General features: G+C 64.7%; 53 protein-coding genes (2 of these 53 cut by a window edge). 39 read left to right on the forward strand and 14 right to left on the reverse strand.

All coding sequences use genetic code 11. The annotated features are described in order from the left end of the window. Window positions 1-1,067 carry the 3' portion of an ATP-binding protein gene (locus tag LPB260_RS27760; RefSeq protein ID WP_208709203.1) on the forward strand. Its footprint begins 265 nt before the window's first position, so 1,067 of the gene's 1,332 nt are visible here — the last part of the coding sequence; its start codon lies beyond the left edge, outside the window; it ends in the stop codon at window positions 1,065-1,067. A 172-nt stretch (window positions 1,068-1,239) separates the two neighbouring features. Continuing rightward, window positions 1,240-2,175, forward strand: a complete 936-nt coding sequence (locus LPB260_RS27765; protein ID WP_208709205.1) for a chemotaxis protein CheV — start codon at window positions 1,240-1,242, stop codon at window positions 2,173-2,175. Here LPB260_RS27765 and LPB260_RS27770 read toward each other — a convergent pair. Next, window positions 2,172-2,657 carry a DUF1499 domain-containing protein gene (locus LPB260_RS27770; RefSeq protein WP_208709207.1) on the reverse strand — a complete coding sequence of 162 codons (486 nt, stop codon included), beginning with the start codon at window positions 2,655-2,657 and terminating at the stop codon, window positions 2,172-2,174. The two genes, LPB260_RS27765 and LPB260_RS27770, sit on opposite strands and share 4 nt — an antisense overlap. Here LPB260_RS27770 and LPB260_RS27775 point away from each other — a divergent pair. Continuing rightward, on the forward strand, window positions 2,656-3,462 hold the full coding sequence (locus tag LPB260_RS27775; protein ID WP_208709209.1) for an MOSC domain-containing protein: 807 nt from the start codon (window positions 2,656-2,658) through the stop codon (window positions 3,460-3,462). The two genes, LPB260_RS27770 and LPB260_RS27775, sit on opposite strands and share 2 nt — an antisense overlap. 33 nt (window positions 3,463-3,495) lie before the next feature. Here the strand turns inward: LPB260_RS27775 and LPB260_RS27780 are convergent, their stop codons facing one another. Continuing rightward, the gene (locus LPB260_RS27780) at window positions 3,496-5,424 is read right to left on the reverse strand and encodes a transglycosylase SLT domain-containing protein (protein ID WP_208709211.1); all 1,929 of its coding nucleotides are present in this window, start codon (window positions 5,422-5,424) and stop codon (window positions 3,496-3,498) included. Window positions 5,425-5,738: 314 nt separating this feature from the next. Between LPB260_RS27780 and LPB260_RS27785 the strand changes: the two genes are divergently transcribed. Together LPB260_RS27785 and LPB260_RS27790 are read left to right on the forward strand one after the other, a co-directional pair. After that, entirely contained in the window at window positions 5,739-7,661 is a 1,923-nt protein-coding gene (locus tag LPB260_RS27785; RefSeq protein WP_208709214.1) for an ATP-binding cassette domain-containing protein, read from the forward strand. 63 nt (window positions 7,662-7,724) lie between these two features. After that, a complete protein-coding gene (locus LPB260_RS27790) occupies window positions 7,725-8,411 on the forward strand; it encodes a hypothetical protein (protein ID WP_208709216.1) in 687 nt (228 codons plus the stop codon). Between the two features lie 42 nt (window positions 8,412-8,453). Here LPB260_RS27790 and LPB260_RS27795 read toward each other — a convergent pair whose 3' ends face one another. Beyond that, window positions 8,454-8,894 carry a universal stress protein gene (locus tag LPB260_RS27795; protein ID WP_208709218.1) on the reverse strand — a complete coding sequence of 147 codons (441 nt, stop codon included), beginning with the start codon at window positions 8,892-8,894 and terminating at the stop codon, window positions 8,454-8,456. A gap of 86 nt (window positions 8,895-8,980) precedes the next feature. Here LPB260_RS27795 and LPB260_RS27800 point away from each other — a divergent pair, with 86 nt between their 5' ends. Further along, window positions 8,981-9,418, forward strand: a complete 438-nt coding sequence (locus LPB260_RS27800) for a hypothetical protein (RefSeq protein ID WP_208709220.1) — start codon at window positions 8,981-8,983, stop codon at window positions 9,416-9,418. A gap of 93 nt (window positions 9,419-9,511) precedes the next feature. On the opposite strand, the gene LPB260_RS27805 is transcribed toward LPB260_RS27800, so the two are convergent. Beyond that, the gene (locus LPB260_RS27805; RefSeq protein ID WP_208709222.1) at window positions 9,512-10,330 is read right to left on the reverse strand and encodes a hypothetical protein; all 819 of its coding nucleotides are present in this window, start codon (window positions 10,328-10,330) and stop codon (window positions 9,512-9,514) included. 484 nt (window positions 10,331-10,814) lie between these two features. On the opposite strand from LPB260_RS27805, the gene fadB reads away from it, so the two are divergent. The 6 genes from fadB to LPB260_RS27835 all read left to right on the forward strand — a co-directional run bounded on the left by fadB (window position 10,815) and on the right by LPB260_RS27835 (window position 18,109). Further along, window positions 10,815-12,962, forward strand: a complete 2,148-nt coding sequence (gene fadB, locus LPB260_RS27810; protein WP_208709224.1) for a fatty acid oxidation complex subunit alpha FadB — start codon at window positions 10,815-10,817, stop codon at window positions 12,960-12,962. Window positions 12,963-12,992: 30 nt separating this feature from the next. After that, window positions 12,993-14,168, forward strand: coding sequence for an acetyl-CoA C-acyltransferase FadA (gene fadA, locus LPB260_RS27815; RefSeq protein ID WP_208709226.1), 1,176 nt, complete (start codon window positions 12,993-12,995; stop codon window positions 14,166-14,168). Between the two features lie 78 nt (window positions 14,169-14,246). Continuing rightward, on the forward strand, window positions 14,247-14,483 hold the full coding sequence (locus LPB260_RS27820) for a DUF1653 domain-containing protein (protein WP_208709229.1): 237 nt from the start codon (window positions 14,247-14,249) through the stop codon (window positions 14,481-14,483). A gap of 115 nt (window positions 14,484-14,598) precedes the next feature. Beyond that, window positions 14,599-17,208 carry a type I DNA topoisomerase gene (gene topA / locus LPB260_RS27825; protein ID WP_208709231.1) on the forward strand — a complete coding sequence of 870 codons (2,610 nt, stop codon included), beginning with the start codon at window positions 14,599-14,601 and terminating at the stop codon, window positions 17,206-17,208. Window positions 17,209-17,279: 71 nt separating this feature from the next. Next, the gene (locus LPB260_RS27830) at window positions 17,280-17,798 is read left to right on the forward strand and encodes a DUF6586 family protein (RefSeq protein WP_208709233.1); all 519 of its coding nucleotides are present in this window, start codon (window positions 17,280-17,282) and stop codon (window positions 17,796-17,798) included. A gap of 77 nt (window positions 17,799-17,875) precedes the next feature. Then, the gene (locus tag LPB260_RS27835) at window positions 17,876-18,109 is read left to right on the forward strand and encodes a hypothetical protein (RefSeq protein WP_208709235.1); all 234 of its coding nucleotides are present in this window, start codon (window positions 17,876-17,878) and stop codon (window positions 18,107-18,109) included. 115 nt (window positions 18,110-18,224) lie between these two features. Here the strand turns inward: LPB260_RS27835 and sulA are convergent, their stop codons facing one another. Beyond that, a complete protein-coding gene (gene sulA, locus LPB260_RS27840; RefSeq protein WP_208709237.1) occupies window positions 18,225-18,698 on the reverse strand; it encodes an SOS-induced cell division inhibitor SulA in 474 nt (157 codons plus the stop codon). A gap of 10 nt (window positions 18,699-18,708) precedes the next feature. Next, window positions 18,709-19,317, reverse strand: coding sequence for a transcriptional repressor LexA (gene lexA, locus LPB260_RS27845; protein ID WP_208709239.1), 609 nt, complete (start codon window positions 19,315-19,317; stop codon window positions 18,709-18,711). Between the two features lie 269 nt (window positions 19,318-19,586). On the opposite strand from lexA, the gene LPB260_RS27850 reads away from it, so the two are divergent. Genes LPB260_RS27850 through LPB260_RS27865 form a run of 4 tightly spaced genes read left to right on the forward strand, consistent with a single transcriptional unit; the run spans window position 19,587 to window position 22,635 of the window. Then, window positions 19,587-20,294: a TetR/AcrR family transcriptional regulator gene (locus LPB260_RS27850; RefSeq protein ID WP_208709242.1), complete on the forward strand. Its 708-nt coding sequence runs from the start codon at window positions 19,587-19,589 to the stop codon at window positions 20,292-20,294. Window positions 20,295-20,342: 48 nt separating this feature from the next. Next, window positions 20,343-20,867, forward strand: coding sequence for a L,D-transpeptidase (locus tag LPB260_RS27855; RefSeq protein WP_208709244.1), 525 nt, complete (start codon window positions 20,343-20,345; stop codon window positions 20,865-20,867). A 21-nt stretch (window positions 20,868-20,888) separates the two neighbouring features. Beyond that, complete coding sequence (gene nagZ / locus LPB260_RS27860) at window positions 20,889-21,887, forward strand: beta-N-acetylhexosaminidase (RefSeq protein WP_208709246.1); 999 nt, start codon at window positions 20,889-20,891, stop codon at window positions 21,885-21,887. Between the two features lie 10 nt (window positions 21,888-21,897). After that, window positions 21,898-22,635: an S-methyl-5'-thioinosine phosphorylase gene (locus LPB260_RS27865; protein ID WP_208709248.1), complete on the forward strand. Its 738-nt coding sequence runs from the start codon at window positions 21,898-21,900 to the stop codon at window positions 22,633-22,635. A gap of 57 nt (window positions 22,636-22,692) precedes the next feature. On the opposite strand, the gene LPB260_RS27870 is transcribed toward LPB260_RS27865, so the two are convergent. After that, a complete protein-coding gene (locus LPB260_RS27870; RefSeq protein ID WP_208709250.1) occupies window positions 22,693-23,229 on the reverse strand; it encodes a CsiV family protein in 537 nt (178 codons plus the stop codon). A 10-nt stretch (window positions 23,230-23,239) separates the two neighbouring features. Beyond that, the gene (gene mfd / locus LPB260_RS27875; protein WP_208710200.1) at window positions 23,240-26,677 is read right to left on the reverse strand and encodes a transcription-repair coupling factor; all 3,438 of its coding nucleotides are present in this window, start codon (window positions 26,675-26,677) and stop codon (window positions 23,240-23,242) included. Window positions 26,678-26,823: 146 nt separating this feature from the next. Between mfd and LPB260_RS27880 the strand changes: the two genes are divergently transcribed. After that, window positions 26,824-28,290: a glyceraldehyde-3-phosphate dehydrogenase gene (locus LPB260_RS27880; protein WP_208709252.1), complete on the forward strand. Its 1,467-nt coding sequence runs from the start codon at window positions 26,824-26,826 to the stop codon at window positions 28,288-28,290. Window positions 28,291-28,333: 43 nt separating this feature from the next. Here the strand turns inward: LPB260_RS27880 and LPB260_RS27885 are convergent, their stop codons facing one another. Beyond that, the gene (locus LPB260_RS27885) at window positions 28,334-28,903 is read right to left on the reverse strand and encodes a chalcone isomerase family protein (RefSeq protein WP_208709254.1); all 570 of its coding nucleotides are present in this window, start codon (window positions 28,901-28,903) and stop codon (window positions 28,334-28,336) included. A gap of 273 nt (window positions 28,904-29,176) precedes the next feature. Here LPB260_RS27885 and LPB260_RS27890 point away from each other — a divergent pair, with 273 nt between their 5' ends. The 9 genes from LPB260_RS27890 to sthA all read left to right on the forward strand — a co-directional run bounded on the left by LPB260_RS27890 (window position 29,177) and on the right by sthA (window position 37,785). Beyond that, complete coding sequence (locus LPB260_RS27890) at window positions 29,177-30,514, forward strand: Na(+)-translocating NADH-quinone reductase subunit A (RefSeq protein WP_208709256.1); 1,338 nt, start codon at window positions 29,177-29,179, stop codon at window positions 30,512-30,514. A gap of 3 nt (window positions 30,515-30,517) precedes the next feature. Then, complete coding sequence (locus LPB260_RS27895; RefSeq protein ID WP_208709258.1) at window positions 30,518-31,729, forward strand: NADH:ubiquinone reductase (Na(+)-transporting) subunit B; 1,212 nt, start codon at window positions 30,518-30,520, stop codon at window positions 31,727-31,729. After that, entirely contained in the window at window positions 31,722-32,510 is a 789-nt protein-coding gene (locus LPB260_RS27900; RefSeq protein ID WP_208709260.1) for a Na(+)-translocating NADH-quinone reductase subunit C, read from the forward strand. The genes LPB260_RS27895 and LPB260_RS27900 overlap by 8 nt, the downstream gene beginning before the upstream one ends. Then, window positions 32,507-33,181, forward strand: coding sequence for an NADH:ubiquinone reductase (Na(+)-transporting) subunit D (locus LPB260_RS27905; protein ID WP_208709262.1), 675 nt, complete (start codon window positions 32,507-32,509; stop codon window positions 33,179-33,181). Before LPB260_RS27900 ends, LPB260_RS27905 begins: the two co-directional genes overlap by 4 nt. Beyond that, window positions 33,181-33,789, forward strand: a complete 609-nt coding sequence (gene nqrE / locus LPB260_RS27910; protein ID WP_025167392.1) for an NADH:ubiquinone reductase (Na(+)-transporting) subunit E — start codon at window positions 33,181-33,183, stop codon at window positions 33,787-33,789. The genes LPB260_RS27905 and nqrE overlap by 1 nt, the downstream gene beginning before the upstream one ends. A 15-nt stretch (window positions 33,790-33,804) precedes the next feature. Further along, window positions 33,805-35,031, forward strand: a complete 1,227-nt coding sequence (nqrF, locus tag LPB260_RS27915) for an NADH:ubiquinone reductase (Na(+)-transporting) subunit F (protein WP_208709264.1) — start codon at window positions 33,805-33,807, stop codon at window positions 35,029-35,031. 2 nt (window positions 35,032-35,033) lie between these two features. Beyond that, window positions 35,034-36,059 carry an FAD:protein FMN transferase gene (locus LPB260_RS27920; RefSeq protein WP_208709266.1) on the forward strand — a complete coding sequence of 342 codons (1,026 nt, stop codon included), beginning with the start codon at window positions 35,034-35,036 and terminating at the stop codon, window positions 36,057-36,059. Continuing rightward, window positions 36,056-36,283 carry a (Na+)-NQR maturation NqrM gene (nqrM, locus tag LPB260_RS27925; RefSeq protein ID WP_208709268.1) on the forward strand — a complete coding sequence of 76 codons (228 nt, stop codon included), beginning with the start codon at window positions 36,056-36,058 and terminating at the stop codon, window positions 36,281-36,283. The genes LPB260_RS27920 and nqrM overlap by 4 nt, the downstream gene beginning before the upstream one ends. A 107-nt stretch (window positions 36,284-36,390) precedes the next feature. Further along, on the forward strand, window positions 36,391-37,785 hold the full coding sequence (gene sthA / locus LPB260_RS27930; protein WP_208709270.1) for a Si-specific NAD(P)(+) transhydrogenase: 1,395 nt from the start codon (window positions 36,391-36,393) through the stop codon (window positions 37,783-37,785). Between the two features lie 160 nt (window positions 37,786-37,945). Here the strand turns inward: sthA and LPB260_RS27935 are convergent, their stop codons facing one another. The 3 genes from LPB260_RS27935 to LPB260_RS27945 are packed head-to-tail and all read right to left on the reverse strand — an operon-like array spanning window position 37,946 to window position 39,553. Next, a complete protein-coding gene (locus LPB260_RS27935; protein ID WP_208709272.1) occupies window positions 37,946-38,665 on the reverse strand; it encodes a glycerophosphodiester phosphodiesterase in 720 nt (239 codons plus the stop codon). 2 nt (window positions 38,666-38,667) lie between these two features. After that, window positions 38,668-38,961 (reverse strand): phosphodiesterase, encoded by a 294-nt coding sequence (locus LPB260_RS27940; RefSeq protein WP_208709274.1) that lies wholly within the window; start codon window positions 38,959-38,961, stop codon window positions 38,668-38,670. Between the two features lie 19 nt (window positions 38,962-38,980). Continuing rightward, window positions 38,981-39,553: a PilZ domain-containing protein gene (locus LPB260_RS27945; RefSeq protein WP_208709275.1), complete on the reverse strand. Its 573-nt coding sequence runs from the start codon at window positions 39,551-39,553 to the stop codon at window positions 38,981-38,983. 96 nt (window positions 39,554-39,649) lie between these two features. On the opposite strand from LPB260_RS27945, the gene LPB260_RS27950 reads away from it, so the two are divergent. From LPB260_RS27950 to LPB260_RS27960, 3 genes are read left to right on the forward strand one after another with little or no spacing between them, the layout of a single operon-like run. Continuing rightward, entirely contained in the window at window positions 39,650-40,900 is a 1,251-nt protein-coding gene (locus tag LPB260_RS27950) for a lipoprotein-releasing ABC transporter permease subunit (RefSeq protein WP_208709277.1), read from the forward strand. Window positions 40,901-40,922: 22 nt separating this feature from the next. Further along, a complete protein-coding gene (lolD, locus tag LPB260_RS27955) occupies window positions 40,923-41,606 on the forward strand; it encodes a lipoprotein-releasing ABC transporter ATP-binding protein LolD (protein WP_208710202.1) in 684 nt (227 codons plus the stop codon). After that, window positions 41,606-42,850, forward strand: coding sequence for a lipoprotein-releasing ABC transporter permease subunit (locus tag LPB260_RS27960; RefSeq protein ID WP_208709279.1), 1,245 nt, complete (start codon window positions 41,606-41,608; stop codon window positions 42,848-42,850). Before lolD ends, LPB260_RS27960 begins: the two co-directional genes overlap by 1 nt. A 51-nt stretch (window positions 42,851-42,901) precedes the next feature. Here LPB260_RS27960 and LPB260_RS27965 read toward each other — a convergent pair whose 3' ends face one another. Then, the gene (locus LPB260_RS27965; protein WP_208709280.1) at window positions 42,902-43,435 is read right to left on the reverse strand and encodes a DUF2062 domain-containing protein; all 534 of its coding nucleotides are present in this window, start codon (window positions 43,433-43,435) and stop codon (window positions 42,902-42,904) included. Between the two features lie 139 nt (window positions 43,436-43,574). Between LPB260_RS27965 and LPB260_RS27970 the strand changes: the two genes are divergently transcribed. The 8 genes from LPB260_RS27970 (at window position 43,575) to murB (ending at window position 50,437) form a co-directional block, all read left to right on the forward strand. Then, window positions 43,575-45,800, forward strand: coding sequence for a DNA internalization-related competence protein ComEC/Rec2 (locus LPB260_RS27970; protein ID WP_256625623.1), 2,226 nt, complete (start codon window positions 43,575-43,577; stop codon window positions 45,798-45,800). 72 nt (window positions 45,801-45,872) lie between these two features. After that, window positions 45,873-46,505, forward strand: coding sequence for a MotA/TolQ/ExbB proton channel family protein (locus LPB260_RS27975; RefSeq protein WP_208709282.1), 633 nt, complete (start codon window positions 45,873-45,875; stop codon window positions 46,503-46,505). Continuing rightward, window positions 46,502-46,930 (forward strand): biopolymer transporter ExbD, encoded by a 429-nt coding sequence (locus LPB260_RS27980; RefSeq protein ID WP_208709284.1) that lies wholly within the window; start codon window positions 46,502-46,504, stop codon window positions 46,928-46,930. The genes LPB260_RS27975 and LPB260_RS27980 overlap by 4 nt, the downstream gene beginning before the upstream one ends. Before the next feature lie 13 nt (window positions 46,931-46,943). After that, window positions 46,944-47,948 carry a tetraacyldisaccharide 4'-kinase gene (lpxK, locus tag LPB260_RS27985; protein WP_208709286.1) on the forward strand — a complete coding sequence of 335 codons (1,005 nt, stop codon included), beginning with the start codon at window positions 46,944-46,946 and terminating at the stop codon, window positions 47,946-47,948. 58 nt (window positions 47,949-48,006) lie between these two features. Continuing rightward, complete coding sequence (locus LPB260_RS27990; protein WP_079201660.1) at window positions 48,007-48,192, forward strand: Trm112 family protein; 186 nt, start codon at window positions 48,007-48,009, stop codon at window positions 48,190-48,192. Further along, a complete protein-coding gene (gene kdsB, locus LPB260_RS27995) occupies window positions 48,193-48,957 on the forward strand; it encodes a 3-deoxy-manno-octulosonate cytidylyltransferase (RefSeq protein WP_208709288.1) in 765 nt (254 codons plus the stop codon). Continuing rightward, window positions 48,957-49,421, forward strand: coding sequence for a low molecular weight protein-tyrosine-phosphatase (locus LPB260_RS28000; protein WP_208709290.1), 465 nt, complete (start codon window positions 48,957-48,959; stop codon window positions 49,419-49,421). Before kdsB ends, LPB260_RS28000 begins: the two co-directional genes overlap by 1 nt. Continuing rightward, complete coding sequence (gene murB / locus LPB260_RS28005; protein ID WP_208709292.1) at window positions 49,418-50,437, forward strand: UDP-N-acetylmuramate dehydrogenase; 1,020 nt, start codon at window positions 49,418-49,420, stop codon at window positions 50,435-50,437. The genes LPB260_RS28000 and murB overlap by 4 nt, the downstream gene beginning before the upstream one ends. A gap of 106 nt (window positions 50,438-50,543) precedes the next feature. Here murB and rne read toward each other — a convergent pair whose 3' ends face one another. Beyond that, window positions 50,544-53,594 (reverse strand): ribonuclease E, encoded by a 3,051-nt coding sequence (gene rne / locus LPB260_RS28010; RefSeq protein WP_208709294.1) that lies wholly within the window; start codon window positions 53,592-53,594, stop codon window positions 50,544-50,546. A gap of 567 nt (window positions 53,595-54,161) precedes the next feature. On the opposite strand from rne, the gene rluC reads away from it, so the two are divergent. Together rluC and LPB260_RS28020 are read left to right on the forward strand one after the other, a co-directional pair. After that, a complete protein-coding gene (rluC, locus tag LPB260_RS28015; RefSeq protein WP_208710206.1) occupies window positions 54,162-55,115 on the forward strand; it encodes a 23S rRNA pseudouridine(955/2504/2580) synthase RluC in 954 nt (317 codons plus the stop codon). After that, on the forward strand, window positions 55,108-55,672 hold the 5' portion of the coding sequence (locus tag LPB260_RS28020; protein WP_208709296.1) for an HAD-IA family hydrolase. It continues 131 nt past the right edge of the window; 565 of the gene's 696 nt are visible here — the first part of the coding sequence; it begins with the start codon at window positions 55,108-55,110; the stop codon falls past the right edge of the window. Before rluC ends, LPB260_RS28020 begins: the two co-directional genes overlap by 8 nt.

Consider the following 55,672-nt stretch of genomic DNA (forward strand, 5'->3'; position numbering starts at 1 on the left):
GCCCCTACCTGTTCAACTTCTCCGGCAGCCGGCCGATCACCGGCCAGGCCGAGGCGATGTACCAGAACTGCACCTTTTCCCCGGTGCTGGATGCCGAGGGCAACGTCAAGTTCGTCTGCCTGACGATTGCCGACGCCACCGAAATCGCCACCCAGCACCTGCAACTGGAGCGCCTGAATCAGTTGCTGCAGGCGGAGAAGGACGAGCAGGCCCGGCTGATTCGCAAGCTCGAGGATACCCAGGCGCAATTGCTGCAGTCGGAGAAGATGGCCGCCATCGGCCAGCTGGCAGCCGGCGTCGCCCATGAGATCAACAACCCGGTCGGCTACGTGTATTCCAACTTCAGCAGCCTGCAGGGCTATGTCGGTGACCTGTTCGCCCTGATCGAGGCTTATCAGCAGGCGGCCCAGCAACAGGATGCCGCTTTCCGCGCGGTGCTGGAGGAGATCAATCGCAAGCTCGACTACGAATTCGTGCGCGAGGACATGGCGGACCTGGTGAAGGAATCGCGCCAAGGCCTGGAACGGGTCAAGCAGATCGTGCAGGACCTGCGCGATTTCTCCCATATCGACTCGGGCGACTGGCAGCCCGCCGACCTGCACAAGGGGCTCGACAGTACGCTCAACGTGATCTGGAACGAGATCAAGTTCAAGGCCGAAGTGATCAAGTCCTATGGCGAGTTGCCGATGATCGAGTGCCTCGGCTCCCAGCTCAACCAGGTGTTCATGAACCTGATCGTCAATGCTGGCCACGCCATCGAGAAGCAGGGCACCATCTGGCTGGAGACGGGATGCCAGGACGACTGGGTGTTCGTGCGGGTGCGCGACAATGGCGTAGGCATCGCCCCGCAGCACCTCAGTCGGCTGTTCGAGCCGTTCTTTACCACCAAGCCGGTGGGTCAGGGCACCGGCCTTGGCCTGTCCGTTTCCTACAGCATCGTGGACAAGCACAACGGTCGGTTGGAGGTCGAGAGCGAGCTGGGCCAGGGCACCACGTTCACCGTCTGGCTGCCGGTGCGCCAGCCCCTGCAGCAGGGCGGCGGCGACGCCCCGGTGTCCGACCACTGACGCGCAGGCGACCCCTGGCGCCGTGCTGCGAGCAAGTCTGGCCCCAAGTGGCGAGCCTGGCCGCGCTCAGGAGGACCGGGCATGGCGCTGTGCACCTGAGGCGGCTTCAGTTGCGCCTAGTCCGGCCGATACCCCAGCAATAGACTCGCTCGACAAATCTTAGGAGTACGCAATGGCCGGCATTCTCGACACGGTCGATCAACGCACCCAGCTGGTGGGTGAGAATCGCCTGGAAATCCTGATGTTCCGCCTGTCGGGTCGGCAGATGTTTGCGATCAACGTGTTCAAGGTGCAGGAAGTCCTGCAGATGCCCAGGCTGACGCTGATGCCGCATCGCCACCGCTGCGTCTGCGGTGTGATCAATCTGCGTGGCCAGACCTTGCCAGTGATCGACCTGTCGCAAGCCATCGGCATGCGCCCGCTGCTCCCGGATGAGCGCAGCACCATCATCGTCACCGAATACAATCGCTCGGTGCAGGCGTTTCTGGTGGGCGGAGTCGACCGCATCATCAACCTGAACTGGGAAGCCATCCTGCCGCCCCCCGGCGGCGCCGGGCGCCAGCACTACCTGACGGCGATCACCAAGGTCGAGGATCAGCTGGTCGAGATCATCGACGTCGAGAAGGTACTGGCCGAGATCGTCCCCTACAACGCGAAGATCTCCGGCGAGCGCCTGAGCGATCCACTGCTGGCGCGAGCCCGCGGCCGCGAGGTGCTGCTGGTGGATGACTCCAGCGTGGCGGTGGCTCAGCTGCGCGATACCCTGTCGCAGCTGGGGATGAAGATGCACGTGGCAACCGATGGCCTGAAGGGGCTGCGCCTGCTTCAGCAGTGGGCGGATGCCGGGCAGGTGCTGAGCGACAAGCTGCTGATGGTGTTCACCGATGCGGAGATGCCGGAGATGGACGGCTATCGCTTGACCACGGAGATCAGAAAGGACCCGCGCCTGAAGGATCTGTATGTGGTGTTGCACACCTCGCTGTCCGGCAGCTTCAACGAGGCCATGGTGAAGAAGGTCGGCTGCGACAACTTTCTCTCCAAGTTCCAGCCGGACAAGCTGGTCGAGGTGATTCGCGAGCGCCTGCTGCGTGACCAGCCGAACGCCTAGGGCTGGCGCTCGAGGCGTTGGCGCAGCCGTTCGACGCGTTGCCGGTTGACGCCGAAATCCGCATAGCCGAGGCGAGACGCCGAGCGCACATCGACTGCCTGCTCGCCGACCAGGAACTCCACGTCGTCGACGAAGCGCAGCAACCGGCTGCTGAACTCGGCGCGCAGGTAGCCGTCGCGCTGTTCCACCAGGCGTGCTCGCGGCTCCCGCTCGAGCAGCGTGACCAGGCGTTCCTGGGTCTGACGCGGGTTACCCTGCAGGGGCAGCGGTTCGACTCGCCACTGTGCGTCGAGCGCCTGGCTGCTGACGCAGTTGGGCGAGTCGGGGCAGGGCGCCAGGCGGCCATCGCGCACGCCGAGGTTCGCCGGTGTGCCGGCGCTGCAGGCGGCGAGCAGGATCAGCGCTGCCAGGCCGGCCGCGGGCTTGTAGGCACGCCGGCATGCTCGTATAAGGGCGTTTTGCCGAAGGGAAGGCTGGCTCATGTTACGTCTCGCTGGGTTGTACCGTTATCCGCTCAAGTCGGCGATTGCCGAGCCCCTGCTTGAGGCTCGAGTGGATGCCCTGGGGATTCTGGGGGATCGTCGCTGGATGGTAGTCGATGCCGCCAGCGGACGCTTCCTGACCCAGCGCCTGCTGCCGCAGATGACCCAGCTGCAGGCCCGCTGGCAGGGCCAGGCGCAACTGCTGCTCAGCGCGCCGGGGATGGCCGACCTGCTGGTTGCGCTGCCCGCTGAGCAGGCCGAGCTGCGGGACGTGACCATCTGGCGCGACAGTCTGCAGGTGCCGGATGCCGGCGAGGCCGCCGCGCGCTGGCTGAGCCAGTTGCTGGGGCGCGCCTGCCGCCTGGTGCAGATACCCGAAGCGCGTGCGCGGCAGGTCGATGCCGCCTATGCCGAGGTCGGCGACAAGGTGGCGTTCACCGATGGTTTCCCGCTGTTGCTGATCGGCCAGGGCTCGCTGGATGACCTGTCCGCGCGGGTGGGTCGTGCGCTGGAGATGCTGCGCTTTAGGCCCAATCTGGTGGTCGAGGGCGCGGCGCCCTATGCCGAAGACGACTGGAAACGCATTCGCATAGGCAACCTGGAATTTCGCGTGGCCAAGGGCTGCTCGCGCTGCATCATGACCACCCTCGACCCGCACAGCGGCGAGCGCAGCGCCGATCGCGAGCCGCTGGCCACCTTGCAGCGCTATCGCGAGCGCGATGGCGAGGTGTATTTCGGCCAGAACCTGATTGCCGGCGGCACCGGCGCGCTGACGCTGGGCATGCCGGTCGAGATCCTCGAGTAGGCCGGGGTGCGCGCGAAGCCCCAGAGCCGCCGCTTATTGGTCGTCGAAGTAGCGCTCGTGCCAGCCGATCAGCGGCTGCGGAGCGTTGAGTTTCTCGCCGTAGATCACCGAGTACGACAGCACGTTCTGCACGTACTGGCGGGTTTCGTCGAAGGGGATGTTCTCGATCCACACGTCGTAGGCCAGGTGGTCGGCGCCGCGCAGCCATTGCCGAACGCGGCCCGGGCCGGCGTTGTAGGCGGCGGAGGCGAGCACCCTATTGCCTTTGAACTGGCCGTAGATCTGGCTCAGGTAGGCGGCGCCGAGCTGGATATTGACCTCCGGGCGGTAGGCCAGTTGCGGCGAAGACAGCGGAATGCCGAAGCGCTTGGCGGTCTCCTTGGCCGTGGCCGGCATCAGTTGCATCAGCCCCATGGCGCCAACCGGTGATCGGGCGTCGGCCATGAAGGCGCTCTCCTGGCGGGTGATGGCGAACACCCAGCTGGAGTGCAGGCCGCGCTTCTTCGCCTCGCCGGTCAGCTCGGCGCGGTGGGCCATGGGGAAGCGCACTTCGAGGTCGTCCCAGTACTGCGCCTGGCTGATGGTGCGGATGGCCGGGAAGTACCAGCCCCGGTCATAGGCCAGGCGCGCCTGGGCGACCAGCTCTTCACGACTGAACAGGCGGCTGACGTGGTACCACTCGCGGCGGCCGTCGACGATCTGGCCGCGGGCGTGGAACTCCAGGGCGCGACGGATGCCGGCGGCGTTGCGCACCCGCTCCAGCGTCTTGCTGTCGAGGGCCAGGGGCTTGTTGTTCAGGTGGTAGGGCGCCTTGACCTGATCGGCGGCCATGAAGCCGTAGAAGTCGCGCTCCTTGGCCAGTCCCTGGTAGAGGGCCAGGGGCTCCTGGCTGTTGGGTTGGGCCAGCTGCAGGCTGCGCGCCTGCCAGTAGCGCCAGCGGCTGGTCTGTGCCAGATCGGCGGGCATTTGCCGGGTCAGCTGATGCGCGTCGTTCCAGCGGCCCAGGCGCAACAGCAGGCGGGCGCGCCACTCGCTGACGGTATTGTCGCGCAGTTGCGGGTCGTACTTGGCCATCACCTCGAGGGCCCGAGCGTCGAAGCGCTTGGCCAGGGTCAGGCCGATCTCGCGGGCGATCGCCACCTTTTCCTCGCTGGAGAAGCGCATGCGCTGGGCATAGCCGTCGAGCAGGCTCAGCGCCTTCTCCGGGTCCTGGCGCGCCAGGCGGCGCAGGCCCAGGCCGACCACGTCGGCCATGGCCCAGTCGGCCGGGGCGAAACGGCCAGACTGGCTGAGCAGCTGTGGCTTCTGCGCCACCTCGACCAGCAGCTCACCGTGCTTGGCCAGTTTTGGCAGGGACTTGGTCAGGTACTTGGCCAGGCCATAGTTGCGCGCTTCGGCAGCGAGCTTGGCCCGCTGCCAGCGCTTCTTCTCGGTGAGCTGGCCGGCGGCCTCCCAGCGGGCGAACAGGCGGTCACAGGCCTCGGGCTGGGACTTGCCGACCAGCCAGAGCTTTTCCGCGGTGGCATAGCCGGCCTCGGTCAGGCCGTGGCCGAGCTGGTACTGGCCATAGAGGCAGTCCAGTTCGGTGAAGTTAAGTGCCGGGTCGTAGTGCTTGATGAAAGTCTGCCATTCGCCGCGTTCGGCCAGCCAGCGTAGCCAGCGCAGCTTCATCCAGCTGGCCTGGGGCAGGTCGCCGTGCTCGACGAGAAACTTTTCGATCTCCTGGTTGCTGGCCGACTTCAGCCGGGCGGTCAGCTCGTCGTAGGCCAGGTAGGGCTCCAGCGGGTAGTCGCGCAAGACGCTGGCATAGCGTCGATAGGGCTCGCTGTTGCCCTTGGCCAGGGCACGCTTGGCTTCGTCGTAGTACTGACGCTGCTGCTCCAGGCTGGCGGCCTGGGCCGAGGCGAGTGTGACGACGGAGAGGCTGAAACAGGACAGCAAGAAAAGCAGGCGACCGCGCATGACACTTCCGGGATGGCTATGTGAGTGGGCGCCGGATATGTCGACGCTGAACGCCGTTAGCTTAGCCTTTTGCTCGGGGGCGAAGAAAGGGCGGCTGCCGACTGGCGGGCGAATCGAAATTGCCCGCAACCCTCGGAGGTATCTCGGTTAGAATGCGCGCCCAGTTTTTGTCGGAGCCCAGCGCTTCGGCAAGTCAGTTTTGTGCTGATAATGGGCGCAAAAGTCTGGAATTGACGCATAAGTCGACCTGCGGTCGTGGCGCTTCCGGATACATAGCCGCCCGTGCAGCACCAGTCGTATCGTCGAGGCGTGCCATGACCCTGCTCAAGTTCACCGATGTTTCCCTGGCCTATGGCGCCATGCCGCTGCTGGACAAGGTGTCCTGGCAGATCGGCCGTGGTGAGCGAGTGTGCATCATTGGCCGTAACGGTACCGGCAAGTCCAGCCTGCTGCGCCTGGTCAAGGGCGATCAGCATGCCGATGACGGCGAGATCTGGCGCGCGCCGGGGCTGAAGATCGGCGAGTTGCCGCAGGAATTGCCGCGCGCCGATGAGCGCACCGTGTTCGATGTGGTCGCCGAAGGCCTCGACGGCGTCGGCGCCTTGCTCGCCGAGTACCACCACCTGAGCCAGAACATCCACAGCGATGCCGACCTGGACAAGCTGATGCACGTCCAGCAGGACCTCGAGGCGCGCGATGGCTGGCGCCTGCAGCAGCTAGTGGATAGCACCCTGAGTCGCCTGCAGCTGCCGGCCGACAAGACCCTGGCCGAGCTGTCCGGTGGCTGGCGCCGCCGCGTACTGCTGGCCCAGGCGTTGGTCTCCGAGCCGGACCTGCTGCTGTTGGATGAGCCGACCAACCACCTGGACATTGGCGCCATCGCCTGGCTGGAGGAGGCGCTTCTCGGTTTCAACGGTGCGGTACTGTTCATCACCCACGACCGTGCCTTCCTGCAGAACCTGGCCACGCGCATTCTCGAACTGGATCGCGGCGGCCTGATCGACTGGAACGGCGACTACGCCAGCTTCCTGGTGCACAAGGAACAGCAGTTGGCCGCCGAGGAGACGGCCAACGCGCTGTTCGACAAGCGCCTGGCCCAGGAAGAGGTGTGGATTCGCCAGGGCATCAAGGCCCGGCGTACCCGCAACGAGGGCCGGGTGCGGGCGCTCAAGGCCATGCGCGCCGAGCGTAGCGAGCGGCGTGAGCGCCAGGGCAAGGCGAATATCCAGCTGGATGTCGCGGAAAAGTCCGGCAAGCAGGTGATGGTGGTCGAGCACGTCAGCTTCGCCCATCCGGGCGGGCCCAAGCTGATCGATGATTTCTCCATGGTCCTGCAGCGCTCCGACCGTATCGGTCTGCTGGGCGCCAACGGCACCGGCAAGACCACGCTGCTCAAGCTGCTGCTGGGTGACCTGCAGCCTACCACGGGCAAGATCGAGGTCGGTACCCGCCTGGAAGTGGCCTATTTCGATCAGCTGCGCCACCAGCTGGAGCCGGAAAAGACGGTGATCGACAACGTCGCCGAGGGCCGCGACTTCATCACCATCGACGGCCAGAATCGCCACGTGTTGAGCTACCTGGGCGATTTCCTGTTCAGCCCGCAGCGTGCGCGGACGCCGGTCAAGGCGCTTTCCGGCGGCGAGCGGGCGCGTCTGCTGCTGGCCAAGCTGTTCAGCAAGCCGGCCAACCTGCTGGTGTTGGACGAACCGACCAACGACCTCGATGTGGAAACCCTGGAACTGCTGGAAGAGGTACTGCTGACTTTCCCGGGCACCGTGCTGATGGTCAGTCACGATCGGGCCTTCCTCGACAACGTGGTGACCAGCACCCTGGTGTTCGAAGGCGAAGGGCGCGTGCGCGAGTACGTCGGCGGCTATCAGGACTGGCTGCGCCAGGGCGGCTCGGCGCGCCTGCTCGGGGTGGGCGAGAGCAAGGCCGGCAAGGCCGAGCTGGCTTCGGCGGTGGTCGCGCCTGCGCCTGTGCCTGCCGCGGCCGAGCCCGACGCGCCGGTGGCCGCAAAGAAGAAGCTCAGTTACAAGCTGCAGCGTGAGCTGGAGGCCATTCCCGGGCAGATCGATGCCTTGGAAACGCAGATCGCCACGCTGCAGGAGCGTGTGGGCGATCCGGCCTTCTATCAGAAGCCGGCCGAGGAAACCGCCGCCGCCCTGGCCCAGCTGCAGGCACTGCAGGATGAACTGGATCAGGTTTTGGAGCGATGGGCTGACTTGGAAGGCTAAAACCGTCGACAATGCGACCAAAATCCCTCAAACAGAACCTTTAGAAGTCTGGCGGAGCAAGGCATGGCCATCGAGTACCGGATCACCCTCGACGACAATCATGAGTTCAGTTATCGCATCGAGCTGGAGCGTGCCTATGACCCCGAGCAGGCCGAGGCCGCGCCGGGCTGGACGCGCCTGGGGCATCAGCAGTGCAGCAACTGTCCGCTGAGTCGCGACACCTTCAGCCATTGCCCGGCGGCGGTGGACCTGTACCGGGTGATCGAGGATTTCCAGGGCCTGCCGGCCTTCAAGAAGGCCTTGGTCTGGGTGCGCACGCCGGAGCGTGAGTACACCAAGCATGCGGGCCTGGAAGAAGGCCTGCGCGCGCTGCTCGGGGTGATCATGGCGACCAGCGCCTGTCCGGTGTTGGGCAAGCTGCGGCCGATGGCGCAGAACCACCTGCCTTTCGCCAGCAACCAGGAGTTCATCCTGCGCGCCTTCTCGCTGTACCTGGCGCGCCAGTACTTCAACTTCCGCGAGGGGCGTCATGCCGACTGGGAGCTCAAGGGGCTGGTGCGCATGTTCCAGCAATTGCAGCTGGTCAATCAGGCGTTCTGGCAGCGGATTCACGACACCTGCAAGGGCGACTCGAACCTGAAGGCCTTCCTGACCTTCTTCTCGATGTCCTCGAGCATGACCTATTCGCTGGAAACCCAGTTGCAGAAAATTCGTCCGCAGGTGATGAGCGCCGGCGACAGTTTCGAGTAGGGGGCGAATGACGCGGCCGGCGTCATTCGCCCGCGGCTTCGTCTATTCGGCCTTCTTCAGGCGCACGGCGAGCACGTCGCAGGGGGCGCCATGCAGTACGTCGTTGGCGGTGGAGCCCAGCAAGAGCGCCAGGCCATGACGACCATGGCTGCCGACCATGATCAGGTCGCAGCCTTGCTCTTCGGCCAGGCGATGGATCTCCTGGCGCGGCTGGCCGTAGGCCAGGTGGCGCTGGTCGGTGCCGAGCTTCGGGTATTTGCCGGCGAAGCTGTCCAGCCGTTCGCGTGCCTGGTCGAATTGCTGCTGTTGCAGCATGGACAGGTCCATCGGCACATCACCGCCAAAGGCCATGGCCATGGGTTCGACGACATGCACCACGGACAATTTGGCGTGGCTGCTGGCGGCCAGCGCTTGCGCACGCTGCATGACCGGGTCGCATTCCTCGGTCAGATCGACGGCGACCAGGATGTGCTGATAGGGCATGGGTGACTCCTTAAAGGTCAGGCGATGAAAGTAAGTATGACCGCATTGGAAACTGATGACAGGCTTTTGCCTGCGAGATAGACCTTATGTCCCTGTGGATAGCGTTGTTGCTCCTCGCCTGTGTGCTGAGTCCGCTGACCTGGCTGATTCCATCGCGGCTTCAGCGTGGGCAGATGGATCTGCGCCTGCAGGCGCGCAGGATGGGGCTGGCGATGCAGTTGTCGCGCCAGCAATGGCCGCACTGGCTGGCGACGGAGCCGCCGGGCGCCTGTGCCCAGTACCACTTGGGCCGCCGACGTGGGCAGCGTGACAGCTGGTGTTACTGGCAGGCCGAGCCGGGAAAGTGGCTGAACCAGTGGCGCGAGCCGTGCACTGAAGAGGCCCTGGCCGAGCAGCTCGCCAGGTTGCCGGCAGATGTCTTCAAGGCCGAGGCCACGCCGCAGATGGTCGCCCTGTGTTGGGGCGAGCGGGGGCAGGGCGATGCGCTGCAGAAAGTCTTCGACTTCCTGCAGGCGCGCGCCTGACGAATAAAGAAAAGCCCGGCGCAAGCACCGGGCTGGGCAAGTGGCCAGGCAGGCCGGAAAGATCGAATGCGGCACTCCGGGGGGCTGCCCGGGCTAGGACTGGCTGGCCGCGTATTCGGCCGAGACGCGCTCCAGTCCCTCGATGATGCTGTCTGAGTATTTATTGACCAGGAAGGGCACGCTGTTCTCGTTGTAGTTCATCAGCGAGCGCTCGATATAGCGCCATTTGGTGCTGATCCCGCTCAAGGTCTGCTTGATCTGCGTGCTGTTCTGCGCGGTCTGCTCCATCGCTGCCAGCTGCTCGGCGAACTGCGTGACCATCTCCTCAATTGGGCGCACTTCGCCACCGCCCATGAAGGTTGCTCCCACCGAGGCGCTGCGCAGGGCGTAGTCCACCGCAATCTCCTGCATCAATAGGCTCTGCTCGCGACTCTGCTGGGTCAGGGCGGCGACCTGCTGGCCGCTCTCCTGCTGAATCTTGTTGTACAGCTCCAGGCACAGCGCCATCAGCTGCCGATTTTCCGCAGCCAGGTCGGCCACCGGCTGCAGGTCGGTATAGCCCTGTTTCTTCAGCGTGCCGACCAGTCGTTCGAGGTCGCCCTGGTAGTCGCTCCATTGCTGGGTGAGCTGCGCGCGCAGGGCCTTGGAACCTTCGCCAGGCATATCGCTCAGCGCCTCGAGACGCGCATTGGCCTCGTTCAGCGACTGGCCGATCATGCGCGCGTAACGCTGATCGCCTTCCATGCCGTTGTACATGTAGAAATCGCCCAGGGTTTTCTGCGCGGCCAGTCTCAGCTGATGCAGGTCCAGCAGGCTGCGGGCGGCGTCGGTGGCGTGGCCAGGTGGGCTGAACAGGGCAAGGCTGGTGGCGAGCAGGGCGCTCAGGGAAATGGCAAGCAGGCGGCTCGACATGGGGGGCTCCGTGTGTCCCCCTCGGCGGGGGTACCTATTATTTTTGTTGTGGTTACGCCTGTTCTGGACGCGGCGTATTGAGACGACTGTACCCGGAGCAAAATATTTTTGCTAGGCGTGCGCTGGTTCACGCTTGCGGGGCTGAGGCGGGCAAAAGGACGCGAATCGATACCGATGATCGCCGTTCTGTCGCTTAGCTCGCGGCCTGCAGCGCCTCTTTGCGAGCGAGTCCCTGTGCGCGGAAAAGCCCAGTGTGCGCCGCCGATTGACAAGCCAAAGTTTTTCCACGATGGTGTGCACACCCAAATCAAACGGGCGTATGAATTGAGCGTTTGCCTGAACGGGCGACGCCTTTACAGTCCGAATATCGCGTCGGTGGGTGTGCCAGGTTCCTTGGGGTTATGCTCGGCAGTTGTGCCGTGGGATAGCTCGCTGGTTGGCTCCGATGTGTACAGTTCAGCTTCCATACCGTGGAGATCAGTTGATGATTTACGAAGGTAAAGCCATCACGGTTAAGGCTCTTGAGAGTGGCATCGTCGAACTGAAATTCGACCTCAAGGGTGAATCCGTCAACAAGTTCAACCGTCTAACCCTGAACGAACTGCGTCAGTCGGTTGATGCGATCAAGGCCGATGGGTCGATCAAGGGCGTGATTGTCACCAGTGGCAAAGACGTATTCATCGTCGGCGCCGATATCACCGAGTTCGTCGACAACTTCAAGTTGCCTGACGAAGAGCTGGTGGCTGGCAACCTCGAAGCCAACAAGATCTTCAGCGACTTCGAAGACCTCGGCGTACCGACCGTCGCGGTGATCAATGGTATCGCCCTGGGCGGTGGCTTCGAGATGTGCCTGGCGGCTGATTACCGGGTAATGGCTGAGCGTGCCAAGGTGGGTCTGCCGGAAGTCAAGCTGGGCATCTACCCGGGCTTCGGCGGTACCGTCCGTCTGCCGCGCCTGATCGGTACCGACAACGCGGTTGAGTGGATCGCCGCCGGCAAGGAAAACGCCGCCGCCGATGCCCTGAAAGTGGGCGCCGTCGATGTCGTGGTCAGCGCCGACAAGCTTCAGGCCGCTGCCCTGGACCTGGTCAAGCGTGCCATTGCCGGCGAGCTGGACTACAAGGCCAAGCGTCAGCCTAAGCTGGAAAAGCTCAAGCTCAACGCCATCGAGCAGATGATGTGCTTCGAGACCGCCAAGGGTTTCGTCGCCGGCCAGGCCGGTCCGAACTACCCGGCGCCGGTCGAGGCCATCAAGACCATCCAGAAGGCCGCCAACTTCACGCGCGACAAGGCGCTGGAAGTCGAGGCTGCCGGCTTCGTCAAGCTGGCCAAGACTTCGGTCGCCGCGAGCCTGATCGGTCTGTTCCTGAATGACCAGGAGCTGAAGAAGAAGGCCAAGCAGCATGACGAGATCGCCCAGGACGTGAAACTGGCCGCGGTACTCGGCGCCGGTATCATGGGCGGCGGTATCGCCTACCAGTCGGCTGTCAAAGGCACGCCGATCCTGATGAAGGATATCCGCGAAGAGGGTATCCAGATGGGCCTGAACGAGGCCTCCAAGCTGCTCGGCAAGCGCGTCGAGAAGGGGCGCCTGACTCCGGCGAAGATGGCCGAGGCACTCAACGCCATCCGTCCGACCATGTCCTATGGTGATTTCGGCAACGTCGATATCGTCGTCGAAGCCGTGGTCGAGAACCCGAAGGTCAAGCAGGCCGTGCTGGCCGAAGTGGAAGCTGCAGTCGGTGAGGGTGCGATCCTCGCGTCCAACACCTCGACCATCTCCATCAGCCTGCTGGCCAAGGCGCTCAAGCGTCCGGAAAACTTCGTCGGCATGCACTTCTTCAACCCGGTGCACATGATGCCGCTGGTCGAAGTCATCCGTGGCGAGAAGTCCAGCGAAGTGGCCGTGGCCACCACCGTGGCCTACGCCAAGAAGATGGGCAAGACGCCGGTCGTGGTCAACGACTGCCCGGGCTTCCTGGTCAACCGTGTGCTGTTCCCGTATTTCGGTGGCTTCTCCAAGCTGCTCGAACTGGGTGTGGACTTCGTGCGCATCGACAAGGTCATGGAGAAGTTCGGCTGGCCCATGGGCCCGGCCTACCTGTCCGACGTGGTCGGCATCGACACCGGCCACCACGGCCGCGACGTCATGGCCGAGGGCTTCCCGGATCGCATGGCGGTCGAGGGACGCACCGCGGTCGACGTGATGTACGAAGCCAACCGCCTGGGCCAGAAGAACGGCAAGGGCTTCTATGCCTACGAAACCGACAAGCGCGGCAAGCCGAAGAAGGTCGTCGACCCGCAGGCATACGAGCTGCTCAAGTCGATCGTCCGCGAGCAGCGTGAAGTGACCGATGAGGACATCATCAACTTCATGATGATCCCGCTGTGCATGGAAACCGTTCGCTGCCTGGAAGACGGCATCGTCGATACCGCCGCCGAGGCCGATATGGGCCTGATCTACGGCATCGGCTTCCCGCCCTTCCGCGGTGGTGCGCTGCGCTACATCGACAGCGTCGGTGTTGCCGAGTTCGTAGCCCTGGCCGACAAGTACGCCGATCTGGGCGCGCTGTACCACCCGACCGCCAAGCTTCGCGAAATGGCTGCCAACGGCCAGAAGTTCTTCGGTTAATCGCGGACAGACTAGAGCGAGAGTGAATTTATGAGCCTGAATCCGAGAGATGCAGTCATTGTCGACTTCGGCCGCACCCCGATGGGGCGTTCCAAGGGCGGCATGCACCGCAACACCCGCGCCGAGACCATGTCGGCCAACCTGATCAGCGGCCTGCTGGCACGCAACACCAAGGTCGATCCGGCCGAAGTGGAAGACGTGATCTGGGGCTGCGTCAACCAGACCCTGGAGCAGGGCTGGAACATCGCGCGCATGGCGTCGCTGATGACCCAGATCCCGCACACCAGTGCCGGGCAGACCGTCAGCCGCCTGTGCGGCTCGTCCATGAGCGCCCTGCACACCGCCGTGCAGGCGATCCAGACCGGCAACGGCGACGTCTTCGTCGTCGGCGGTGTGGAGCACATGGGCCACGTCGGCATGATGCACGGCGTCGACCCGAACCCGCACCTGTCCCTGTACGCCGCCAAGGCGTCGGGCATGATGGGCCTGACCGCGGAAATGCTCGGCAAGATGCACGGCATCGGCCGCGAGCAGCAGGACGCCTTCGGTGAGCGTTCGCACCGCCTGGCGCACAAGGCCACCGTCGAAGGCAAGTTCAAGGATGAAATCATCCCGATGCAGGGCTACGACGAGAACGGCTTCCTCAAGGTGTTCGACTACGACGAAACCATTCGTCCGGAGACCACCCTGGAAAGCCTGGCGAGCCTCAAGCCGGCATTCAATCCGAAAGGCGGCACCGTGACCGCGGGGACGTCCTCGCAGATCACCGACGGCGCCTCCTGCATGATCGTGATGTCGGCGCAGCGTGCCCAGGACCTGGGTATCCAGCCGATGGCCGTGGTTCGTGCCATGGCCGTGGCCGGTGTCGATCCGGCGATCATGGGTTACGGCCCGGTGCCGTCCACCCAGAAGGCGCTCAAGCGCGCCGGCCTGAGCATGGCCGACATCGATTTCGTCGAGCTCAACGAAGCCTTCGCCGCCCAGGCCCTGCCGGTGCTGAAGGACCTCAAGCTGCTCGACAAGATGGAAGAGAAGGTCAACCTGCACGGTGGCGCCATCGCCCTGGGTCACCCGTTCGGTTGTTCCGGTGCGCGTATCTCCGGTACCCTGCTCAACGTCATGAAGCAGAACGGTGGTACCTTGGGCGTGTCCACCATGTGTGTGGGCCTCGGCCAGGGCATCACCACCGTCTTCGAACGCATCTAAGCGTTGGTGGACAGAAAACCGGGGCCTAGTGCCCCGGTTTTTGTTTGTCGACGATAAGTTTTTTCAAGGAATTCTGCGATGCAGTTACAAGCGGGAATCTATCGTCATTACAAGGGGCCCGAGTACCGGGTATTCGGGGTCGCCCGACACTCGGAGACCGAGCAGCAGATGGTGGTCTACCAGGCGCTGTACGGCGATTACGGGTTGTGGGTGCGGCCGCTGGAGATGTTCCGCGAGGACGTGGTGGTCGAGGGTGAAACGGTTCCGCGTTTTGCCCTGATACGGGCCGAAACGCCGTCAATCGGCGTGGTCTGAGCCAATCTCGCGGCACGCCTGCGCTTGACCTCACCTTTAGCGCCACTATATATAGCGGTGCCGCGTCGGGCGCCTGGCGTCCTTCATTATTAAGCATTCAGGAATTTTCTGATCCATGGGTAAATCGCTGGTCATCGTGGAATCTCCGGCCAAGGCCAAGACCATCAACAAGTACTTGGGCAGCCAGTACGTGGTGAAGTCGAGCATCGGCCACATCCGTGACCTGCCTACCAGTGGCTCGGCGAGTGCCGCCAAAGAGCCGGCCAAACGTGGCAAGGCAGCGGCCGGCGAGGCGCCGGCGCTGTCGCCCAAAGAGAAGGCCAAGCGCCAGCTGTTTGCGCGCATGGGGGTCGACCCCGAACAGGGCTGGAAAGCCAAGTACGAAATTCTGCCGGGCAAGGAGAAGGTCGTCGAAGAACTGCGCCGCCTGGCCAAGGAAGCCGACACTATCTACCTCGCGACCGACTTGGATCGTGAGGGGGAAGCGATCGCCTGGCACCTGCGCGAGTCCATCGGCGGCGATGACAGCCGCTACAAGCGCGTGGTGTTCAACGAGATCACCAAGAAGGCGATCCAGGAAGCGTTTTCCCAGCCGGGCGAGCTCGACATCAATCGAGTCAACGCCCAGCAGGCACGGCGCTTTCTCGATCGCGTGGTCGGCTACATGGTTTCGCCGCTGTTGTGGGCGAAGATCGCTCGCGGCCTGTCCGCCGGTCGTGTGCAGTCGGTGGCGGTTAAGCTGGTGGTCGAGCGGGAGAAGGAGATCCGTGCCTTTGTCCCGGAAGAGTACTGGGAAGTGCACGCCGACCTCGGCACCGGCAAGGGTGCCACCGTGCGCTTCGAGGTGGCCCGCGAGAACGGCGCCGCCTTCAAGCCGTTGAACGAAGCGCAGGCCATGGCCGCCCTGGCGACGCTGAAAGCCTCCAGCTATAGCATCGCCAAGCGCGAAGACAAGCCCACCAGCAGCAAGCCATCGGCGCCGTTCATCACCTCCACCCTGCAGCAGGCCGCGAGCAACCGCCTGGGCTTCGGGGTGAAGAAGACCATGATGATGGCCCAGCGTCTCTATGAGGCCGGCTATATCACCTATATGCGTACCGACTCGACCAACCTCTCGGCGGATGCCGTGAGCATGGTGCGCGACTTCATCGAGAACGAGTACGGGCAGAAGTACCTGCCGGCCAAGGCCAACGTCTACAGCAGCAAGGAAGGCGCCCAGGAGGCGCACGAGGCGATTCGCCCCTCCGACGTCAACCTCAAACCGACCCAGTTGTCCGGTATGGAGCGCGACGCCGAGCGTCTCTACGAGCTGATCTGGCGTCAGTTCGTCGCCTGCCAGATGCCGCCGGCCGAGTACCTGTCGACCACGGTCACGGTGACCGCGGCCCAGTTCGAGCTGCGTGCCAAGGGCCGTATCCTCAAGTTCGACGGCTATACCCGCGCATTGCCGCAGCAGAGCAAACCGGGCGACGACGACGTGCTGCCGGAGATGAGCGAGGGCGAAGTGCTCAATCTACTCAAGCTCGACCCCAGCCAGCATTTCACCAAGCCGCCTGCGCGCTTCTCCGAGGCCAGCCTGGTCAAGGAGATGGAGAAGCGCGGTATCGGCCGGCCTTCGACCTACGCGGCGATCATCTCGACCATTCAGGATCGCGGCTACGTCGCCCTGCATAATCGCCGTTTCTATTCCGAGAAGATGGGCGAGATCGTCACCGAACGCCTGTCCGAGAGCTTCGCCAACCTGATGGACTACGGCTTTACCGCCGGCATGGAGGAGCACCTGGACGATGTCGCCCAGGGCGAGCGCGAGTGGAAGCACCTGCTCGACGAATTCTATGGCGATTTCAAGGGCAAGCTCGAGGTGGCCGAGGCCGGCGAGAACGGCATGCGTGCCAATCTGCCGACGCCGACCGACATCGCCTGCCGCGAATGCGGCCGGCCGATGATGATTCGTACCGCCTCCACCGGGGTATTCCTCGGCTGTTCCGGCTACAGCCTGCCGCCGAAGGAACGCTGCAAATCGACCATCAACCTGATCCCGGGGGACGAGATCGCCGCGGACGACGAGGGTGAGTCGGAGTCCCTGGTATTGCTGGGCAAGCACCGCTGTCAGAAATGCGGTACCGCCATGGATGCCTACCTGCTGGACGAGACGCGCAAGCTGCATGTGTGCGGCAACAACCCGGACTGCTCGGGCTATGAGGTCGAGCAGGGCCAATACCGCATCAAGGGTTACGAGGGGCCGAGCCTGGAGTGCGACAAGTGCGGCAGCCAGATGCAACTCAAGACCGGCCGTTTCGGCAAGTTCTTCGGCTGTACCAACAGCGAGTGCAAGAACACCCGCAAGCTGCTCAAGAGCGGTGAGCCGGCGCCGCCGAAGATGGACGCGGTGAAGATGCCGGAGCTCAAGTGCGAAAAGGTCAACGACACCTACGTGTTGCGTGACGGCGCATCCGGCCTGTTCCTCGCCGCCAGCCAGTTCCCGAAGAACCGCGAGACCCGTGCTCCGTTGGTGCTGGAGCTGCTGCCACACAAGGACGAGATCGATCCCAAGTATCACTTCCTCCTCGAAGCCCCCGCCAAGGATCCCGAGGGCCGCCCGGCGGTGATTCGCTACAGCCGCAAGACCAAGGAGCAGTACGTGCAGTCCGAGGTCGAGGGCAAGCCCAGCGGCTGGCGGGCGTTCTATGATGGCGGCAAGTGGAAGGTCGAAGACAAGCGCTGACCCCGCAGATCGCGCGCCCGTCCTGAGCGGGCGCGCGTATAGTGATTTGATCCGCAGAGGAGGGCGCTGCCATGGCCAATGAGCTCTATACCCGCACCAATCAGAAGATTTTCTATGCCGGCCTGGCGCTGGAGTCCTGGCGCAAGGCGGAAGAGGGGCGGGCGATGAACGCCCAAGGCCTGATCCAGGCCGAGCGCGAGGCCGCCCTGTTTCACCTGTACGGGGCGCTGCTCGGGTTGTGCCATGAGATAGCCGGCTATTACCGCTTGCCGGAACGCGACGCGCCGCGCGCCGAGCAGCTGTTGAGCAGGGCGGTGCTGGAGTCGGCACCGAGCCCCGAGTTGGCCGAGCTGGTCGAGTTGGCGCAGCACTCGGAAACCTGGCTGGCGCAGCTGTTGCAGGCCTACGCCGAGCTGTTTCTGCCGCCCCGGGAGGAAAAGAAGGCCAAGGCCGACGTGCTCACGCCTTTGATCGAGGCGGTCAGCCTGGATCAGGAGGTGACACCCGTGTCGCGGGAGACCTTGGAGGCGTGGCGGCAGCAACTAAAGGCGCTGGCGCAGCGTTTTCGCGAGTCGCTCACCGAGTGGTGACTCGGCTCTGGATGGGTGGACTAGGGTGAAGCCTGGTCGGCTGTTACAATGCCGGCCTTTCGTGGAGAGTCGAACCAATGCCTACATCCTTCCTGGAAATTGTCGAGTTGCCCGATGGGCGCATAGCCCTGCGTCGCGCGGAGGATGAGGAGGCGCTGGTGGTGCTGGATTTCTCTTCCGATGCCAAGGCCTTCCTGCAAGGCCAGCATATTGAAGTGGCCAAGGCCATGCTGAACGTCGGCGTGCAGATGGCGGGCCGTCTGGCCGAAGGCGACTTTCAACATGAGGAGCAGGCGCGCGTCCTGCATTGAGCGGGGTAGCGCCGGCTCGACGCGGATGTCGGCCGTCAGGTCGTTTCCGTTGGACTCATCAATCCCTTCCTGGCTGACCTGCCCCATGCGCGGTTTTGCGCGCCACTTCGTTGGCCTAGCCCAGGCTGATATTCAGACTCTGCGCCTGCCCCTGGCGTGCGGCTTGTTCCAGGCGTTGCCGAGCGGCGTGCTCGAGTGGGTGCAACCAGCTGATTACGGTATGACTGCGCCCCAGCCTCAATGCTTGCTCGGCCAATTGCAGGGCGCTCTGCCGCTCCCCCGGCTGCAGCAGCAGGATGCGCTCGCGGTTCAGGCCCGCATCGCGCAGCCAGCTGGCGGTCAGCGATGCGGGTGGTGCAATCAGGGTTAGCCAGCGTGCGTCACTGGTTTCGCTCAGCTCGCGGAGGACAGGGGCGAGCAGATTCAGGCAGTGCCCGGCAGCACCACGCAGAGACAGCTCGCTGAACGCCTCTGGCTCATCCAGCCAGGGCGACTGTGCGGCTTCGGTCATGAGCGCGGGTGCTGGCGAGGCCAGGAATGCATCGAACAGCGGCAGTTGCGTGCGGTTCAGCGGCTGCGGGGACTGCATAGATCCTCCTTTAGCGGCGAATGACGCCGACGCTCAGGCCTTCGATAACCAGATCCTGTTCTTCCAGATTCACCTCGATCGGCGCGAACTCGGGATTCTCGGCGAGCAACCAGACCTTGTTGCCGTCACGCTTGAAGCGTTTGACCGTCACCTCGTCATCGATGCGGGCCACCACCACTTGCCCGTTGCGCGCTTCCCGGGTGGTGTGCACGGCAAGCAGGTCGCCATCGAAGATGCCGATGTCCTTCATGCTCATGCCGCGCACGCGCAACAGGTAGTCGGCGCGGGGGTGGAAGAACTCCGGGTTGATACGGCAGGATTCTTCCACGTGCTGCTGCGCCAGAATCGGCGCGCCGGCAGCTACGCGGCCAATAACCGGCAGGCCTTCTTCCTCGTTGCTCGGTTCAAAGCCGGGAATGCGAATGCCGCGAGAGGCACCTGGAGTCATCTCAATGGCACCCTTGCGGGCCAGGGCCTTCAAGTGTTCTTCAGCTGCATTGGGGGACTTGAAGCCAAGCGCTTGGGCGATCTCTGCCCGTGTCGGTGGGTAGCCGTTATCTTCCAGGCACTGCTTGATGAAGGCGAGAATCTCTGTTTGACGCGGCGTGAGCTTAAGCATGGTTGGGCTCTGTTTTTATATACAGTGACTGGGATTATATACAGTGCGGAAGGCTTGGCAATCCACCTTTCTGCTTCCTGACCTGTTTTGCCCTTGTACTTTGTTGATGGCTGCGTGTTACTTGACTGGGTTTGTGCGCGTCTTGCTCTGCTGCACAAGCTCGCTACTGTGAAATTGTGACTGGTCGGCCGAAAGACGTCTGGCGCGGCTTGACAAGAAGTAGGGCTGAAACGTATGTTTCAAACAAGTGTTTGTCAGGTGTGAAGGTCATGGCTCAATCGGAAACCGTAGAACGTATCCTCGATGCTGCGGAGCAGCTGTTCGCGGAGAAGGGGTTCGCCGAGACTTCCCTGCGGTTGATCACCAGTAAGGCCGGGGTCAACCTGGCAGCGGTGAATTACCATTTCGGTTCGAAGAAGGCGCTGATCCAGGCGGTCTTCTCGCGCTTTCTCGGGCCGTTCTGCGCCAGTCTCGAGCGTGAACTCGACCGCCGTCAGGCCAAGCCTGAAGGTAAGGCCAGTCTCGAGGAGCTGCTCGAGTTGCTGGTCGAGCAGGCCCTGGCGGTGAAGCCGCGCAGTGGCAACGACCTGTCGATCTTCATGCGCCTGCTGGGCTTGGCCTTCAGTCAGAGCCAGGGCCACCTGCGCAAGTACCTGGAAGAAGTCTACGGCAAGGTTTTCCGGCGTTACATGCTGCTGGTGCATGAGGCGGCGCCACGCATACCGCCGCTGGAGCTGTTCTGGCGAGTGCACTTCATGTTGGGTGCCGCGGCGTTCAGCATGTCTGGGATCAAGGCCCTGCGGGCCATGGCCGAGACCGATTTCGGGGTCAATACCTCGATTGAGCAGGTGATGCGCCTGATGGTGCCGTTTCTGGCGGCGGGCATGCGGGCGGAGTCCGGTCTGGCCGATGAAGCGCTGGCGGCCGCCCAGCACAGGGCGCGGGTCAAGAGCTCGGTCGTCTCCGCCAAGGTGTAACGGTGAGCGGGTGGGCTTGGCGGGCATGATCCGCTAAGCTAGCCGCCCATGCGCGATCTCGACCTTCTGCATATTTCGCTTGCTGATCAGTGCCTGTACGGCTTCGTCGACGGGCAGTTGCTGCTGCGCCTGCCGGTTTCCACGGCGCTCAATGGTCCCGGTGAGCTCAATGGCTCCGGCTGTACGCCGCGGGGCTTGCACCAGGTGCGGGCGAAGATCGGTGAGGGGCTGCCGGTTGGCGCGGTGCTGCGCGGGCGGCGGTGGACCGGCGAGCAGTGGTCTGCCGAACTGGCCGCGCAGTTTCCCGAGCGGGACTGGATCCTTTCGCGGATTCTCTGGCTTAGCGGCTGCGAGCCGGGACGCAACCGGCTCGGCAACGTGGACACCTTTCGCCGCTACATCTACCTGCACGGTACCCCGGACACCGAGCCGATGGGGGAGCCGCGCTCCCATGGCTGCGTACGCCTGCGCAATGAAGATCTGATCGCCCTGTTCCCCCGTGTTCCCCTGAGGTGCGCAGTGCGCATCGAAGAAGCGTCCTGCCCGGGCTGGGCGGCGATGCCCCTCAATTAAGGATTTCGAGTGAGTTCAAGCATGCAAGGTTCGCTGATGCTGGATATCGACGGTACCTGGCTGACCGCCGAGGACCGCCAGTTGCTGAGGCAGCCGGAGGTGGGCGGGTTGATTCTGTTCGCACGCAATATCGAGGACCCGCGGCAGGTGCGCGAGCTGTGCGCGGCGATTCGCGCCGTGCGCCCCGAACTGCTGCTGGCCGTGGATCAGGAAGGTGGCCGTGTGCAGCGCCTGCGCAATGGTTTCGTGCGCCTGCCGGCCATGCGCGCGGTGGCGGACAATCAGAATGCCGAGGCGTTGGCCGAGTACTGCGGCTGGATCATGGCCACCGAGGTATTGGCGGCCGGTTTGGACCTGAGTTTCGCTCCGGTGCTGGACCTCGACCACCAGCGCAGCGCGGTGGTCGGCAGTCGCGCCTTCGAGGGCGATGCGCAGCGGGCGGCGGTGCTGGCCGGGGCCTTCATTCGCGGCATGGGCACGGCAGGAATGGCGGCCACCGGCAAGCATTTTCCCGGCCATGGTTGGGCCGAGGCCGACTCCCATGTGGCCATACCGGTGGACGAGCGCAGCCTAGAACAGATTCGCGCCAGCGACCTGCAGCCGTTTGTGCGGCTCAGCGGTGAGCTGGCCGCGGTGATGCCGGCCCACGTCATCTATTCCCAGGTCGACAGTCAGCCCGCGGGTTTCTCGCGTCGTTGGCTGCAGGAAATCCTGCGCGGCGAGCTGGGGTTCACCGGGGTGATCTTCAGCGATGACCTGTCCATGGCCGGCGCCCATGTGGCCGGCGACGCCGCCGGGCGCATCGAGGCGGCCCTCACGGCGGGTTGTGACATGGGCCTGGTGTGCAATGATCGTGCGGCGGCGGAGTTGGCCCTGAGTGCCTTGCAGCGCCTCAAGGTCAGCGTGCCGGCTGGCTTGGCCAAGATACGCCGGCGGGCCTTCCCGGGCGTCGAGTATCGACAGGACCCGCGTTGGCTGGATGCCATGACTGCCCTGCGCGCCGCCCAACTGATTGATTGAGGAACGTTTGATGACTGTTTACGCCATTATCGGTGGTACCGGCCTGACCCAGCTGGAGGGCCTGACCATCAATTCGGCCTTGAATCTCGAATCGCCCTACGGTCCGCCTTCGGCGCCGGTGCTGCGCGGCGACTACGCCGGGCGCGAGGTGCTGTTCCTCGCGCGGCACGGCCACCCGCACCGTATTCCGCCGCATCAGGTGAACTACCGCGCCAATCTCTGGGCGCTGAAGGAGGCCGGCGCCCAGGCGCTCATCGCGGTGAACGCCGTGGGCGGCATCCATGCGGCCATGGGCACCGGGCATTTCTGCGTACCGCACCAGATCATCGACTACACCTCGGGGCGCGCGCACACCTTCTACGAAGGCGAGCTGGAACATGTCACCCATGTCGACTTCAGCCACCCCTACGACGGGGCGTTGCGCGACAAGCTGTGTGCCGCCCTGGCGGCCGAAGGCTGCGCCTTCAGCGGCCATGGCGTCTATGGCTGTACCCAGGGGCCGCGACTGGAGACGGTGGCGGAGATCGCCCGGCTGGAGCGCGACGGCTGCGATATCGTCGGCATGACCGGGATGCCCGAGGCGGTGCTGGCGCGTGAGCTGTCGCTGCCTTATGCCTGTCTGTCGCTGGTGGTCAATCCGGCGGCCGGCAAGTCCACGGCCTTGATCACCATGGCGGAGATCGAGCGTGCGCTGGATGAGGGGATGGGCCAGGTCAAGGCGGTGCTGGCGCGCGTGCTGGCCGGGTAAACCGGCGACTGGATGAAATAAGGGCCGCATCGCGCGGCCCTTTTTCGTGGTATCGAGTTATAGCGGCTTGACGCGTATCAGCAGCCCCAGGCTGCCATGGTCCAGGTAGGTCAGTTCACCGCTCTTCAGGCGGCTGTCCTGCTTGAGGCGCTCGCTGCCCTGCAGCAGGCCGCTGGCGTCGAACTGGTTGACCCAGAGGTCGGCCTCGACGTCGATGAAGCGCGCCAGCCTGAGACTCAGGGTGCCCTCTACGGGAAAGTGACCGAACTGCTCGCCGCCGCTGCTCAGTGCCACGCGGCTGGGGGAGCCGGACAGGCTCTGCGACCAGGCCTTGTGCAGCAGCACCTGGTAGCCGTTGGCGGCGCTGAGCTTGGCGGCTTCGCTGTTCAGCGCGGTGCCGCGCTCGCTGCCCAGGTCAATGGAGGGAGCGCCCTGGGCCCAGTCGTCCGGCGCCGGCTGGCTGGCCGGGACCGGCTCGCCGGCCTGGCGGAAGACGATGACCTCGACCTGAAAAAGGCCGTCGGCGACAGCCGGCGTGGCGAGCAGCATGAGCAGGGTGAGCGGCAGCAGGGCCAGGGTGCGGAATGCGCGCATGGTTGAGTCCTTAAGCGGCGGGGATCAGGCGCTCGAAGAGCGCTTCCAGGGTATTGAATCGTTGCTCCGGGCGCTCCATCGGCACCTGGAACTTGAACAGGGTGGCACCTTCGAACTTGTAACGGTTGGGCTGGCTCTGGATCAGCTTGATCAGGGTCAGCGGATCGACACAGGTGTCGGCGGCGAACTCGACGCGCCCGCCCTGGGGGCCGGCATCGACCTTCTTGATGCCCAGGCGTTCGGCCTGCAGCTTCAGCAGGGTCAGGCGCACCAGGTTCTTGGTCGGCTCGGGGAGCAGGCCGAAACGGTCGATCATCTCCACCTGCAACTCCTTCAGGCCGTCCTCGTCGGTGGCCGAGGCGATGCGCTTGTAGAGAATCAGGCGCGCGTGCACATCCGGCAGGTAGTCCTCGGGGATCAGCGCCGGCAGGCGCAGGTTGATTTCCGGGCCGCCGCCCAGGGGCTGCTCGAGGTTCGGTTGCTCGCCCTTGCGGATCGCCTTCACTGCGCGCTCGAGCATTTCCATGTAGAGGGTGAAGCCGACGGCCTGGATCTGCCCGCTCTGGCCGTCGCCGAGCAGTTCACCGGCGCCGCGGATTTCCAGGTCGTGGGTGGCGAGGACGAACCCGGCGCCCAGGTCCTGGGCATTGGCGATGGCCTCCAGGCGCTTCTGCGCGTCGTCGGTGACCTGCTTGCGTGGCGGCGTCAGCAGGTAGGCGTAGGCCTGGTGGTGGCTACGGCCGACGCGGCCGCGCAACTGGTGCAGCTGGGCCAGGCCGAACTTGTCGGCGCGCTCGATGATGATGGTGTTGGCGCTCGGCACGTCGATGCCGGTCTCGATGATGGTCGAGGCGATCAGCACGTTGAAGCGCTTGTGATAGAAGTCGCTCATCACCTGCTCCAGGTCGCGCTCGCGCATCTGCCCGTGGCCGATGCCGATGCGCGCCTCCGGCACCAGGGCGGCCAGGTCGGCGGCGCACTTCTCGATGGTCTTCACGTCGTTGTGCAGGTAGTAGACCTGGCCGCCGCGCAGCAGCTCGCGCAGCAGGGCTTCCTTGACCACGCCGCTCTGCTGCTCCATGACGAAGGTGCGCACCGACAGGCGGCGTGCCGGCGGCGTGGCGATGATCGACAGGTCGCGCATGCCCGCCACGGCCATGTTCAGGGTGCGCGGAATCGGCGTGGCGGTCAGGGTGAGGATGTCCACCTCGCTGCGCAGGGCCTTGAGCTGCTCCTTCTGGCGCACGCCGAAACGGTGTTCCTCGTCGATGATCACCAGGCCCAGGTTGTTGAACTTGACGTCGTCCTGCAGCAGCTTGTGGGTGCCGATGACGATGTCCACCTTGCCCTCGGCCAGCTGCTGCATGGCCTCGCCGACCTCCTTGGCGCTCTTGAAGCGGCTCATCACCTCGACCTTGACCGGCCAGTCGGCAAAGCGGTCGCGGAAGCTGTTGTAGTGCTGCTGGGCGAGCAGGGTGGTGGGCACCAGCACGGCTACCTGGCGGCCGCTGTGCACGGCGATAAAGGCGGCGCGCATGGCCACCTCGGTCTTGCCGAAGCCGACGTCGCCGCAGACCAGGCGGTCCATCGGCTTGGCCGCCAGCATGTCCTCGCGCACCGCGTCGATGGCGGCCTGCTGGTCGGGGGTCTCCTCGAAGGGGAAGCCGGCGCTAAAGGTGGCGTAGTCGAGCTGCGGGTCGGCGAACGCATAGCCCTCGCGGGCGGCCCGCCGGGCGTAAATGTCGAGCAGCTCGGCGGCGACATCGCGCACCTGTTCGGCAGCCTTGCGCTTGGCCTTCTGCCAGGTTTCCGAGCCCAGGCGGTGCAGCGGCGCCAGGGCGTCGTCGCTGCCGGTGTAGCGGGCGATCAGGTGTAGGCTGGCCACCGGCACGTAGAGCTTGGCCTCCTCGGCGTACTGCAGGGCGAGGAATTCGGCGCTCTGGCCGTCGATTTCCAGGGTGATCAGGCCCTGGTAGCGGCCGACACCGTGGTCGATATGCACCACCGGCGCGCCTTCGCGCAGCTCGGTGAGGTTCTTGATCACATTGTCGCCGCCGTCGCGGGTCTTCTCGCGGCGGCGGCGCTGCATCACCCGCTGGCCGAACAGCGGGCTTTCGGCGATCAGCGCCAGTTCGTCGAGCAGCAGGCCCTCGTCGAGCGGCGCGATGCAGATGGCCAGGCGTTCGCCGCTGGCGCTGAACTCGTCCCAGCCCTCGACCTCCCGGGGCTTGAGCTTGAGGCGGGCGAGCAGTTCCAGCAGCACCTCGCGGCGCCCTGCCGATTCGGCGCAGAAGAGGATGCGCCCCGGGTGCGTCTCGATGAAGCGGCGCAGCGCGGCCAGCGGCTCGTTGGCCTTGGCCTCGATGGCCAGGTCCGGCAGGGGCTGGGCGTTGAAGCGCTGGCGGCCGACGCCCGGTTCGATGTCTTCCTGGCTGATCACCACCCGCGGCCAGTTCTTCAGGCGGGCGAAGCAGTCCTCCACCGGCAGGAAGATGTCGGCTGGCGGCAGCAGCGGGCGCTCGGGGTCGACGCGGCGCTCCTCGTAGCGACTGCGCGCGTCGGACCAGAAATGCTCGGCGGCCTTCTCCACCCCAGGCAGGGAAAACACCTGGGTGTCCGCGGGCAGGTAGTCGAACAGGGTTGCGGTTTCCTCGAAGAACAGCGGCAGGTAGTACTCGATGCCGGCCGGGGTGATGCCGGTGGCCAGGTCCTGATAGATCGGGCAGCGGCGGAAATCGACGTCGAAGCGTTCGCGAAAGCGCCCGCGGAAATCGGTGACGGCCTTCTTCTCCAGGGGGAACTCCCGCGCCGGCAGCAGCTTGATCGACTCGACCTTGTCGATCGAGCGCTGGGTCTCCGGATCGAAGGTGCGCAGGGTCTCGATCTCGTCGTCGAACAGGTCGATGCGGTAGGGCTGCTCGCTGCCCATCGGGAACAGGTCGATCAACGCGCCGCGCACGGCGAACTCGCCGTGCTCGTACACGGTGTCGACGCAGCGGTAGCCCGCTGCCTCCAGGCGCAGGCGCATCTCGTCGACGTCGAGCTTCTGGCCGACATCCAGTACCAGGCTGCTGCCTAGCAGGAAGCGGGTCGGTGCCAGGCGGTGTAGGGCGGTGGTGATCGGCACTACCAGCACGCCGTGCTTGAGCTCCGGCAGGCGGTAGAGCGCGGCGATACGCTGGGAAATGATGTCCTGGTGCGGCGAAAACAGATCGTAGGGCAGGGTTTCCCAGTCGGGGAAATGCAGCACCGGCAGCGACGGCGCGAAGAAGGCCAGCTCCTGCTCCAGGCGCTCGGCGCTCTGGCTGTCGGCGGTCAGTAGCAGGGTGAAGCGCTGGACGGCGCTGGCCGCCTCGGCAACGGCCAGGCTCAGGGCGGCGCCGGGCAGGTTGCCCCAGTGTTGTTTCCCGGCAGTGGCGGGCAGGGGCGGCAGGCGCAGTACGGACACGGTCGGTAAAGGCACGGGCGGCTCACGGTCGTGGTACAAGGCCGGCGATTGTAGCGGGCGAGGGCGCAAGCTGTCAGTTGCGACAGCTGCGCATTGCTCATGCATGCGCGCGCCGTCATAATGTAGCCCCTTTTTTCAGCCCCTACATGTGGAAGGTACTGCCCGTGACTCAGAAGCCCGACCAGTGTCTCGGTGAGTGGATCGATCGAGAAGCCCTTGCGGAAGCGATGATTCCGATGATTGGCCAACTCTATCGCAACAACAACGTGGTCACCTCGATCTACGGTCGTAGCCTGATCAACCGCTCCGTCATCCAGATTCTCAAGGCCCACCGCTATGCGCGTCATCGCTTGGATGGCGATGCCGAGCTGTCGGTGCACGACACGTTCCCGATGCTCAAGACCATGAGCGAGCTCAAGTTGGGCGCCGCCTCGGTGGATCTGGGGCGGATGATGGCCAAGTTCCTCCAGGAGGCCAACGGCCGCAGCATCGAGGAGTTCGTGCGCGATGAGCTGGCGCCGGTTGCCGGCCAGCAGAATGCCGTGGCGCGCAAGGGTACTGACGTGGTGCTCTACGGTTTCGGCCGTATCGGTCGCTTGCTGGCACGCATCCTGATCGAGAAGATCGGTGGTGGCGACGGTCTGCGCCTTCGCGCCATCGTCGTGCGCAAGGGAGCGGACAACGACCTGGTCAAGCGCGCCAGCCTGCTGCGCCGCGACTCCGTGCATGGGCCGTTCGATGGCACCATCACCATCGACGAGGAAAACAACACCCTGACCGCCAACGGCAACCTGATCCAGATCATCTACTCTAACGATCCGGCGTCCATCGACTACACCCAGTACGGCATCCAGGATGCCCTGCTGGTCGATAACACCGGCAAGTGGCGTGACGCCGAAGGCCTGGGCCAGCACCTCAAGTGCCCGGGGATCGATCGCGTGGTGCTCACCGCGCCGGGCAAGGGTGCGCTGAAGAACATCGTGCATGGCATCAACCATGCCGAGATCACCGCCGACGACAAGATCGTCTCCGCCGCCTCCTGCACCACCAACGCCATCGTGCCGGTGCTCAAGGCGATGAACGACAAGTACGGCATCGTCAACGGCCATGTCGAAACCGTGCACTCCTACACCAACGACCAGAACCTGATCGACAACTTCCACAAGGGCAGTCGTCGTGGTCGCAGCGCGGCGCTGAACATGGTGATCACCGAGACCGGCGCGGCTACCGCGGCGGCCAAGGCCTTGCCGGTGCTCAAAGGCAAGTTGACCGGCAACGCGATTCGCGTGCCGACGCCCAACGTGTCGATGGCGATCCTCAATCTCAATCTGGAGAGGTCGGTCAGTCGCGAAGACGTCAATGAGTACCTGCGCTACATGGCGCTGCACTCGGATCTGCACAAGCAGATCGATTTCGTCAATTCCCAGGAAGTGGTGTCGACCGACTTCGTCGGTTCGCGCCATGCCGGGGTAGTGGATGCCGATGCGACCATCGCCAACGACAACCGGGTCGTGCTGTATGTGTGGTACGACAACGAGTTCGGCTACAGCTGCCAGGTGGTTCGCGTGATGGAAGACATGGTTGGGGTCAACCCGCCGGCCTTCCCGGGCTAAGCCCTAGGCGGTCACACGAAACGGGAGCTACGGCTCCCGTTTTTTATTGCGGCGATTCTGCCAGCAGGTTGTCGCGCAGGCGCGCCGACAGGCCGTCGGGCGCCAGCCAGATACCCAGATAGGCGTTGGCCAGTACGCTGTTGCGGCTGAAGAAGGCGGTCTCGCCGTTGCGCTCCAGGCTCAGGCCGCTGCCGGCGGCATAGTTGAGGGCGTAGCGGTCGCCGGGGCGTATGTCGCGAAAGCTGGCGTGCAGCGCGTCCAGTTCCTCGCGCAGGCGCCCGAGGGTGGCGGTGTCGCGTTGCCTGCGCAACGTGACCCAGGCGGCCTCTATCACGTCTTCGCGGTCGATATCGCGGAAGTAGTACAGCTCCAGGCGCTTGCTGTGCCGGGCGTCGAGCGCCTGGCGTGCGCTCACCTGGGGAGCGGCATAGAGCGCGGCGGCGTAGACATCCGCCCACAGGTAGCGGAGCACGCTCTGGTTCTTCAGTTCCAGGTCGACCTGATCGAGCGAGTAGAGCCCCGGAAAGTTCGCCTCACGCAGGCGCTCGTCGCTGCCGGCCTGAAGGGGGAAGCTCAAGAGGAAAAACGTGACTAGTGCAAGTATTCGGGTCATGGTGAGTTCCGTATTCGGACAATGGTTCTATTTCACCCCTCGGGGCGCTTGCGTCAAGTTGTCGCTGCTCCGCCTACTTGACTGAAAACTTAAAAAAAGCAAGCGCTTGGGTGGTCAGTCGGTGGGCGCGAATCTATAATCGAACGGATTTTTTACCCGCGTTCGACACTCCTGTTCTCTCCGATTGCTGGCTCAGCCTGGTTTTCGAAATGAGCCGCGCAGGATGTCGGTCGTATTCAAAAAAAGCTTATAAATCAGTGGTTAGGCAAACCTATGATCAAGATAAAAAATGGGCTTGATTTGCCCATAACAGGCGCGCCGGCGCAACGCATAGAGGCCGCCAGGCCGGTGCGTAGCGTCGCCGTCATAGGCTTCGATTATCACGGTATGAAGCCTACGATGGAGGTTCAGGTCGGTGATCGGGTCAAGCTCGGTCAGGTGCTGTTCTCCGACAAGAAGACTCCGGGGGTTACCTATACCGCACCGGGCACCGGCGTGGTCAGCGCGATTCATCGCGGCGAGAAGCGTGTGCTGCAGTCGGTGGTGATCGACCTCGACGGCGACGAGCAGCTGAGCTTCGCCCAGTATCCGGCCACCCAGCTGGACAGCCTGAGCGATGCCCAGGTGCGCGAGAACCTGCAGCAGTCCGGCCTTTGGACCGCACTGCGTAGCCGTCCGTTCAGCAAGGTGCCGGCCGTCGATGCGGTGCCCAGCTCGATCTTCGTCACCGCCATCGACACGCATCCACTGGCGGCCGATCCGACCGTGGTGATCGGCGAGTACGCCAGCGACTTCGAGAACGGTCTCAAGGTACTGAGCCGCCTGGGCAAGGTGTTCCTGTGCAAGGCCGAGGGCACGAGCCTTCCGGGCGAGCAGCAGGCCAATGTGCAGGCCGCCGCTTTCTCCGGTCCGCACCCGGCCGGTCTGCCCGGCACCCATATCCACTTCCTCGATCCGGTCAACGCCAGCAAGAGCGTCTGGTCGATCAACTACCAGGACGTGATCGCGGTTGGCAAGCTGTTCACCAGCGGCCAGCTGTGGGTCGAGCGCGTGGTCGCCCTGGCCGGCCCAGTGGTCGAGCAGCCGCGTCTGCTGCGCACCCGCCTGGGCGCCAACCTGGAAGAGCTGACCGCAGGCCAGCTGCAGTCCGGCTACAACCGGGTGATTTCCGGTTCGGTGTTGGGTGGTCGTACCGCCCAGGGCGCATTTGCCTTCCTGGGGCGCTACCACTTGCAGGTGTCGTGCCTGGCCGAAGGGGCCGATCGTGAGCTGATGCACTACCTGCGTGCCGGGGTGAACAAGCATTCGGTACTGAACATCTTCGTCTCCAAGCTGATGGGCGCGAAGAAGTTCCCCTTCTCCACCACCACCAACGGCAGCCCGCGGGCGATGGTGCCGGTGGGCAACTACGAAGCGGTGATGCCGCTGGACATCCTGCCAACCCAACTGCTGCGCTACCTGATCGTCGGCGACACCGAGATGGCCCAGAAACTGGGTTGTCTGGAACTCGACGAAGAAGACCTGGCGCTGTGCACCTACGTGTGCGCCGGCAAGTATGAATACGGCCCGATCCTGCGGGATAACCTCGCCCGTATCGAGAAGGAGGGTTAAGCCATGGGTATTCGCGATTTTCTCGACAAGATCGAGCACAACTTCGAGAAGGGCGGCAAGTACGAGAATTGGTATGCCTTGTACGAAGCCATCGACACCTTCTTCTATCGTCCGGGCAGCGTGACCAAGACCACCGCCCACGTGCGCGACGGCATCGACCTCAAGCGCATGATGATCACGGTCTGGCTGTGCACCTTCCCGGCGATGTTCTTCGGCATGTGGAACGCCGGCTATCAGGCCAACCTGATCTTCGCCAATAGCCCCGAGCTGCTGGCGGCCCAGGAGGGCTGGCGCTTCTCTCTGATCGGTTCCCTGGCCGGGTTCGACCCGAACAGCCTGTGGGACAACTTCATCCAGGGGGCGGCCTGGTTCCTGCCCGTCTATGCAGTGACCTTCATCGTCGGCGGCTTCTGGGAAGTGCTGTTCGCCTCGATCCGCAAGCATGAGGTCAACGAAGGCTTCTTCGTCACCTCGGTGCTGTTCGCCCTGATTCTGCCGCCGAGCATTCCGCTGTGGCAGGTGGCGCTGGGCATCAGCTTCGGCGTGGTGATCGGCAAGGAAGTATTCGGCGGTACGGGCAAGAACTTCCTCAACCCGGCCCTGACCGGTCGCGCCTTCCTGTTCTTCGCCTACCCGGCGCAGATGTCCGGCGATGCGGTATGGACCGCGGTCGACGGTTTCGCCGGCGCTACGGCGCTGAGCCTGGCGGCCTCCGGCGGTATCGAGAACGTCGTCAATCAGGGCATCAGCTGGATGGACGCCTTCGTCGGCACCATTCACGGTTCCCTGGGCGAGACCAGCACCCTGGCCATCCTCATCGGCGGCGGCGTGCTGGTGCTGACCAAGATCGCCTCCTGGCGCATCGTCGCCGGCGTGATGCTGGGCATGGTCGGCCTGAGCCTGCTGTTCAATGCCATCGGTTCGGAAACCAACCCGATGTTCGCCATGCCCTGGCACTGGCACCTGGTGGTTGGCGGTTTCGCCTTCGGCATGCTGTTCATGGCCACCGACCCGGTGTCGGCCTCCATGACCAATACCGGCAAGTGGATCTTCGGTGCCCTGATCGGCGTGATGGTGGTGTTGATCCGCGTGGTCAACCCGGCGTTCCCGGAAGGCATGATGCTGGCGATTCTGTTCGCCAACCTGTTTGCACCGCTGATCGACCACTTCGTCGTTCAAGCCAATATCAAGCGGAGGCTGGCACGCAATGTCTAGTCAAAAAGAATCCACCGCTCGCACCCTGACGGTGGCCCTGTTGGTGTGCCTGGTGTGCTCGGTGTTCGTCGCCGGCGCCGCCATCGCACTGAAGCCGACTCAGGTGGACAACCGTCTGCTGGACAAGCAGCGCAGCATCCTGGCGATCGCCGGCCTCGGCGATGCCTCGATGAGCGGCAAGCAGGTCAAGGAGCTGTTCAACAGCACCATTACCGCCAAGCTGGTCGATCTGGAAACCGGTACCTTCTCCGATGCCCATGACCCGATCACCTTCGATCCACTCAAGGCGTCCAAGGATCCGAAGCTGTCCAGCAGCCTGCCGGCCGGTAAGGACATCGCCGGGATCAAGCGCCAGGAGCGTTACTCCACCGTGTATATGGTGGAGCAGGACGGCCAGGTGCAGACTCTGATCCTGCCGGTGCGCGGCTACGGCCTGTGGTCGACCCTGCACGGCTTCATCGCCGTCAAGGGGGACCTCAATACCGTGGTCGGCATGGGCTTCTATCAGCACGGCGAGACGCCGGGACTGGGCGGCGAAGTGGACAATCCGAAGTGGAAGGGCCAGTGGCCGGGCAAGACCCTGTTCGATGACAGCGGCAAGCTGTCCGTGGAGATCGTCAAGGGCGGCGTCGATCCGCAGAGTCCGCAGGCCGAGCACCAGGTCGACGGCCTGGCCGGCGCCACCCTGACCAGCGTCGGGGTGGACAATCTGCTCAAGTTCTGGCTGGGCCAGAACGGCTTCGGTCCGTTTATCGCTAACCTGCGCGCAGGGGAGGCTTGATCATGTCGCAGCCGACTATTAAAGAAGTCCTGCTCAATCCGATCTTCAACAACAACCCCATCGGCCTGCAGATCCTCGGGATCTGCTCGGCCCTGGCGGTGACTTCGAACCTGCAGACCGCGCTGGTGATGTCCGCGGCGTTGACCCTGGTGACCGGTTTCTCCAACCTGTTCATCTCGATGATCCGCAGCCAGATCCCCAGCTCGATCCGCATGATCGTGCAGATGGTGATCATCGCCTCGCTGGTGATCGTGGTGGACCAGGTGCTCAAGGCCTATGCCTTCAGCCTGTCCAAGCAGCTGTCGGTGTTCGTCGGCCTGATCATCACCAACTGCATCGTGATGGGTCGTGCCGAGGCCTTCGCCATGCAGAACCCGCCGGTGCTGTCGTTCTTCGACGGTATCGGCAACGGTCTGGGCTACAGCGCCTTCCTCATCGCCCTGGGCATCATTCGCGAGCTGTTCGGCGCGGGCAAGCTGATGGGCTACGAGATCATTCCGGTGGTCAACGACGGTGGCTGGTACCAGCCCAACGGCATGCTGCTGCTGCCGCCTTCGGCGTTCTTCCTGATCGGCCTGTTCATCTGGGCGATCCGCAGCTGGAAGACCGAGCAGGTCGAGAGCAACGCCTACAAGATGGCCCCGCAGGTCTCGAATAAGGAGGCTTACTAATGGAGCACTACATCAGCCTGTTCGTCCGTGCGGTGTTCGTCGAGAACATGGCGCTGGCGTTCTTCCTCGGCATGTGCACCTTCATCGCCATCTCCAAGAAAGTGGAGACGGCGATCGGCCTGGGTATCGCCGTGGTGGTGGTGCTGGGCATCACCATGCCGGTCAACAACCTGATCTACACCAATATCCTCAAGGATGGCGCGCTGGCCTGGGCCGGTCTGCCGGAAGTCGACCTGAGCTTCCTTGGCCTGCTGACCTTCATCGGCGTCATCGCGGCGATCGTGCAGATCCTCGAGATGACCCTGGATAAGTATGTGCCGGCACTGTACAACGCCCTCGGCGTGTTCCTGCCTCTGATCACGGTGAACTGCGCGATCATGGGCGGCTCGCTGTTCATGGTCGAGCGCGACTACAACCTGGCCGAGAGCACTGTCTATGGCATCGGCGCCGGCGTCTCCTGGGCCCTGGCGATTGCCGCGCTGGCGGGCATTCGCGAGAAGCTCAAGTACAGCGACGTACCGGCCGGCCTGCAGGGTTTGGGCATCACCTTCATCACCATCGGCCTGATGTCTCTGGGCTTCATGTCCTTCTCTGGCGTGCAGCTGTAAGGAAAGGATGAGCAGATGATTAATTTCGAGATTTTCCTAGCGATCGGCATGTTCACCGCCATTGTCTTGGCGTTGGTGCTGATCATTCTCGCGGCGCGCGCCAAGCTGGTTTCCAGCGGTGACGTGAGCATCGAGATCAACGGTGAGAAGACCATCGTCGTGCCGGCAGGCGGCAAGCTGCTGCAGACCCTGGCCGAGAACGACATCTTCCTGTCCTCGGCCTGTGGTGGCGGCGGCACCTGCGCCCAGTGCAAGTGCATCGTCGAGTCCGGTGGCGGTGAGATGCTCTCCACCGAGGAGTCGCACTTCACTCGTCGCGAGGCCAAGGAGGGCTGGCGCCTGTCCTGCCAGACCGCGGTCAAGCAGGACATGAAGATCGAGGTGCCGGAAGAGGTATTCGGCGTGAAGAAGTGGGAGTGCACCGTTGAGTCCAACCCCAACGTGGCGACGTTCATCAAGGAACTGACGCTCAGGCTGCCCGAGGGCGAGAACGTCGACTTCCGCGCCGGCGGCTATGTGCAGCTCGAGTGCCCGCCGCACACCGTGTACTACAAGGATTTCGACATCCAGGAGGAGTATCGCGGCGACTGGGACAAGTTCAACCAGTGGAAGTACGTGTCCAAGGTCGAGGAGACCGTGATTCGGGCCTACTCCATGGCCAACTACCCGGAAGAGCGCGGCCTGGTCAAGTTCAACATCCGTATCGCCTCGCCACCGCCGGGCAAGGACGACCTGCCGCCGGGCAAGATGTCCTCCTACGTGTTCAGCCTCAAGCCGGGTGACAAGATCACGGTGTACGGACCCTTCGGCGAGTTCTTCGCCAAGGACACCGATGCCGAGATGATCTTCATCGGCGGTGGTGCCGGCATGGCGCCGATGCGCTCGCACATCTTCGACCAGCTCAAGCGCCTCAAATCCAAGCGCAAGATCAGCTTCTGGTACGGTGCGCGCTCCATGCGCGAGGCCTTCTACAACGAAGAGTACGATCAGCTGCAGGCCGAGAACCCGAACTTCCAGTGGCATCTGGCCCTGTCCGATCCGCAGCCGGAAGACAACTGGACCGGCCTCAAGGGCTTCATCCACAACGTGCTGTACGAGAACTACCTGAAGGACCACCCGGCTCCCGAGGATTGCGAGTTCTACATGTGCGGCCCACCCATGATGAACGCCGCAGTGATCAAGATGCTGGTCGACCTGGGTGTGGAGCAGGAAAACATTCTGCTCGACGACTTCGGCGGCTAAGCATGCTGCACGCTGTACTCCAGCCCGTTATCGCGGTCGCCCTGGCGGCCGCCTTAACGGGCTGCTGGTTTTCCGAGCGGGTCGAGGAGTTCGGCGGCCCGACCATGGGCAGCACCTACAGGGTCAAGTACGTGCGTACCGAGGGTGCGCCGCCTGTCGAGGTGCTACAGGCCGAGACCGAGGCGATCCTCGCCGAGGTTGATCGGCAGATGTCCACCTACCGCGATGACTCGCTCATCTCCCAGTTCAATCGCTCCCCGGCCGGCAGTTGCCTGGCCATGCCGGAAGAGCTGTTGCAGCTGGTGGAAGCCGGCCAGGCCCTGGCCCAGGAGAGTGGCGGGGCCTTCGACCTGACCCTGGAACCGCTGCTCAACCTGTGGGGCTTCGGCCCCCAGGCGCGCATGGAAAAGGTGCCGACGGCGCAGCAACTGGCCGAGGCGCGTGGCCGCACCGGTCACCGGCACTTGCGCGTCGAGGCTGGGCAATTGTGCAAGGACGTCGACCTGCAACTGGATCTGAACAGCATCGCCGCCGGCTACACGGTCGAGCGGATCGTCAGCCGCCTCGACGAGCTGGGCGTCGGTCGCTACCTGGTGGATGTCACCGGGGAGTTGAAGGCGGCCGGGCGCAAGCCCAGTGGCGAGCCCTGGCGCATCGCCATCGAAGCCCCGCGGGACGATGAGCGGGTGGCGCAGCGAATCCTGGCGCTGGATGGCTACGGCATCTCCACCTCCGGCGACTATCGCAATTATTTCGAGGAGAACGGCATACGCTACTCCCATACGCTGGACCCACAGACCGGCGCGCCCATCACCCACAAGCTGGCGGCGGTGACCGTGGCCGACCGATCGACCTTACGCGCCGATGGCTTGTCTACCCTATTGATGGTGCTGGGACCCGAGCGAGGCTTGGCCTACGCTGAGCAGGCCGGTATCGCAGCGTTTTTCGTGATCCGTGACGGCACAGGTTTCGTCACCCAGACTACCGCGGCGTTTGAACAGCTGTTCGCCGCAGGAGAAGAGCAATGATTTTCGTAGTGGTTTTCCTGGCAATGCTACTGGTGGTTGGCCTGATGGCGGTCGGCGTGATCATGGGCCGCAAGCCCATCGCCGGTTCCTGCGGCGGTATCGCCAATCTGGGCATCGAGAAGGAATGCTCGATTTGCGGCGGCAGTCGCGAGAAGTGCGAAGAGGTCAATCGCACTTCCGATGAGGCGGCCAGCGATCTGGCCTACGACGCGACCAAGCGTTAGTCGCCAGCCGGCACATAGGCGGTAAGTTGATTGTCGGCGCGCCTGAGCGCTGCCGGCCCTGCCGAGGGCGCGATACAAGCGCCCCGGTGTGATCTGAAGGAGTAAACATGGCGGTCTACAACTATGACGTAGTGGTGCTGGGCTCCGGTCCCGCGGGGGAAGGCGCGGCGATGAACGCCGCCAAGGCCGGGCGCAAGGTGGCGGTGGTCGATACCCGCCGTGAGGTCGGCGGCAACTGCACCCACCTGGGCACTATCCCGTCCAAGGCGCTGCGTCACTCGGTGCGCCAGATCATGCAGTTCAACACCAATCCGATGTTCCGCCAGATCGGCGAGCCGCGCTGGTTCTCCTTTCCGGACGTGCTGAAGAGCGCCGAGCGGGTGATCGGCAAGCAGGTGGCTTCGCGCACCGGCTACTACGCGCGCAATCGCATCGACCTGTTCTATGGCACCGGCAGTTTCTCCGACGAGCAGACCATCGAAGTGGTCTGCCCCAATGGCGTGGTGGAAACCCTGGTGGCCAAGCAGATCGTCATCGCGACCGGCTCGCGCCCCTATCGCCCGGCCGATGTCGACTTCCGTCATCCGCGGGTCTACGACAGCGACACCATCCTGACCCTCAGCCACACGCCGCGCCGGTTGATCATCTACGGAGCCGGGGTCATCGGTTGCGAATATGCCTCGATCTTCAGCGGTCTGGGGGTGCTGGTCGACCTGATCGACAACCGCGACCAGTTGCTCAGCTTCCTCGATGCGGAGATCTCCGATGCGCTGAGCTATCACCTGCGTACCAACAACGTACTGATTCGCCACAACGAGGAGTACGAGCGTATCGAGGGGGTGGACAACGGGGTGATCCTGCACCTGAAGTCCGGCAAGAAGATCAAGGCCGACGCCCTGCTCTGGTGCAACGGCCGTACCGGCAATACCGACAAGCTGGGCCTGGAGAACATCGGCATCCAGGTCAACAGCCGCGGCCAGATCGAGGTCGACCAGAACTATCGCACCGAGATCAGCAACATCTTCGCCGCCGGCGACGTGATCGGCTGGCCGAGCCTGGCCAGCGCGGCCTATGACCAGGGCCGTTCGGCCTCGGGCAATATCGTCGAGAACGACAGCTGGCGCTTCGTCGACGATGTGCCGACCGGTATCTACACCATTCCGGAGATCAGTTCGATCGGCAAGAACGAGCGCGAGCTGACCCAGGCCAAGGTGCCCTATGAAGTGGGCAAGGCGTTCTTCAAAAGCATGGCGCGGGCGCAGATTTCCAACGAGCCGGTGGGCATGCTGAAGATCCTCTTCCACCGTGAGACCCTCGAGGTGCTTGGCGTGCACTGCTTCGGCTACCAGGCTTCGGAGATCGTGCACATCGGCCAGGCGATCATGAACCAGAAGGGCGAGGCGAACAGCATCAAGTATTTCGTCAACACCACCTTCAACTACCCGACCATGGCCGAGGCCTATCGCGTGGCGGCGTTCGATGGTCTCAACCGGCTTTTTTGAGCGGCTCCGACCGGTGGCCTGAGCCGGTCGGAGAGGATGCGTTCAGCGACTCCGCGACCTGGCAGTGGCCGAACCGGGAGAGTTTCTGACCAGGCAGCAAGAAAAAACCGGCCCTGGTGGCCGGTTTTCTTTTGTCGCGATTGGCGTTGGCGCCACAGCCTCAGGGCGTCAGTGTCGCCACGGCCAGTCCGGGGAAATCGGTGATCAGGCTGTCCACGCCGAAATCGGCGAGGCGGCGCATCAGTGCGGCGTCATTGACCGTCCACACCGAGACATGCAAGCCGGCTTTCTGCGCCTTGCTCAGGCGCTCCGGGCTGCACAGCGTCCAGTCCAGGGCGAGCAGGTCGCAGCCGTAATGCTGAGCCACTTTCAGCGGGTCGAGCCAGGCGTGTTCGGCGACCAGGCCACGGGAAATCTCCGGGTGCAGCTGCTGCATGGCGCGCAGCACCTCGCGTGAGCTTGAGGTCACGGTGATCTTGTCGGTCAGGCCATGGCGCTTGGCCAGTTCGGCAATCCCCTCGGCCATGCGCGCCGAACGCACCTTCGAGGCGCTCTTGACCTCCAGTTGCCAGTGCTCGAAGTCGCACTGCTCGAACAGTTCGGCCAGGCGCGGAATAGGGCAGGGCGTGCGCCACTCGGGGCCGCATTGGCGCGCGTCATAGCCAACCAGCTCTGCGGCATCATGTTCCACCACCTTGCCGCGGCGACCGGTGGTGCGCTTGAGGGTCGGATCGTGGATGACCATCAGCTCGCCGTCGCGAGACATGTGCAGGTCCAGTTCGCAGCGGCGTACGCCGTGGTCCAGGCAGGTCTGGAAACTGGCGAGGGTGTTTTCCGGTGCTTCGCCCTTGGCGCCGCGGTGGCCGTAAATCAGGGTCACGATTACTCCTTGCTGGGGGCGGTGCGTGGCTGGTGGTGGCGCACGCTGTTGATCACATGGTCATACTCGAAATACACGCTGAACTCGCGATAGTCCCAGCGGGTGATCGGCGGCTTGCCGACTGGGGCATGCTCCTCGTCGGCCAGACCGAAACGCTCGAGTACCGAGCGTTGCGATGCGCCACGCTGCGGCAGGTCGATGCTCGAGGCGCCTTGTTGGCCGAGCGGAATTTCCAGGGTTTCGGCCTGGGCGGACAACGGCAGCAGCAGGGCGAGCAGGGCTAGAAGACGGGGCATGGGCTACTCAACTTTTTGGTCATGACTGTTCGCGGGCCTGGCGGCGTTCCCAGGCCTGCTTCTGCAGGATATGCCGGGCGAGCAACTGGCGCTGTGCGTCGGTCAACGCTTCGAACTCGGTGCCGATGTCGAACTGGCCGTCCTCCCGCTCACGGCAGTGGATGACCCTGGCGCGCAGCAGCAGGCCGAGGGCCTGGGGCATCAGCACCATCTTGATCGCCAGGTGGCTGTCGCAGGCCACCGGTTTGCCGTGATTGAAGCTGACGCCGCCCTCGGACAGGCAGACTTGCTTGGGCGCGCCGATATCGCGCAGCAGGGTCTGGGCCACGGCCTGGCCGAGCAGGTCGATGCGCTTGTTGATCACCTTGAGGTAGTTGGCCAGGGTACGGTCGCGCTCGCTGATATGGCGCAGCAGGTGCTGCGACTCGAAATCCATCAGGTGCAGGTCGCTGAGCAGGTTGAACAGCGGCGAACTGTCGTGCAGTGCGTCGCTCGCCTGGGCCTCGGCGCCGGACAGCAGGGTGAAATCCAGTGCGATCGTGTCGTCGATACGATAGTATTCGCGGCGATCTTTTTCATCTTGAGACGGCATGGCGAACCCATGGCAGCAGTAGTGGTCTGAGTGTAAAGCTGCTCGCCAAGACCCGCCACAAGGACGTTTCTCTTTCCCCCCGAATCAGCCTCCGACATGTTCAGACCCCTGTTCGTATTCATCGGTACGCGCTACACGCGCGCCAAACGTCGCAGCCATTTCGTTTCCTTCATATCCCTGACCTCGATGATCGGCCTGGCACTCGGCGTGCTGGTGATGATCCTGGTGCTGTCGGTGATGAATGGTTTCGACCATGAGATGCGCACCCGCGTGCTCGGCATGGTGCCGCACGCCACGATCGAGAGCCCGACGCCGCTGCCCGACTGGCGCGAACTCGCCGACGGCGCGATGAAGCATCCGCAAGTGCTGGCCGCGGCGCCCTTCAGCCAGATGCAGGGCCTGCTGAGCAATGACGGCAAGGTGCAGAAGGTGCTGATCAATGCGGTCGATCCGCAGGAGGAGGGCAAGGTCTCGATCATCGGCGACTTCTTCCGTCAGGGGCGCCTGGAGGACCTGGCTGCGGGCGAGTTCGGCATGGTCATCGGTGACAAGGCGGCGGCCAAGCTGGGCGTGACGCTCGGCGACAAGGTGACCTTCGTCGCGCCCGAAGTGACGGTAACCCCGGCCGGGATGTTTCCCCGGCTCAAGCGCTTCACCGTTGTCGGCATCTTCCATGTCGGCGCCGGCGAGATCGACGGCCACCTGGCCCTGGCCCACGTCCAGGACCTGGGGCGCCTGCAGCGCTGGCCAGCCGGCCAAGTGCAGGGCGTGCGCCTCAAGTTCGCCGACCTGTTCCAGGCGCCGCGTACCGCCTGGGAGCTGGCTCAGACGCTGGGCAAGGGCGACTACTATGCCCGCGACTGGACGCGCACCCACGGCAACCTGTACCAGGCGATCCGCATGGAGAAGGCGATCATCGGCCTGCTGCTGCTGCTGATCGTCGCGGTGGCCGCCTTCAATATCATCTCGACCCTGGTCATGGTGGTAACCGACAAGAAAGGCGACATCGCCATCCTGCGTACCCTGGGCTCCACGCCGGGGCAGATCATGGCGATCTTCATGGTCCAGGGCACGGTGATCGGCGTGTTCGGCACGGCCATCGGCGCGCTGCTGGGAATCTGGGCCGCGCTCAATGTCAGCGCCGGCGTCGCGGCCCTGGAGGGCCTGCTGGGAATCAAGTTCCTCAGCGCCGACGTGTACTTCATCGACTACCTGCCGTCGCAGCTGATGTGGGCGGATGTGCTGCTGGTGTGCGGCGCGGCGCTGGTGCTGAGTTTTCTCGCGACCCTGTATCCGGCCTGGCGCGCGGCGCGCACCCAGCCGGCGGAGGCGCTGCGTTATGAATAATCAACTGATGGGTGACCGCGTCATGCAAGATCAGGCCGTGCTGAGCTGCCGCAATCTGGGCAAGAGCTATGAGGAGGGCCCGCAGTCGGTGGTGGTGCTCGATGGCCTGGCCCTTGAGCTGCATCCGGGCGAGCGGGTGGCGATCGTCGGCAGTTCGGGCTCGGGCAAGAGTACCCTGCTGAACATGCTCGGGGGCCTCGACACGCCGAGCACGGGCAGCGTCTGGCTGGCCGGTGAAGAGCTGTCGGCGCTCAACGAGAAGGAGCGCGGCCTGCTGCGCAACCGCGCCCTGGGCTTCGTCTACCAGTTCCATCACCTGTTGCCCGAGTTCACCGCCCTGGAGAATGTCTGCATGCCGCTGCTGATCGGCCGTACCGCGATCAGTGAGGCGCGCCAGCGGGCCACCGCACTGCTCGAGCGGGTCGGCCTGGGCCATCGCCTGGCACACAAACCGGCCGAACTGTCCGGCGGCGAGCGCCAGCGGGTGGCGATCGCCCGGGCCCTGGTCAACCGGCCCGGCCTGGTGCTGCTCGACGAGCCGACCGGCAACCTCGATCACCACACCGCCCAGGGCATCCAGGAGCTGATGAAGGAGCTGAGCGCCTCGTCGCAGACCGCCTTCCTGGTGGTGACCCATGACATGCAGCTGGCCCTGCAGATGGACCGGGTGCTGCGCCTGGAAGACGGCAAGCTGGTGGCTGCCTGATGTTCCGCCCGCTGAGTGTCTTCATTGGCAGTCGCTATACCCGGGCCAAGCGGCGCAATCACTTCATATCCTTCATCTCCCTGACCTCGATGATCGGCCTGGCCCTGGGCGTGCTGGCGATGATCGTGGTGCTGTCGGTGATGAACGGCTTCCAGAAGGAAATGAGCTCGCGGATTCTCGGCATGGTGCCCCATGCCAGCATCGCCGGCGCCCAGGCCCTGGACGATTGGCAGACGGTCGCCGCCGCCGCCGGCCGGCACCCACAGGTGGTGGCGGCCGCGCCCTTCGCCGAGCTGGAGGGCATGCTGTCGCACCGCGGGGCGATGCAGCCGATTCAGCTGCAGGGTATCGATCCGCAGTTCGAGTCGCGGGTCTCCATCCTGCCCCAGCATATGGTGCAGGGCAGCCTGGCCGATATGCGGCCCGGTGAGTTCGGCGTGGTGATCGGCGAGATCACCGCGCGGCGCTTCCAGCTCAAGGTCGGCGACCGTCTGGCCCTGATCGTGCCCGAGCTCAGCTCGGTGCCGGGCGGCATTGTGCCGCGCATGCAGCGCATCAACGTGGTCGGCATCTTCAAGGTCGGCGCCGAGCTGGACAGCTCCCTGGCGCTGATCAATGTGGCCGATGCCGCGCAGATCCAGCGCTTCGAGCCGGGTCAGGTGCAGAGCGTGCGGCTGAAACTGAAGGACCTGTATCAGGCGCCGCGGGTCTCCGCCGAGGTCGCCGCGCAGTTGGGCGCGGGCTATCGCGCCAGCGATTGGACCCAGACCCAGGGCAGCCTGTTCAGCGCCATGAAAATGGAAAAGACCATGATCGGCCTGCTGTTGCTGCTGATCGTCGCGGTGGCCGCGTTCAACATCATCGCCACCCTGATCATGGTGGTGGCCGACAAGGGCGCCGACATCGCCATCCTGCGCACCCTCGGGGCAACGCCGCGGCAGATCATGGGCATCTTCATGGTGCAGGGTACGGTGATCGGCACGGTCGGTACGCTGATCGGCGGGGTGCTTGGCGTTCTCGCGGCGCTGAACGTCAGTCAGCTGGTGAGCTGGATCGAGCGAATGAGCGGTCAGCAGGTGCTCAGTTCCGATGTCTATTTCATCAGTAACCTGCCCTCGGAATTGCTGGTCTCCGACGTAGTGCTGATCTGCAGCGCGGCCTTGGGCCTGAGCTTTCTTGCCACGCTTTACCCCTCCTGGCGCGCCGCGCAGATCCAGCCGGCCGAGGCGCTGCGCTACGAGTGAGCTAAGCTGCGCACAGAAAAAAGCCGTTACCTGGGTAACGGCTTTTTCGTTTCAGCTGGAGCTCTTGGCCTTGCGCCGCCGCTCTTGGCGCTTGCGCCAGTTATGTCTCACCCACCAGTGCCAGTAGGTGTTGGTAGCCAGGTAGCCGACGACGCCGAGCAGCAGGCCCAGCACCAGGGAGCCGAGGTACAGCGGCTGCCAGTGGCTCTGCAGCACCTGGCCGATCCAGCGCAGGGTGACCTGGTCGGGCAGATGCAGGGTCGGGGTGTTGGTCATCCAGGCGCCGAACTTGTAGCTGCAATAGAACACCGGCGGCATAGTGATCGGGTTGGTCAGCCACACCAGGCCGACCGAGATCGGCAGGTTGGCGCGGGCCGGGATGGCCACCACGGCGGCGGCGATCATCTGCAGCGGCATGGGGATCATCGCCCAGAACAGGCCGATGGCCATGGCCCGGGAGACCGAGTGACGATTGAGGTGCCAGAGATTGGGGTCGTGGATCAGCGTGCCGAGAAAGCGCAGGGACTTGCTGCCCTTGATGCGGTCCGGGTGGGGCATGTAGCGCTTGAAGAAACGACGCGGCATTGGGGGTCTCTGGCGGGCTGAAAAGCGCAGTTATTATGCACAGATTCGGAACCGGCTGCTTTTTGAGTTTGTGACAGCAAGTACGTAGCAGTCGGTGGTCGGCCTGAGTCCATGGATGGCTCTTCAGGAGTGTAAGGCGATGCGCCTAGGGATGCTCGCGCTGGTCGCAGGTTTGCTCGTGCTGCGCTTCATGCCGGTTCTGCCTCCGGCCTGGTTGCTGTTTCTGTTGGCACTGGTGGGGCTCTCGTGCCTGCCGTTTCGAAGCTATCCCGTGGGCTGTTTCCTGCTCGGTTTCGCCTGGGCCTGCACTTCGGCCCAGTGGGCCCTGGACGACCGCCTGGCGCCCGAGCTGGACGGTCGCACGCTATGGCTGCAGGGGCGGGTGGTCGGGCTGCCCGATGTGAACGACGGCGTGGTGCGCTTTGAACTGCGCCAGGCCAGTTCTCGCCGTGCCCAGCTGCCAAGGCTGATACGCCTGGCCTGGTACGGCGGGCCGCAGCTCCAGGGCGGTGAAACCTGGCGCCTGGCGGTGCGGCTCAAGCGGCCCCGCGGCCTGGTCAATCCGCAGTCCTTCGATTACGAGGCCTGGTTGCTGGCGCAGCGCATCGGCGCTACCGGCACGGTGAAGAGTGGGCACCGGCTGACTGCGGCGCACGGCCCCTCCGCCTGGCGCGACGTCCTGCGTCAGCGCCTGCTGGACAGCGACGCCCATGGTCGCGCCGGGGGACTGGCGGCGCTGGTGCTCGGCGACGACTCGGGCCTGTCGGCAGCCGACTGGCGGCTGTTGCAGGAGACCGGAACCATTCACCTGATGGTGATCTCCGGGCAGCACATCGCCCTGATGGCCGGCTTGCTCTACGGGCTGGTCGCCGGCCTGGCGCGCTTGGGCTGCTGGCCGCGCCGCTGGCCGTGGTTGCCTGCGGCCTGCCTGCTGGCTTTTGCCGGCGCGCTGGGCTACGGCATCCTGGCCGGGTTCGAGGTGCCGGTGCGTCGGGCCTGCGTGATGGTCGGCCTGGTGCTGCTGTGGCGCTGGCGGTTTCGCCAGCTTGGCGCCTGGCTGCCGCTGCTGATCGCCCTCGCCCTGGTGTTGCTGGTGGAACCCCTGGCCAGCCTGCAGGCCGGCTTCTGGCTGTCGTTCGCCGCAGTGGCCTTGCTCATCCTGATCTTCGGCGGCCGCCTGGGCGCCTGGTCCTGGTGGCGCACGCTGGGGCGGGCGCAGTGGGCAATGGCCATCGGCCTGCTGCCCTTGCTGCTGGCACTGGGGCTACCGGTCAGCACCAGCGCGCCGCTGGCCAATCTGATTGCGGTGCCCTGGGTCGGCATGGCGGTGGTGCCGCTGGCCCTGCTCGGCAGCCTGCTGCTGCCAGTGCCCTGGTTGGGCGAGGTGCTGTTGTGGCTAGCCGGTGGGGCGCTCGAGCTGCTGTTCAGGCTGCTGGTGCTGATCGCCGCCTGGGCGCCCGCCTGGCTGCCGAGCCACCTGCCGATCTGGTCCTGGTCGCTGCTGGCACTGGGGGCGTTGCTGCTGCTGTTGCCGGCTGGCATTCCATTGCGCGCGTTTGGCTGGCTCCTGCTGCTACCGCTGTTCTTCGCTCCTCAGCCGCGGCCGGCACCGGGGCAGGCCGAGGTCTGGCTGTTGGATGTCGGCCAGGGGCTGGCGGTGCTGCTACGTACTCACGAGCACACCTTGCTCTATGACGCGGGACCGCGCTTCGGTGAGTTCGATATGGGCGAGCGGGTGGTGCTGCCGTCGCTGCGCGCCCTGGACGTAAGGAAGCTCGACCTGATGCTGCTGAGCCATGCCGACAATGACCATGCCGGCGGCGCCCTGGCAATCAAACGGGGAATGACGGTCGGGAAGGTGTGGAGCGGTGAGGCCGAAGCCTTGCCGGCAGACCTGCAGGCCAGCTCCTGCGAATCCGGCCATAGCTGGCAGTGGGACGAGGTGCGTTTCACCTTGTGGCGCTGGGACCAGGCGCTCGACAGTAATCAGGCCTCCTGCGTGCTCCTCGTCGAGGCGGCGGGCGAGCGCTTGTGGTTGACCGGCGATATCGACAGCCGCGCGGAGCGAGCCCTGCTGGCCAGTGGCCTGGACCTGCCTGCTGACTGGCTGTTGGCGCCGCACCATGGCAGCCGCAGTTCCTCCTCTGCCGAATTTGTGCGTGCGGTGGCACCGCGGGCGGTGCTGATTTCCCGAGGCCAGCACAATGCCTTCGGTCATCCCCATCCCGCCGTGGTCGCGCGCTATGGGGCGCTGTCGGCTCGGCTCTATGACACGGTCGAGCAGGGCGCCGTGCAGCTGCATTTGGGCACCTTCGGCGAGGCGCGCGGGCTTCGCGGCGAGCGTCGCTTCTGGCGAGAAAAATGAGAACGGCGGCGGTCGGCGAGGGTACGACCCTATGCTAGAGTGGCGCCACTTTTGTGAGGGGGATCTGCCACCGTGTGGGAACTGGTCAAAGCTGGCGGCTGGATGATGCTGCCAATCATTCTCTGTTCAATTGCCGCGGCCGGCATCATTGCCGAACGCCTGTGGACTCTGCGGCCCAGTCGCATCACCCCGCCCAATCTGCTCGGTCAGGTGTGGCGCTGGATCAAGGACAAGAAGCTCAACAACCAGAAACTCAAGGAGCTGCGCGCCGACTCGCCCCTGGGGCAGATCCTGGCGGCGGGCCTGGCCAACTCCAAGCATGGTCGCGAGATCATGAAGGAGTGCATCGAGGAGGCCGCCGCGCGGGTCATCCACGAGCTGGAGCGCTACCTCAATGCTCTCGGCACCATCGCCGGTATCGCGCCGCTGCTCGGCCTGCTCGGCACGGTGCTGGGCATGATCGAGATCTTCAGCTCCTTCATGGGCTCGGGCATGGCCAATGCGCCGGTACTGGCCGGAGGCATCGCCAAGGCGCTGATCACCACCGCCGCCGGCCTGATGGTGGCGATCCCGGCGCTGTTCTTCCATCGCTACCTGCAGCGCCGCGTCGATGAGCTGGTGGTCGGCATGGAGCAGGAAGCGATCAAGCTGGTGGAAGTGGTGCAAGGAGACCGCGACGTCGACCTGAGCGAGGCCAAGGCGTGAAGTTCCGGCGCAAACCGCGGGAAAACGTCGAGATCAACCTGGCTTCGTTGATCGACGTGGTGTTCATCCTGCTGCTGTTCTTCGTGGTCACCACCACCTTCACCCGCGAGACCCAGCTCAAGGTCGACCTGCCCGAGGCGGCCAGCGGCACGCCGCCGGAGCAGACCGAGCTCAAGCAACTGGAAGTGCTGATCGCCGCCGATGGCAGCTACTCGCTCAATGGCCGCCAGTTGTTGAAGAGCGATCTGGCCGGACTGAGCGCCGCGCTGCAGAAGGAGTCGGAAGGCGACAACAGCCTGCCGCTGACCATCAGTGCCGATGCCAAGACGCCGCATCAGGCGGTGATTACCGCAATGGATGCGGCCGGCAAGCTGGGTTTCGCCCATTTGCGCATCACCACGGTCGAGGCGCAGGCCGCGCCGTGATGGATGGCTGTTGATGGGCTGGTCCGATCGGCTGGTCGCCGCCTGGTATGGCGGCCATCCGGCGCTCGGCCTGCTGCGTCCGCTGGAGGCGCTGTATCGCCAAGTGGTGCAGCGTCGCCGCTCGCGCTTTCTCGCCGGCGAGGGCGAGATCTATCGCGCCCCGGTGCCCGTGCTGGTGGTGGGCAATATCACCGTCGGCGGTACCGGCAAGACCCCGCTGATCCTCTGGCTGATCGAGCACTGTCGCAGTCGCGGGCTCAGGGTCGGCGTGGTCAGTCGCGGCTATGGCGCGGTCCCGCCACGGTTTCCCTGGCGCGTGCGCGCCGAGCAGGCGGCCAGCGTCGCCGGCGACGAGCCCCTGCTGATCGTCCAGCGTAGCGACGTGCCGTTGATGATCGACCCGGATCGCGGACGGGCGGTGCGCGCGCTGCTCGAGCAGGAGGAGCTCGACCTGATCCTCAGCGACGACGGTCTGCAGCACTACCGCCTGGCTCGCGACCTGGAGCTGGTGCTGATCGATGCCGCCCGCGGCCTGGGCAATCGCCGCTGCCTGCCGGCCGGGCCTCTGCGCGAGCCGGCAGAGCGTCTGCGCAGTGTCGACGCACTGCTCTACAACGGTAGCGACAACGACCCGGCGGGCGGCTACGGCTTTTGCCTGCGTCCGCGCACGCTGGTTAATGTGCGCAGTGGCGAGCGTCGCCCGCTGGACTACTTTGCGCCCGGGCAGCGCCTGCACGCCGTGGCCGGCATCGGCAATCCGCAGCGTTTCTTCGCCACGCTCGAGGCGCTACACTGGCGGCCGATTCCGCATGCCTTCGCCGACCATGCGCAGTACAGCGCCGAGTTGCTGGATTTCAGCCCGCGCCTGCCTGTGCTGATGACGGAGAAGGATGCGGTGAAATGCCGGGCCTTTGCCGCCGACGATTGGTGGTACCTGGCGGTGGATGCCGAACCCTCTGCGGCCTTTGTCGCCTGGTTCGATGCCCAACTGGCCCGCTTGCTGCCAGGCTCACCCTAGTCCTTCGCGGCGCTTGGGCGCGCCGGCGGCTCCTGCAGCCCCCTAGCAAGGATCTCCCATGGACCCGAAACTTCTCGATATCTTGGCCTGCCCGCTGTGCAAGGGGCCGCTGAAGCTCGCCGCTGACAAGAGCGAGTTGATCTGCAAGGCCGACGGCCTGGCCTTTCCCGTGCGTGACGGCATACCGGTGATGCTGGAAAGCGAAGCCCGCACCCTCAACGTCGACGAGCGCCTGGACAAGTAGATGAGCACAGCCTTTACCGTGGTGATCCCGGCGCGCTTCGCCTCCAGCCGCCTGCCGGGCAAGCCGCTGCAGGATATCGCCGGCAAGCCGATGATCCAGCATGTCTGGGAGCAGGCGTGCAAGAGCAGTGCGCAGCAGGTGGTGGTGGCCACCGACGATGCACGCATCGTCGAGGCCTGTCGTGGCTTCGGTGCCGAGGTGGTGCTGACTCGTCCCGAGCACAACTCCGGGACCGATCGCCTGGCCGAGGTCGCCAGCGCGTTGGGTCTGACGGCCGACGCCATAGTGGTCAACGTGCAGGGCGACGAACCGCTGATTCCGCCGGCGATCATCGACCAGGTGGCCGCCAACCTGGCGGCCAACCCGCAGGCGGCCATCGCGACGCTGGCTGAGCCGATCGACGAGGTGGCGGCGCTGTTCAACCCCAATGTGGTCAAGGTGGCCACCGATCACAGCGGCCTGGCGCTGACCTTCAGCCGTGCGCCGCTGCCCTGGGCGCGCGATGCCTTTGCCGTCAGCCGTGAGCAGCTGCCGTCCGACGTTCCCTACCGCCGGCATATCGGCATCTACGCCTACCGCGCGCAGTTCCTCCATGACTTCGTTGCCTGGGGGCCTTGCTGGTTGGAGAACACCGAGTGCCTGGAGCAGCTGCGCGCGCTCTGGCACGGCGTGCGCATCCATGTCGCCGATGCCCTGCAGGCGCCGCCCGCCGGGGTCGATACCGCGGAAGATCTCGAGCGCGTGCGCCGATTGCTGGAGGCCTGATGCGGGTACTGTTCGTCTGCCTCGGCAATATCTGCCGCTCACCCACCGCCGAAGGCGTGTTTCGCCACAAGCTGCGCGAGGCGGGGCTCGAGGCCCGTGTCGAGGTCGATTCCGCGGGGACCGGCGACTGGCACGTCGGCAAGGCGCCGGACCTGCGCACCCGTCAGGCGGCGCTGCGCCGCGGTTATGACCTGTCGGCCCTGCGTGCTCGCCAGGTCGCCGGCGACGACTTCAGGCGTTTCGACCTGATCCTGGCCATGGACGGCAGCAACCTGCAGCATCTGCAGCGCCTGCGCCCGAGCGCCAATGCGGCCGAGCTGGATCTGTTCCTGCGCCGTTATCAGTTGGCATTGGACGAGGTGCCGGACCCTTACTACGGCGGCGAGGACGGCTTCGAGCAGGTCCTCGATCTGATCGAGCAGGCCAGCGACGCCTTGCTTGCTGAAATCCAGGGGCGCCTATGAGCTTGCAGGTTCGTCACAACGTTTCGCTCAAGGCCTACAACAGTTTCGCGGTGCAGGCGCAGGCGCGTCAGTTTGCCGAAGCGAGCAGCGATGAGCAGGTGCGCCAGGCCCTGGCCCATGCGGCCGAGCAGAAGCTGCCGCTGTTGCTGCTGGGTGGCGGCAGCAACCTGTTGCTGACCGGCGATGTCGAGGCGCTGGTGCTGCGCATGGCCAGCCGCGGGATCCGCGTGCTCGAGGATGACGGCGAGCGTCTGCTGGTCGAGGCCGAGGCAGGGGAGCCCTGGCACCCCTTCGTGCAATGGACGCTGCAACGGGGCCTGGTCGGCCTGGAGAACCTCAGCCTGATCCCCGGCACGGTCGGCGCCGCGCCCATGCAGAACATCGGTGCTTATGGCGTCGAGTTGAAGGATGTGTTCGCCGGGCTGACCGCGCTGGATCGTCATACCGGCGAGCTGCGCGAGTTCGGCCTGGGTGATTGCGCCTTCGCCTACCGCGACAGCCTGTTCAAACGCGAGGCCGGGCGCTGGGTGATCCTGCGGGTGCGCTTTGCCCTCAGTCGTTCGGCGCCCCTGCACCTGGACTACGGGCCGGTGCGTCAGCGCCTGCGGGAGCAGGGCATCGAGGCGCCAAGCGCTCTGGACGTCAGTCAGGCCATCTGCGCCATTCGTAGCGAGAAACTGCCGGACCCGGCGGTGCTGGGCAACGCCGGCAGTTTCTTTAAGAATCCTCTGGTGAGCGCCGATCTCGCGCAGCGCTTGCGCGTGCAGCATGCGGATCTGGTGGCCTATCCACAGGCCGATGGATCGGTGAAGCTGGCGGCCGGCTGGTTGATCGAGCGCGCCGGCTGGAAGGGTTTTCGCGAGGGTGATGCCGGGGTCCATCGGCTGCAGGCGCTGGTGCTGGTCAACTACGGCCAGGCGAGCGGGCAGCAGTTGCTGGAACTGGCCCGGCGCATCCAGGCCGATATCGCCGGGCGTTTCGCGGTCAGGCTGGAGATCGAGCCCAACGTGCTCTGAGTACCTAAGGCGAGCTAAGCGGTACGCGCTTAGCCGGGGCCTGCAGTAAAGCCACAAAGAAAAAGGGGATGCCGAAGCATCCCCTTTTTCATGTCGCCGAATCGCCTCAGGCGTGTGGTTTCGCCTGCTGCTTGTCGTCTTCCTCGGCCTTTTCTTCAGGCTGAGCCTCGGCTTGCTCGGGGGCGGCTTCTGCTGCCTCGACCGGGGCCTGTTCGACCGCCTCTACCTTAGTCTCGACCGCTTCGGCATCGGCTTGCGCCGCGCTTTCGGTGGTGCCGGACTCGGCCTGCGGGGCAGCGGCAGCGGCCTCGGCGGCTTCGCGGGCCAGGCGCTCGGCTTCGCGCTGGCGGCGACGCACTTCACGTGGGTCGTTCGGCGCACGGCCGCTGGCGCTAGGGGTCGGAGCAGTTTCTGTCGCCGCTTCCGGGGCCGGTGCGGGCTCAGCGATCGGCTCGGCGGCAGCAGTCTCGACTACGGCCTCGGGCTGCGCTTCGCTGACACTCGGCGCGGCTTCGGCGGCTTCGGCGGCTTCGGCGGCTTCGGCTGTGGGGGCTGGAGCTGGCACTTCGCTCGGAGCCGGAGCGGCTTCAACCACCGGCTCGGCCTCTGCTGCGGGCTCGCTCGCCGCACTGGCTGCCTGCTCGGCCGGGGCTTCGCTGGCGACTGGCTCGGTGACTGCCGCTTCGTTGCTCGCGGTTTCGCCGGCCACTTCCGCGGCGGCTACCACGACCGCCGCCGCGCTAGGAGCAGCTGCAGATTCGCCGCCGTCTTCGCCTGCTTCGTCGTTGCCTTCGATCAGGTTGCCGCTGGCATCGCGCTGACGCTCGCGGCGATTACTGCGGCGGCGCTGGCCGCGCGAGCGGCGACGGGGACGCTCGCCGCCTTCGTTGCCTTCCTGCTCGTCGTCAGTCGCCTGGGGCTCGGCATTCAGTACTTCTTCGTCGGCCGCAGCCTGTTCGGCGCGCGGCTGACGCTCTTCACGCGGCGGACGTGGCTGGCGCGGTTCGCGCTGCGGACGCTCGGCACGTGCCTCTTCTTCGTTGCCGGCGCTTTCCGGCGCGTCCAGCGGTGCGCGCAGTTCGCGCGGCTGGCGCTCTTCACGCGGCTTGCGTTCGCGGCGGCCTTCCTGGCCTTCGCGCGGCGGGCGCGACTGACGCACTTCCTGCGGCTCGCGCACCTCGACGGCTTCGCGAGGCTGACGCTCTTCGCGCGGCGCACGCTCTTCACGCGGGGCACGTTCTTCGCGTTGAGCGCGGTCTTCACGGGGCTGACGCTCTTCGCGAGGGGCGCGGTCTTCACGCGGCTTGCGCTCTTCGCGCGGCTTGCGCTCCTCATCGCGGCGACCACCGCGGCTGCGGTTCTGCTGGCGGCCGCTGCGGCGTTCTTCACCGCGAGCCGGACGCTCGCTGGTCTTCTTCTCGATGACGACCGGCTTTTCCTCTTCCTTGCCGGCGAACAGGCTGACCAGGGACTTGACCAGGCCACGGAACAGGCTCGGCTCGCTGGCAGCCGGCTGGGCTACCGGCTCTTCCTCGACCTGCGTAGGTGTCGGTGCGGGAGCGGTGCGTGGCGGCGCGGCCTTGATAGCGGCTTCCTGGCGAACCAGGGTGCGGGTGGCGGCAGCCTGCTTTTCCTCTTCCACTTCGGTCGTGGCGATTTCGTAGCTGGACTGGGCGGTTTGCGCTTCCGGGCTGTCGTCACGCAGGCGTTGCACTTCGAAGTGCGGGGTTTCCAGGTGATCGTTCGGCAGGATCACGATGCGCGCGCGGGTGCGCAGTTCGATCTTGGTGATCGAGTTGCGCTTTTCGTTGAGCAGGAAGGCGGCGACCGGGATCGGCACCTGGGCGCGGACCTCGGCGGTGCGGTCCTTCAGGGCTTCTTCTTCGATCAGGCGCAGGATGGCCAGCGACAGCGACTCGACGTCGCGGATGATGCCCTGGCCGTCGCAGCGCGGGCAGACGATGCCGCTGGTTTCACCGAGCGACGGGCGCAGGCGCTGACGGGACATTTCCAGCAGGCCGAAGCGCGAGATGCGGCCGACCTGGACGCGGGCGCGGTCGGCTTCCAGGCACTCGCGGACTTTCTCTTCCACGGCGCGCTGGTTCTTCGCCGGGGTCATGTCGATGAAGTCGATGACGATCAGGCCGCCGATGTCGCGCAGGCGCAACTGGCGGGCGATCTCTTCGGCCGCTTCGAGGTTGGTCTGCAGGGCCGTTTCCTCGATGTCGCTACCCTTGGTGGCGCGCGCCGAGTTGATGTCGATGGACACCAGGGCTTCGGTCGGGTCGATGACGATGGCACCGCCGGATGGCAGTTTCACTTCGCGCTGGAAGGCGGTTTCGATCTGGCTTTCGATCTGGAAGCGGTTGAACAGCGGCACGCTGTCTTCGTACAGCTTGATCTTGCTGGCGTACTGCGGCATCACCTGGCGGATGAAGGTTAGGGCTTCTTCCTGGGCCTCGACGCTGTCGACCAGTACTTCGCCGATGTCCTGGCGCAGGTAGTCGCGGATGGCGCGGATGATCACGTTGCTTTCCTGGTAGATCAGGAAGGGCGCGGCGCGATCCAGGGAGGCTTCCTTGATGGCGCTCCACAGTTGCAGCAGGTAATCCAGGTCCCACTGCATTTCTTCGCTGGAGCGGCCGAGGCCGGCGGTGCGCACGATCAGGCCCATGTCGCCCGGGGCGTTCAGACCGTTGAGGGCCTCGCGCAGTTCGTTGCGCTCCTCGCCCTCGATGCGGCGGGAGATGCCGCCGGCGCGCGGGTTGTTCGGCATCAGCACCAGGTAGCGGCCGGCCAGGCTGATGAAAGTGGTCAGGGCGGCGCCCTTGTTGCCGCGCTCTTCCTTCTCGACCTGGACGATGACTTCCTGGCCTTCCTTGAGCACGTCCTTGATGTTGACGCGGCCTTCGGGGGCCTTGCTGAAGTATTCGCGGGAGATTTCTTTGAGCGGGAGGAAGCCGTGGCGCTCGGAGCCGAAGTCGACGAACGCCGCCTCGAGGCTCGGTTCGACGCGGGTGATGCGGCCCTTATAGATGTTGGCCTTCTTCTGCTGGCGGGCGCCCGACTCGATGTCCAGATCGTACAGGCGTTGGCCGTCGACTAGGGCAACACGCAACTCTTCGGGTTGAGTCGCGTTAATCAGCATTCTTTTCATGTAGTACCGTCGGTTTCCGGTGCTGGCGGAAACGGCGTTCGGCACACACGACTCTCAGGGTCGGTGTCAGGCGCGTCAGAAACGGTCGTAAATCGTTTCATTGTCGAGCGGCAGTCAGCCAGTTGGGCTGGGCCGCGACGGACGTCTCCTGCTTGCTGTTGTGACAGAAAGCACTTGCTCAGGAGGAGGAATCAGCTGTCGGTAGCGGACGAGATGAAGCGTCTTGGTAAAGCTATTTGCTACGCAGTCCGACAGTTGTACATCTCCACCCTACACGTATCGCTGAAAATCGGGTGCCGCTCGCAGAATCTGCAGCGGGTTGGCATTTACCGCGGCTCTCCAAAGGGGAGGCGCGCGCGTCATGGCTTAAGGCTTTATTTCCGAGTTATTCGCGGCCTTTGCGGCGAAAGTCCCGTCGGACGGCCTTACGTCCTGAATGGGTTGCGTCGGTGTGGGGATGGCAGTTTTGGCGAACATCCGCAGACCAGACCGCTTTTGGCGGCGTTCGCGACTATAGCAGCAATGATTAAGTGCTTCAATTCCATAAAAAATTGTTATTATTGCGCGATGACTACTCCCCTCTCTCCAACCTCCGGCGTCCAGCTGCTCGAGGTTGCACCGGAACTCGCCGGCCAACGTATCGATAACTTCCTCCGCACCCAGCTCAAGGGTGTGCCCAAGACATTGATTTACCGCATCTTGCGCAAGGGCGAGGTGCGGGTGAACAAGGGGCGGATCAAGCCGGAATACAAGCTGCAGGCAGGCGATATCGTGCGCGTGCCGCCGCTGCGCCTGGCTGAGCGGGATGAGCCTGAGCCCCTGGCGCAGGGTTTGCTCGAGCGCCTCGAGGCGGCAATTGTCTACGAGGACAAGGCGCTGATCGTATTGAACAAGCCGGCCGGTATCGCGGTGCATGGTGGCAGCGGCCTGAATTACGGGGTGATCGAGGCGTTCCGTCAGCTGCGCCCTGATACCAAGGATCTGGAGCTGGTGCATCGTCTCGATCGCGACACCTCAGGCCTGCTGATGATCGCCAAGAAGCGCAGCATGCTGCGCCACCTGCATGAGGCGCTGCGCGGCGACGGCGTCGATAAGCGCTATATGGCGCTGGTGCGGGGCTATTGGGCAACGGCGAAGAAGCAGGTCAATGCCCCGCTGCAAAAGAGCAACCTGCGCTCGGGTGAGCGCATGGTCGAGGTCGATGCCGAGGGTAAGGAGGCTTTGACCGTGTTTCGCGTATTGCGCCGGTTCGGCGAGTTCGCGACCTTGGTCGAGGCCAAGCCGGTGACCGGGCGGACTCACCAGATTCGCGTGCACAGCAAGCATGCCGGGCATTGCATTGCCGGTGACAGCAAGTACGGCGATGAACAGTTCACTCGCGAAATCCGTGAGCTGGGCGGCAAGCGCCTGTTTCTGCATGCCTATGCGCTGGTGGTGCCGCTGCCCGATGGCGGTGAGCTGCGGCTCGAGGCACCGGTCGATGAGGTGTGGGCGCGCACGCTGGAGCGTTTGAGTGTCTGATTACCAGCTGCTGGTCTTTGATTGGGATGGCACGCTGGTGGATTCCATCGGGCGGATCGTCGAGGCCATGCATCGGGCGGCCGATGCCTGTGAGTTGCGGCGCTGCAGTGATGTCCAGGTCAAGGGCATCATCGGCTTGGGATTGCCTGAGGCGATTCGCTCGTTGTATCCGGAGCTAGACGAGCCTGTGCGCGTCGAGCGCTTTCGGCGTTGCTACAGTGAACAGTATCTGCTGCTGGAGTCCGAGCCTTCGGCGTTGTTCCCTGGTGTGGCCGAGGCGCTGGAGGCATTCCGGGTGGCGGGCTATCGTCTGGCTGTGGCGACGGGTAAGGGACGTAATGGCTTGCAGCGGGTGCTCGCGCAGCGTGGCTGGCTGAATTATTTCGACGCGACGCGCTGCGCGGATGAGTCGGCGAGCAAGCCAGAGCCGCTGATGCTGGAGCAGATCCTGGCGTATTGCGAGGTCTCTCCGGAGCGAGCGCTGATGGTTGGCGATTCGGCTTTCGATCTGCAAATGGCCCGCCGGGCGGGTGTTGATTCGGTGGCGGTGGGTTATG

The sequence above is a fragment of the Pseudomonas sp. LPB0260 genome (assembly GCF_013388395.1).

Coding starts and splice junctions, on each gene's coding strand:
- LPB260_RS27765 (WP_208709205.1), top strand. CDS start 1,240: ATGGCCGGCATTCTCGACACGGTCGATCAACGCACCCAGCTGGTGGGT.
- LPB260_RS27775 (WP_208709209.1), top strand. CDS start 2,656: ATGTTACGTCTCGCTGGGTTGTACCGTTATCCGCTCAAGTCGGCGATT.
- LPB260_RS27770 (WP_208709207.1), bottom strand. CDS start 2,657: ATGAGCCAGCCTTCCCTTCGGCAAAACGCCCTTATACGAGCATGCCGG.
- LPB260_RS27780 (WP_208709211.1), bottom strand. CDS start 5,424: ATGCGCGGTCGCCTGCTTTTCTTGCTGTCCTGTTTCAGCCTCTCCGTC.
- LPB260_RS27785 (WP_208709214.1), top strand. CDS start 5,739: ATGACCCTGCTCAAGTTCACCGATGTTTCCCTGGCCTATGGCGCCATG.
- LPB260_RS27790 (WP_208709216.1), top strand. CDS start 7,725: ATGGCCATCGAGTACCGGATCACCCTCGACGACAATCATGAGTTCAGT.
- LPB260_RS27795 (WP_208709218.1), bottom strand. CDS start 8,894: ATGCCCTATCAGCACATCCTGGTCGCCGTCGATCTGACCGAGGAATGC.
- LPB260_RS27800 (WP_208709220.1), top strand. CDS start 8,981: ATGTCCCTGTGGATAGCGTTGTTGCTCCTCGCCTGTGTGCTGAGTCCG.
- LPB260_RS27805 (WP_208709222.1), bottom strand. CDS start 10,330: ATGTCGAGCCGCCTGCTTGCCATTTCCCTGAGCGCCCTGCTCGCCACC.
- fadB (WP_208709224.1), top strand. CDS start 10,815: ATGATTTACGAAGGTAAAGCCATCACGGTTAAGGCTCTTGAGAGTGGC.
- fadA (WP_208709226.1), top strand. CDS start 12,993: ATGAGCCTGAATCCGAGAGATGCAGTCATTGTCGACTTCGGCCGCACC.
- LPB260_RS27820 (WP_208709229.1), top strand. CDS start 14,247: ATGCAGTTACAAGCGGGAATCTATCGTCATTACAAGGGGCCCGAGTAC.
- topA (WP_208709231.1), top strand. CDS start 14,599: ATGGGTAAATCGCTGGTCATCGTGGAATCTCCGGCCAAGGCCAAGACC.
- LPB260_RS27830 (WP_208709233.1), top strand. CDS start 17,280: ATGGCCAATGAGCTCTATACCCGCACCAATCAGAAGATTTTCTATGCC.
- LPB260_RS27835 (WP_208709235.1), top strand. CDS start 17,876: ATGCCTACATCCTTCCTGGAAATTGTCGAGTTGCCCGATGGGCGCATA.
- sulA (WP_208709237.1), bottom strand. CDS start 18,698: ATGCAGTCCCCGCAGCCGCTGAACCGCACGCAACTGCCGCTGTTCGAT.
- lexA (WP_208709239.1), bottom strand. CDS start 19,317: ATGCTTAAGCTCACGCCGCGTCAAACAGAGATTCTCGCCTTCATCAAG.
- LPB260_RS27850 (WP_208709242.1), top strand. CDS start 19,587: ATGGCTCAATCGGAAACCGTAGAACGTATCCTCGATGCTGCGGAGCAG.
- LPB260_RS27855 (WP_208709244.1), top strand. CDS start 20,343: ATGCGCGATCTCGACCTTCTGCATATTTCGCTTGCTGATCAGTGCCTG.
- nagZ (WP_208709246.1), top strand. CDS start 20,889: ATGCAAGGTTCGCTGATGCTGGATATCGACGGTACCTGGCTGACCGCC.
- LPB260_RS27865 (WP_208709248.1), top strand. CDS start 21,898: ATGACTGTTTACGCCATTATCGGTGGTACCGGCCTGACCCAGCTGGAG.
- LPB260_RS27870 (WP_208709250.1), bottom strand. CDS start 23,229: ATGCGCGCATTCCGCACCCTGGCCCTGCTGCCGCTCACCCTGCTCATG.
- LPB260_RS27880 (WP_208709252.1), top strand. CDS start 26,824: ATGTGGAAGGTACTGCCCGTGACTCAGAAGCCCGACCAGTGTCTCGGT.
- LPB260_RS27885 (WP_208709254.1), bottom strand. CDS start 28,903: ATGACCCGAATACTTGCACTAGTCACGTTTTTCCTCTTGAGCTTCCCC.
- LPB260_RS27890 (WP_208709256.1), top strand. CDS start 29,177: ATGATCAAGATAAAAAATGGGCTTGATTTGCCCATAACAGGCGCGCCG.
- LPB260_RS27895 (WP_208709258.1), top strand. CDS start 30,518: ATGGGTATTCGCGATTTTCTCGACAAGATCGAGCACAACTTCGAGAAG.
- LPB260_RS27900 (WP_208709260.1), top strand. CDS start 31,722: ATGTCTAGTCAAAAAGAATCCACCGCTCGCACCCTGACGGTGGCCCTG.
- nqrE (WP_025167392.1), top strand. CDS start 33,181: ATGGAGCACTACATCAGCCTGTTCGTCCGTGCGGTGTTCGTCGAGAAC.
- nqrF (WP_208709264.1), top strand. CDS start 33,805: ATGATTAATTTCGAGATTTTCCTAGCGATCGGCATGTTCACCGCCATT.
- LPB260_RS27920 (WP_208709266.1), top strand. CDS start 35,034: ATGCTGCACGCTGTACTCCAGCCCGTTATCGCGGTCGCCCTGGCGGCC.
- nqrM (WP_208709268.1), top strand. CDS start 36,056: ATGATTTTCGTAGTGGTTTTCCTGGCAATGCTACTGGTGGTTGGCCTG.
- sthA (WP_208709270.1), top strand. CDS start 36,391: ATGGCGGTCTACAACTATGACGTAGTGGTGCTGGGCTCCGGTCCCGCG.
- LPB260_RS27940 (WP_208709274.1), bottom strand. CDS start 38,961: ATGCCCCGTCTTCTAGCCCTGCTCGCCCTGCTGCTGCCGTTGTCCGCC.
- LPB260_RS27945 (WP_208709275.1), bottom strand. CDS start 39,553: ATGCCGTCTCAAGATGAAAAAGATCGCCGCGAATACTATCGTATCGAC.
- LPB260_RS27950 (WP_208709277.1), top strand. CDS start 39,650: ATGTTCAGACCCCTGTTCGTATTCATCGGTACGCGCTACACGCGCGCC.
- lolD (WP_208710202.1), top strand. CDS start 40,923: ATGCAAGATCAGGCCGTGCTGAGCTGCCGCAATCTGGGCAAGAGCTAT.
- LPB260_RS27960 (WP_208709279.1), top strand. CDS start 41,606: ATGTTCCGCCCGCTGAGTGTCTTCATTGGCAGTCGCTATACCCGGGCC.
- LPB260_RS27965 (WP_208709280.1), bottom strand. CDS start 43,435: ATGCCGCGTCGTTTCTTCAAGCGCTACATGCCCCACCCGGACCGCATC.
- LPB260_RS27970 (WP_256625623.1), top strand. CDS start 43,575: ATGCGCCTAGGGATGCTCGCGCTGGTCGCAGGTTTGCTCGTGCTGCGC.
- lpxK (WP_208709286.1), top strand. CDS start 46,944: ATGGGCTGGTCCGATCGGCTGGTCGCCGCCTGGTATGGCGGCCATCCG.
- LPB260_RS27990 (WP_079201660.1), top strand. CDS start 48,007: ATGGACCCGAAACTTCTCGATATCTTGGCCTGCCCGCTGTGCAAGGGG.
- kdsB (WP_208709288.1), top strand. CDS start 48,193: ATGAGCACAGCCTTTACCGTGGTGATCCCGGCGCGCTTCGCCTCCAGC.
- LPB260_RS28000 (WP_208709290.1), top strand. CDS start 48,957: ATGCGGGTACTGTTCGTCTGCCTCGGCAATATCTGCCGCTCACCCACC.
- murB (WP_208709292.1), top strand. CDS start 49,418: ATGAGCTTGCAGGTTCGTCACAACGTTTCGCTCAAGGCCTACAACAGT.
- rne (WP_208709294.1), bottom strand. CDS start 53,594: ATGAAAAGAATGCTGATTAACGCGACTCAACCCGAAGAGTTGCGTGTT.
- rluC (WP_208710206.1), top strand. CDS start 54,162: ATGACTACTCCCCTCTCTCCAACCTCCGGCGTCCAGCTGCTCGAGGTT.